Genomic DNA, 55,258 nt, shown 5'->3' with positions numbered 1-55,258 from the left:
CAGCCCCTGGGGCTCGTCGGACTGGTACTTTTCGGTCTGGCATACATGGTCCCGCTGGCGGTGTTTACAACCTATGGCCTCGTCACCCAGATGACCAAAGGGCACTTGCCCACCGCCTACCTGCTGACCCTTGCGGCCATGTTGCTGACCGCTTACAGCTATGGACGCATGGTCCAGGCGCACCCCTATTCAGGATCGGTTTATACCTATACGCGCAAGGCATTTGGCGCGTATTTCGGCTTTATTGCCGGTTGGACCTTGTTACTGGATTACATCTTCTTGCCGTTGCTCAGTTATCTGCTGATCGGCATCTACATGTCGGAATATTTTCCCGCTGTGCCTACCGCCGTGTGGGTGCTCGGTTCAATTGCGCTGGTCACCGTTCTAAATCTGGTCGGCATCGAGTCCATCACTCGGGTCAACTGGATACTCGTGGTTGCCCAGTTGGTCTTCATCGTTGTGTTCGTCGCGTTATCGCTTCACAACCTGAGTGGGCATTCCGCCCCGGTTTCGCTACTCGCACCTTTCCATCATGAAGGTTTCAGCGTCCCGCTGATCATGGCGGGCGCTGCGGTGCTCTGCCTGTCGTTTCTTGGCTTCGATGCCGTGTCGACCATGGCCGAGGAAACACCCAACCCGCGAAAAACCATTCCGCTCGCCATTATGGTGGTGTCGTTGTTCGGGGGGCTGTTGTTTCTGCTGGTTTCGTATTTCGCCCAGATGGTGTTTCCGGAATGGAACAGTTTCGCCGACCCTGATTCAGCCTCAGTGGACGTGATGCGGCGCGTCGGCGGTGAACTGCTGGTGACCGCATTTACCGCGACCTATGTAGCGGGCTGTTTCGCTTCGGCAATGGTCTCCCAGGCGAGTGTCTCGCGCGTGCTGTTCGCGATGGGGCGCGATGGTGCATTGCCGAGCGTGTTCGGCAAGCTGGTCACGAAAAAGCGCGTGCCGGCCACCGCGATCATGCTGGTCAGCCTGTTCTCGCTAATTGCCTTGTTTATCACCCTGGATACCGTCGCCAATATGATCAGCTTCGGCGCGCTCTTCGCGTTCTCGGCGGTGAACCTGGCGGTGATCAAGCATTACCTGGTCGACCAGAAACTGCGCGGCACACGCAACTACCTGATGTACGCGGCGCTGCCGGCCCTGGGTTTTCTCAGCACCATTTGGCTGTGGACGAGCCTTTCCGGTATGGCGTTCACGATTGGTCTGTGCTGGATGGGCTTGGGGCTGATTTGTTTGTTGGGTGTCACGCGTGGGTTCAGGGTGAAGATGCCGGACTTGCAGATGGCGGAGTGATACATCCCAAAACACGCAGGTTTTGACAGCAGGTCATTGCGCTTTGAGTCGGCTCAATGACCTGTACCTCCTGCCTCGATAGTTGCGCACCATCCATCCAGATCAATAACAACTGACCGTGTAGACGGTCAATGTGGGAGTACAACGTGTTCGACCTTAACTACTGGCAGCAGCGTGTTGCCCGCCAATCCTTCATCGACACCGCCTTGATCGGCGGCCAGCCAGTGTCGTCGATATCCGGAGCGACATTCGACGCCATCAACCCTGCAACCAATCAATTGCTCGCGCGTGTTGCCGCATGCGGCGAAGAAGACGTCAACCTGGCAGTGCGCTCCGCACGCCGGGCTTTCAATGCAGGCCCTTGGCGGCGTATGTCCCCCGGCGAGCGCAAGAAAATCCTGATCAAACTTTCCGAGTTGCTGATGGTGCACCGCGAAGAGCTGGCGCTGCTCGATTCGCTGAACATGGGCAAGCCGGTGATGGATGCCTACAACGTGGATGTGCCCGGCGCCGCCCACGTCTTCGCCTGGTACGGCGAAGCGCTCGACAAGGTTTACGATCAGGTCGCGCCTACCGCCCAGAATGCGTTGGCCACCATCACGCGGGAAGCCTTGGGGGTAGTTGCCGCAGTAGTGCCGTGGAACTTCCCGCTGGACATGGCAGCGTGGAAACTAGCGCCTGCATTGGCGGCCGGCAACAGCGTGGTACTCAAGCCCGCCGAGCAATCGCCATTTTCGGCCCTGCGTCTGGCTCAGCTTGCCTTGGAAGCAGGCATTCCAGAGGGCGTGCTGAACGTGGTACCGGGCCTCGGCGAGAGCGCCGGCAAGGCACTGGGGTTGCATCCGGACGTGGATTGTCTGGTGTTCACCGGCTCCACTCAGGTAGGCAAGTACTTTATGCAGTACTCGGCGCAGTCCAACCTCAAGCAGGTCTGGCTGGAGTGCGGCGGAAAGAGCCCGAACCTGGTGTTTGAAGACTGTCAGGATCTGGACCTGGCTGCGGAGAAGGCCGCCTTCGGTATTTTCTTCAACCAGGGTGAAGTGTGCTCGGCCAATTCCCGCCTGTACGTGCAACGTTCCATCCATGACGAATTTGTCGAACGGCTGATCAGCAAGTCGCGTGCGTGGGTGCCCGGTGATCCACTGAACCCTGGGAGCGCTGCTGGGGCAATCGTCGACAGTGAGCAAACCAGCCGAATTATGAAAGCGGTCGCAGAGGCACGTATTGACGGGGCCACGCTGCTGTCCGGTGGCGAGCAATTGAGCATCAATGGTTCTTCAAACTTCATTCAGCCGACGATCTTTGGTGACGTGACCAGCGGCATGCGCATTTCACGGGATGAAGTGTTCGGTCCGGTTCTGGCGGTCAGCGCTTTTGACACTGAGGAAGAGGCGGTGCAGCAAGCCAATGACAGCATCTACGGACTGGCTGCGTCGGTGTGGAGCGATGATCTGAACCGCGCGCACCGTGTGGCCCGCGCCTTGAATGCCGGTACTGTCTCGGTCAACACCATCGACGCGCTGGATGTGTCGGTGCCGTTTGGCGGAGGCAAGCAGTCAGGCTTCGGTCGCGATCTATCGCTGCATTCGTTTGATAAATACACACAACTGAAAACCACCTGGTTTCAGTTGCGTTAAGTACGGGTGTGAGCGGGTCGCGTATCAGACAATATGCGACCGCTGATACCAAGGGCAGGCTCGATCAACACGGATCGGGCCGGCCATTATTGAATCGCCCCGTTAACTTCTGCATCCAGCCTGCAGGTCGTCCCATAAACACCTCGATCAAAGGTGTTGCGACGACCGGTTGAATCCGCCCTGGCTGCCCTGATCAGAGTGAACCATTACCTCCTGCTTCGGCTTACGCCTCCACACTGCCATCAGCAGTGCATCAATGGCCAAGTCGCTAGTCATTTGTGACTTCATTGACCAGCCAATGACTTGGCGTGAAAACAGATCGAGCACCACGGCCAAATACAGCCAGCCTTCATATGTTCGGATGTAGGTGATGTCGGTGACCCAGACTTTGTTGGGCTCTCTGACAAGGTCGTGCTTGATTCATGGTGAGCCTCTCCCGCACCAGTGAGCGTATGCGTCGCCAACATCCTCGACCTGATCCGACGGCCAGTAGGGCGAAATCAAAGCCGTGATCAGTCACTGAGTTTTTGAAATAGCTCTAAAGAAGGTAGAAGACCGGGGGGGAAAAATGTTCACGAAAACGGGCAATTCTTTTCTGGCACAAAAACAGCACGCAGCTGGAATGGCTAGAGCTCTTCATATGGAGCTTGGTGGAACGCATCAGGCGACAAAAACACTTATGCGCTGGACGAATGCGAACGAGAGGACAGTTAAGAATTGGATGGCCGGAAACAATGGACCGAGAGGCGAGCATTTAGTAGCACTGGTCAAGCACTCTGACCTTGCCCTGGCTGCCTTTCTTGGAATGGCAGGGAGACTATTTGCGCTGACTGCATCAGAACTCCCGTTGCTAAGACAGAAGCTTCAGATGGCTATCGAGGGTATTGATTCGTGCCTAACGCATAGAGATTGAGCTTTGCCACCAGGCCGAAAACAGAAAGTTCTCACTTCTGTGAGGGGCCGCTTTTGGCCCAGGCTGTGTGAAAACACCTGCAATTGTCTAATCTTCTGATCGTCGAGATCGTAGCGGGGGCGATCATGAAGTGATTTATTGAAGGTGAGACTCGGACGCAAGTCACCTTGTTGCTGAAGATCTATATCTACGGCTATCTCAATCGGATTCAGTCCCGCCGCCGCCGGCTTGAGCGTGAGGCCGAGCGCAACGTCGAGTTGATGTGGCTGACGGGGCGTTTGGCTCCTGACTTCAAAATCATTGCTGACTTTCGCAAGGACAACGGGGCGCAGCTTCACGACAGTCCAGACCAACAAATCTCTCTTACCGATCCAGATGCACGTTCAATGGCCATGAGCGGACGAGGCACCGGAACGGTTGGCTATAACATACAAACAGCCGTCGACGACAAGCACATCTGATCATTGCCCATGAGGTGACCAACGTTGGTAATGACCGGGCGCAACTCAGCAATATGGCGAACCAGGCGCGTGAAGAGATCGGCGGACGAGTATCGATGCCCCGCGGGACAGTTACTGACCCGGCGGCATTCTTCGGTGGAAGACGGCATGCTTCTGCACTGTTACTGGTTCTCGGGAGTCCTGCGCAATGCACAAGCCTGGCTAGCTGTCGGGGCGGGGATTTTGGTCAGCAGGTCCTTGCTTCTCCTACTATGTCATCACCTCCCCAACACAACCGGGATGGATTCGAACAAGGACAGCGAAGAAAGCCAGGGTAAGAGCGCCCTGGCTTCCTCACTTCACATTTCTACTGGCCTGGAGCCTTCTTGTTCATCGCCTTGACTTGCTCCAGAACCTGCGTGAGGTTGTAGGACTCCGGCGCCTGCAGGGGTGGGAATTCTGCAAAGGATTCAAGTTCCTGCAGCCACAATTGCTGACCCACTGGTAACATGTTCCAGTTGTAGAGATAGGCTGTGCTCGGCGCGGCTATTGCACCGCCGAGAGACAACACCGACTTCTGCTCCTCGCCCACGGCCTGCTCGAACGGGTCCCTGCGGATGTTTTGCACTTGTGCCCAGCCGTATGTCTGTGGACCCATCAGCGCTGAAGCGCCGGAGGAGCCTTCCATGGTGAAGTAAATCTTCCAGTTCTTGTAGCGTACGGCCGACGGTGTAGCCCCGGTGTAATACAAGAAGGTGTCACGCGCGGACTTGTCCGACTTGCCCGTCAGGTAGTCAAGCTGATTGACGCCCTGCAGCTTGGTCTTGACGATGCCCGGGTACTTGCCCGCCATGATCTGCTCGTTGAGTGCATTGCCTTTCGGACCCCCAGCAACTTCCACCAGTGTTGGCAGCCAATCGTAGGAGGCAACGATGTCGTCATACACCGTGCCTGGCTTGATTTGACCAGGCCAGCGGATCAGCGCCGGAACCCGCATGCCGCCTTCCCAGGTCGTCAGCTTGTTGGCCTTGAAGGGTGTCATGCCGCCATCGGGGAATGTCTGGCTTTGCGCACCGTTGTCCGTGGTGAATACCACGATGGTGTTGTCCAGTTGCCCCATGCTTTCGAGCTTCTTCAGCACCAGGCCGATATTATCGTCCATCTGCTTCATGCCGACTTCCTGGATGCCCCAGTCGTTACCACCTTGCTCACCCAACATGGCCTCATACTTGGGCGAGAACACGGTGGTTACATGCATGCGCGCCGGGTTGTACCAGACGAAAAACGGCTTGTTGGTAGACCTCGGATCGTTGCGGTCGAGGAAGTCGATAACCTTGGCCGATATTTCTTCGTCCACGGTCTTCGAGCGCTCCAGCGTGAGCGGCCCCTCATCCTTGCAATTCTGGTTCTGCGACGAGCCATCTTTGGAAGTACAGGCCAAAATCGGGCGCGGCGGCGTCAAGCAAGTGGTAGTCTTCGGGTCCACTGACCCCGGCATCGGCGGCACCCCGGGGATCGGCTCCACTTTGCAGGGAGGAGCAAAGCCTTGCTGGGTAGGGCTCTTGTTGATGTCCGGAAAGCTCACCTGCTGCATGGCATCCAGGTGATAGAGGTAGCCCCAGTACTCCTGGAAGCCGTGCGCGGTTGGCAGTGCATCCGGGTGATCGCCCAGGTGATTCTTGCCGAACTCGCCAGTGTTGTAGCCCTGATCGTACAGGAACTTGGCAAGCGCCGGTGTACCGGGCTGCAGGTAGGAAGGGCTGCCAGGCAGTTGCGGCGGGATCATGCCTGTGCGCAACGGGGTCATGCCAGTGAAGAAGGCGTTGCGGCCTGCCGTGCAACTTTGCTCGGCGTAGTAGGTCATGAACTTGGCGCCTTCATTGGCAATTCGGTCCAGGTTGGGCGTCGTGTCATAACCCAGCCCATTCTGATAGGCGCCCACCTGCATCCAGCCGATGTCATCTCCCATGATGAACAGAATGTTGGGTTTCTTATCGGCCGCCTGGGTAAGCGTTGGTAAAGACGCTCCCAGCATCATGCCACTGGTGGCCAACCCCACCAGCATCATCTGTTTAAGTCTCATAGCGTGTTCCTTTATCGATTGATATAGGTGTACAGCTACATCTGACTACCGCTGCACTTCACTCGAAATGCGAAAATTGGTAATGATGACCCTCCAGCCTTACGGTGCTGCGAACGTCAGTTCGTGGATGGTTGAGTCTAGACGACGTTAAGTCCGCGGAGATCAAAAGTACTTGTTTGGCACAGGCAAACTCGACGGTCTGAATCGCCCCGGGTGTGGTACAGATAGTCTTCATGGCCCCCGCGTTTATAGCCGGTGTTTTTCCCCTACGTTGGGAGCGTCTGCAATTATTGACCCGGCACTGGCAATTGGCGCCAGGCTGCTCCACAAGCGCAAGACGTAATCCTGCCGTGGTGGGCACGGTAGTCTATGTGGGAGCTGCGGTGCGGCGATCCGACTTGCCAGCGATACAGGCAACGCGGTGCGTCTGAATTACCGCCGCGACGCTCACTTGGGAAACAGCAGCGTATACGCCACCCGAAACCCCCAACCCTCGGCACCATTCTCCGGGCTGTCGACCCAATAGCGGGGGCCAAATTGCAGGGTCATGGGTTGGTGACCCACCTTGAACAACTGGGTCACAAAAAGGTTGATCGGCGCAGACCACTCCTTGGTCTGCCAGTCGTAGGTGGACTCGGTATTGATGCCGAAGGTGGTGTAGGTATGGGTGGTGTAGCTGAAGAAGGGTTGCAGGAAGGTCTGGTTGACCTTTTCCTTGTCATCGGGCGGGCTGTTTTCCAGCGACCAGATGTGATTGGCCAGAATGCCACGGGTCCAACCGTCGTGTTGCTTGAGCAGGACCACCGTGGGGCCCAGCCCCCATTGTTCATTGCTGAGCAGTTCGTTGCTGCCGGTGGGCAGCAAAATGGCCGGACCCACCCCCCATATCCAGCCGCTGGCGGTAGGCTGCTTGGGTGAAAAGAAGAAGCTCTGGGTGGTGTCACCCACACCCGACTTGTCGGCAATCCCGCCGGACACCAGGCCATGCTGATCGATGACCGGCAGGATGGTGCGGGAAATCAGGTTCCATTCGTCGTTGATAGTGAAAGGCAGGACCGGCTGAATATTGGTGACAGTCTGAATACCGTTGTTGGTGGGGCCAAGATTTTGGTTCCAGTTGTATTGAATCGGCAGGCTGTACAGCGCAGCAACCGGGTTCAGGGACTGCTTGGCCAGTTCTGCCTGGCTATCGACGGCGAGGCCAATTTCGGGCCAGACCAGCGCCAGGGTAATTAAAGGAGCAAGTTGAAAGCCTTTGTTCATCGCCAGCTCCTTTCTCGGATTTGAGAGTTTGGACTTTTGAGTCACAGTTGTAAGACGAAGTGCAACCTGGACAAAACCGTTGATTGTCATCAGCATGGTAAAGGCGATGGAAAGCTTGAAGTGATCCGAAAGCTTTTTCATACCAGGTTTCCTTTCTCAGTCGTTGATCGATGTTGTCAACCGCTCAGGTGTTGAGCGCACAGCAACGTTGACCCTTGGTGCATAACTACCGAGTAAATAGCCTTGGTACTGCGTACAGAATCACATCCCTCGATTGCATGACCGTGCACGGGTTTAAGGCCCACGAAGAAGTCTAGTGCGGTTTTGTTCTTTGCATGTGGCGAATGTGATGTATTGGGGACTAATGCATTGAATGAACTGAGCTACAAGCTTCATGAATGAGGCTCTCTGTGGATTGAACTTGCCGAGATAAAATCCCTGCTAAAGCCCGAACAGTTTTGTGGTGGAAGTGGATTGGCTGCTATTGGCTGTGAATTCAACCGGTCGCCAACGGCAGTTATTTGCCGATTACTGCCTGTCAGGAAGGGCCACAAACGACCCGGGCTGCGTGAAAACGTTTTTGAGCGTATTTGGTTAGAGGGGGCGAAATTTGGAGCGAGCGCTAATCACAGGCCTCAGTTACAGCCTTCTCGGTGCGTTTGATTTCTTGCTTGATATCAGTGGTTATGCGCTGTTTTTTGAGTTGCTGTTCGAGAAAAACCTGATGCCCTTGGTTTTTCAATTCTGCATCGGTTGCAGCGTCTTTCGCCTCTAACTGGGCAGCGTGTGCATCTATGACAGCTTCAACCTCAGCATCATTGTTTGCGGTATCCAGGGCGCTGACCAATTTGTCCACCTCAGTATTCTCGGCCTCTGCGTAAGCTTCGATAGACAGTCCCGCAGCCATCGCACGCGCTCGACTTTCCAGGGTTTTCAAATGCTGCTGTGCTGCCTTGCACACCGTATCCTTTCGCTCGTTCTCGATAGATGTCCATTCCATGAGCTTATGCGTCGTCACTCCAATCACCGCGATGATGATGGTGGCCCCAATCAATCTGGCTCTCACGTTTCGCAACCTCAACTGAGTTTTGTGAGTGATTCCAGAGTCCATTCAAGATATTGAAAGCTTAGCAGGACGGACGGCGCTAAAAATCGCTTCGAGTCGTTTCTTGCCATACGTCATCTCCAGTGAACGTCGACATATCGATCGCGACATCTGTTTGCCGAATGCATGATCGAGTAGCAAGGCTTTAAGCGTGGGCTGGATGGTGAGTACCTGGTGGAGTCGGTGGATCACACGTTCACCCCGTCCGGGTGGACGGTGTCGGTTGAGTGCAACGGCGGCAAGGAGGGCAAGGCCAAGGCGTCAGGGACGCCGCAGAAAGTCGTGCTTGAAGTGCCAGGTTGATGGTCCGGGAGGGTGACTACGAACGCATGGCCGACTTCATGCGCCGCTGCAAGGGCAGGGTGATGGTCAGCATCAACGACCACCCGGACATTCGCCGGGTGTTCGAAGGCTTTCACTTCGAAACGCTGGACATCCGCTACACCACGAGCAACCAGCGGCAGGGCAAGGCCGAGGTCAGTGGCGAACTGGTGATCATGAATTGGGTGCCGGCAGCGTTGGGAGGACTGTTTTGACTTGCGAGTTTCGACCCAAAGGAGACGCTCGGAAGCGTCACTCGGCTCTGGATCGATTTACTTATAGTAGGGCTTGTCGCCGATGATGGCCGCGCGCTCCATCTTGCGATGGCAGGGCGGATAATCCATCACTGCATAGTGCTGGGTGCAACGGTTATCCCATATCGCTACGCTGTTTTTCTTCCAGCGCCAGCGGACTTGGTACTCGGGGTTGTAGGCCTGACTAATCAGGTACTTCAGCAGGTCGACACCTCTTTGGTTGTAATCCTGGCCTACACGGACACGTCCCAGGCTGTGGTAATTCACGAAATGCGTAGCGTAGGCGTTGACGAATAGCACCTTTTCGCCGGTTTCGGGATGGGTACGTACTACCGGATGTTCGGCATCCGGGTATTGCGCCTTCATAGCCAGGCGCTTTTCCTTTGGCATGGCGGCAGCGAAAGAAGAGTTGAAACTGTGGCTGGCGATCAAACTGTCGATTTCTTGCTTCACGTCTATTGGCAGCTTGTCATAGGCCAGCACCATGTTGGCCCACATGGTGTCACCACCGGTTGGTGGGCATTCGATGCAACGCAGCACTGCGCCCATCGGAGGCGATTCACGCCAAGTGGCATCGCAGTGCCAGGCATTCTCGTAGCGATCCGCCGGATTTTCCGGGGTCTTGTAGATTTGCACCAGACCAGGGGCTTGCGGGTGACTGGGGAGCATCGGGTGAGTTTCGAGCTGCCCCATGCGCATGGAAAATGCCTCGTGATCGCGACGCGAGAGCTTGTCTAAATCCTGGTCACGCAGGAACAGCACCTTGTGTTTCAGTAGCGCTGCATAAATTTCGTTGAACAGGCAATCATCGCGCACAGCATCGCCCAGGTTCACATCGAGCAGTTCTGCGCCGATGGCACAGGTCAGTTGTTCGACTCGCATTCCGTCTCCATTTCGATGGTTTATAGCCGGGCCGTGGACATGGCAGATGAAGTCGTGCCTTGGTTTACGGCCGCGCTTATTTTTGTTGATCCAATCTATTCGGGTGCGGTGGGGGCGGGATACATATACCCGCGGGTGTTTCTGGCCCCGGCACAACGGGGACCGCGTGTCCATAGTGGGGGCAATGAGAGCCGCTCCCTGTGCATTGCGGGACAATTTATTGGCGTATTGGGACACTGCGCGCTGGTTATGACGCAATGGCGACGTCAGAATCGTCGAGGATGTGACAGGCTCACGTAGTGTGGCTGGCAAGCAGGCCTGCAGGTCGATCTCCGAACCTCTCCTTCTAATTACTCAATAGGGGCTGGGGCGTCGTCTTGCTCTCTCGGTAGGAAGCGGCCCAGGCTGAAGGTGTCTTGCCAAACTGGCTGCGAAACCAGCGTGAAAAATCACCGGCAGAGGAAAAGCCGAGCAATTCGGCGACCTCATACAATCGGCGTTTGCTGTTGGCCAGATACTCTTCGGCGAGTTCAGCGCGTACGGCATTGATGATTGTTGTGACACTCTCACCCTCAGTTGCCAGGTGTCGGTTAAGGGTGCGTCGATGCATGCCAAGATGCTGGGCAACCGCATCGACAGAACACAGTCCGCTTGGCAGCAGCATCTTGACGATCTGGCGTACCCGTTGCGTCGGCTCGTCGCGCAGGTTAGCCAACTGCATGTCCAGCGATCGCTTCACTTCGCGATGCAGCGCTGGGTCCGCCTCAGGGATGGCCATATTCAAGTCGCGCCCGCGGCAAACGATGGCATTGAATTCCTGAGAGAACTCGATCGCGGTTCCCAACACACGGTGGTGCACTTCCAGAATGGCAGGGCATTCGTGAGTGAAACAGACCCTTACTGGCCGGAAGGTATAACCGCTCAGAATGCACAACGTGCGCAGGATAATTCCGGTTGCTTGTTCGATCGCCTGGCGCCAGACGCCATGATGGCCCTGCATGTTCACACCCACATGCAGCAGGGTCAGATCGCCTACATCCTCAAGCCACAATTGCACACCGGCGTTATGCAGTCGCGTATAGCGAAAGCAAGATTGCAAGGCCGCGCGCAGTGTTGGCTCTTCGCGGATAAGCAGCGCCAGCATGCCAAAGTTGGAAAGGTGTCTCTTTTCGGCGAGCAGCAGGCCGAAAGCCTCCTGGCCGGACAATCGGGCGGACTCCTCCAGCAGCCACCCGACCGAATCGCTGCTGATCATGATGTTCGGATCGTCGAGGGCACCGGCCGGCAACTTGGCCATCCGCAGCATGCGAAATGGATCCAGCCCCACTGAACGGGCAATCTGTTCATAGTTGGTAAGGCTGGCACTTCGAGTCAGGGTATACATGCTTTCCCTCGTGTCCCAATTTCGCAAGATTGTGTCCTGAGAAGCTTAGTGCAGGATGCCCCGTCAGAGCTACCTTCAGGCTACTGAAAATAGCGGGGGTGGAAATAAATACACGTCGAAAAACCTTCTGCGATTCAACACCGTGGCCCTGGCCATGGAGATGCTCCCGCGTGTGAGCATTGAAGACATTCGCGTAAGCCGTACGGCCACACGCTGATAACAACAATAAAACAAAGACATTGAGGAGGCTGCATGGCCTTTCACCCAATCGCCGCCGACGATGATGACTCCGGTGGAGTCGGCATTGCGCGCCAATACGCCTGGATCGTCTTTGCACTGACGTTCGGCCTGTTGATTTCAGATTACATGTCTCGCCAAGTGCTGAACGCTGTGTTCCCGCTGCTCAAGAGCGAGTGGGCGCTGAGCGATGGTCAGCTGGGTCTGCTCAGCGGCGTTGTTGCCCTGATGGTGGGCCTGCTGACGTTCCCGCTGTCGTTGATGGCCGACCGCTTCGGCCGGGTCAAAAGCCTGGCGTTGATGGCGCTGCTCTGGAGTGTGGCCACCCTCGGTTGCGCCTTGGCGCAGGATTATCAACAGATGTTCATCGCACGCTTCATGGTCGGCGTCGGTGAGGCGGCCTACGGTAGCGTGGGCATCGCTGTGGTGATCTCGGTGTTCCCCAAACATATGCGCGCCACTTTGGCCAGTGCTTTCATGGCCGGCGGCTTGTTCGGCGCTGTTCTGGGGATGGCCCTGGGCGGTGCCATTGCCGCCAAGCTGGGCTGGCGCTGGTCGTTCGCCGGCATGGCGTTATTTGGCCTGGTGCTGGCGGCGTTGTATCCGCTCATCGTCAAGGAAGCACGCATTGCGCCAGAACGTGCCGCGCAGGTTGCGAACAAAACCACCGCAGCAGTCAAGCGCCCGCTACGCACATTGTGGTCCAGCCGTTCGGTGGTGGCCACCTATGTCGGCAGTGGTTTGCAGCTGTTTGTCGGCGGCACGGTAATGGTGTGGATTCCCAGTTATCTCAACCGCTACTACGACATGCCCACGGATAAGGCCGGTGGCATGGCGGCGCTCATCGTGTTGTGCAGCGGGGTGGGGATGATTCTGTGCGGCATGCTCAGCGATCGCCTGTGTCGCCATTCGCCGGAACGCAAGGTCAGCCTGGCCATCGCGTTCTGCCTGGGTAGTTGCTTGCTGTTGTCCGCGGCTTTTGCATTGCAGGCGGGGCCAGTGCAACTTCTGTTGATCTGCCTGGGCATGCTCATTGCCACCGGCACCACCGGCCCTAGCGGGGCGATGGTGGCCAATCTGACCCATTACTCGGTCCACGGCACTGCGTTCGCCACGCTGACCCTGGCCAACAACCTGCTGGGGCTGGCACCGGGGCCGTTCATCACCGGCCGGGTGTCCGACCTGATCGGCCTGCATGCCGCGTTTCAATTGGTTCCCTTGGTCAGTCTCGCGGCAGCGGCCGTGTTCTTTTATGCCAAGTGTCATTACCAAAAAGATATTGCCCGGCTACAGGGTGATAGCGTCACTGACCCCGTCAGCGGCGCCATGAGCGAAGCGCTGCGCGAAAGTGATCGCGAGCGGCGACTGGCATGACTCGACGCATTCCCGTGCCTGCTGGCAAGTACCCGCAGGCCGAGGAGCATTTACAGAGCGGCTATCTGCTCACTTCCACCCAACTCAAAGTCAATAACTACCGGGCCGAGATCATCGACGGCCAGGCGTTCATTGCCACCTTTTCCCAGGAGTCCGCGCCATGAGCGCCATTGCTCTCACCCATATCCAAACCCGCACGCGCGAACTGGCACCGGGGTTTATCGTCAGTTTGATCGTGGCGGCCGCCGCGTCGTTTTTGTCCGAGCATTACGGCGCGCCGGTCATGTTGTTCGCCTTGTTACTGGGCATGGCCTTGAATTTTCTTGCCGACGACGGTCCTTGCAAAGTCGGCGTCGAGTTCACCGCCCGCACGGTATTGCGCATCGGCGTCGCTCTGCTGGGTATGCGCATCACCCTGGAACAAATGGCGGCGCTGGGCTGGAAGCCGATGGCGCTGGTGGTGATCCTGGTGGTGGCGACCATCGCTGTCTCGGTGATCGCCGCAAAGTTTCTGGGTTTCTCGCGGCTGTTCGGCATGCTCACCGGTGGCGCCACGGCCATCTGCGGCGCATCGGCAGCCTTGGCGCTGGCAGCGGCGTTGCCTAATCATCCTCAGAAAGAACGCGCGACCTTGTTCACGGTGATCGGCGTGTCGGCGTTGTCCACCCTGGCGATGATCGTCTATCCAATGATTGCCAACTGGTTCTCGTTGTCGCCGCAGATCGCCGGGGTGTTCCTCGGGGCCACCATCCACGACGTCGCCCAAGTGGTCGGCGCTGGCTACGGCATGTCGACCGAGACCGGTGACACCGCCACCGTGGTCAAGCTGATGCGCGTTGCCATGCTCCTGCCGGTGATCGTCACTGCGGCCATGATCACCCGCATGCAAGGCGCCGACCCGACCGGCAAGCGCCCACCGCTATTGCCATGGTTCGCCGTGGGATTTCTGATTCTGGCCTGCATCAACAGCACTGGTTGGATCGCTCCGGCGGTGCAAGGTGGAGTCAATGAGTTGTCGCGCTGGTGCCTGGTGATTTCCATCAGTGCCCTAGGCATGAAGACCCGGCTCAAGGAGCTGGCGGCGGTCGGCATCAAACCGATCCTGCTGATGGTCGGTGAGACGGTGTTCCTGGTCGTGCTGGTGCTGCTGTTGCTGCACTGGGGCCTCTGAAAACAGGCTTCACACAGGTTTATGGCAGGGCTTCACTGGGCTGGCTCCTCGTTACAGTGAAGCTCACCACCGGTGTCACAAACATCGGTTTTTTGCGGCGACTGTACCAGCAGTCGCCGTTTTTTTTGCCGTGTACTCAGAAAGGGTCAGAAAGGAGAGGGGGCAGCAGCGTCCGTTGAGGTGGGACCGGACTGTTTCTGCGCGCTACGCCACGCCGCCGGTGGCATGCCGAACTGGTTGATGAACCAGCGGGTAAAGGAACTGGCCATGGAGAAGCCGAACATGTCGGCGATGCGGCTCAACGAGTTGTTCGGGTTTTCCAGATAACGTAGCGCCAGGTCACGACGCACGTCGTTGATCAGGTCGTTAAAGGCACAGCCGTCGTCCTGCAGGCGGCGTTGAAAGGTGCGCACATTCATGCCCTGCGACAGGGCGATCTGCTCGATGGTGGCGCGCCCCATGGGCAACAACAAGTAGATGGCCTTGCGCACCTCGAACAGCATCGAGGTGCTTTCATCGCCCTGCAGCGAATCGATGTAGTCTTGGGCATAACGGGCCATGGCCGGGTCGGCATGGGGGTTGATCATACCGAGACTGGCGTCGGAGCAAACAATGCCGTTGAACTCACTGCCGAACTCCAGATTGCAGCCGAACAGCCGCCGATGCAGGTGCAGGCTGTCCGGCGGCTGGTGCATGAAGTTGACGCTGTAGGGGCGCCACTGCGAGCCGAGCAGTGTCGAGCACAGACGGAACAGCACGCCGATGACCAGCTCCGTGGCCTGGCGATTGGGTTGCAGGGATTCGGTGACCATCTCTGCACGAATGATCACCATCCTGCCGGCCTCTTCAACGTAGATTGCCAGCGAATCGTTCATCAGATGACGGTAGCGCTCCATCACCTGCAAGGCGTCGCGCAGGGTGCGCTGATGGCTGAGCAGCAGGCTGACCACACCGAAATCAGAAAGCTGGCGCGACTCGGCCATGCTCAGCCCGAAGGTCTGGCAACCGCTGGCGGCGGCCGAATCTTCCAGCAGGCGCACGGCGGCATCGATGGGAATGCGGTATTCGGGGGCTTGCAACTGAGCCTTGCTCAGGCCGACGACTGCCATGACGTCGCGCGGGTTGAATCCCAGGTGCTGGGTGACTTCCAGGTATTTGGTCAAGACGGCGGCGCGAACTAGCTTGGGCATGTATAGGATCTCCCTCGGCCGATGGCGGCGTTTCTTTTTTCATCGAAGATGTATTGAGCGAGAAGACGGCGCTTGTGGAACTACTGATAGCGCTAGCGATCTTCAACCCTGGTCCGGCGTATTGCAGAGCAGGAAGCGCGATCCCATTGTAGGGAGCACGACCGTGGCCTCATGGGCGTGGTGGGATAATTTCTTCGCGTATTGGGACACTGCTGGCGGACCAAGGCTGGCGGCGGCAGACGCAGCTCTACAAGCTTTCGCTCTGTCCCAATTTCACAAGATTGTGTCCTGCGAAGCTCAGTGCGGGGCCCCCCTCAAAGCTACCTTCAGGCTCACAACTGAAAATAGATGGAGGTAGAAAATGGATACGCGCATGCGCATCGGTCAGCCGCTCGCCGCAAAGGCTCAAGTGGATGCCGACGACCCTGATGCATTCAACCACTGCTTTGCCGAACTCAACGGCATCCGCATGCATTACATTGATGAGGGGCAGGGCCCGCTCATCATTCTGCTGCACGGTTTTCCCTACCTTTGGTACATGTGGCGACGTCAGATCGTGGCGTTGACCGAGGCCGGTTATCGGGTCGTCGTCCCCGACCAGCGGGGGTTCGGGCAAACAGATCGGCCCGATTCCATTGAAGCCTATGACATGAGTCAGTCAGTCGGCGACATGGTGGGTTTGATGGCGACTCTGGGCGAAACATCCGCGGTGATCATTGGGCACGACCTGGGCGCCTGGGTGGCCCAGGCGGCGGCCATGTTGCGACCGGATCTGTTCCATGGCCTGGTGATGCTCAATACACCGGTGCCGCCGCGCGGCAAGGTCAAACCGACCGTAGGATTGCAGGCAATGGCCAAAGGCAGGGTCTATCACCACCTGTATTTCCAGCAGCTCGATAAGCCGGATCGTGAGTTGGCCAGTGATCCGCGCAAGACCTTGCGCAGCGTCTTCTATTCGATCTCCGGCAGTGCTGTCGGAGCTGAACGCTGGCGCCTGTTCGTCGAGGCAGGTGAGCCCATTCTCAACGCCTTCACTGAGCCGAAGGGGGAGTTCCCGTCATGGTTGAGCGCACGGTCGCTCGACTACTACGTCGCTGAATACACGCGCACAGGGTTTACCGGTGCTCTGAACTACTACCGCTGTCGCGACCGGAACTGGGAAATCACCGCGTTTCTCGACGGTGCGGTGGTTCGCCAGCCGAGCATGTTCATCGGTGGTGCTGCCGACCCGTCACTGGAGCCGGTCGAAATCCGTGGTCTCTACGACCAGATGGACGCCTATCTACCCGCATTGCGCAAAAAGGTTCTACTACCTGGTGTGGGCCACAGCGCCGCAGAAGAAAGCCCCGCTCAGGTCAACGAATTGCTTCTGGAGTTTCTCGAGCAACTGAAGTTCAGCGACAGGGCGTGTGAGCAAGAGGCACGCTTAGCCCCTTGATATCGTCGGTGCAATGGCAGGGCGAACAGTATCGGCATCTGCCGCAACGTCAGCCCTGCCATTGCACATGGACAGGGCTTGATTGTTTCCCTGCTACGCTCAGCCGACAGCCTTGACCAGCAGATGATCGCCGAACTGCTCGCGCAGCCGGTTCTTCAGGACCTTGCCCGTAGCGCCCAGTGGAATCGTGTCGACGAAGACCACATCATCCGGCGTCCACCACTTGGCAATCTTGCCTTCATAAAAGGCCAGCAGTTCTTCCCGCGTCAGTGCTGCCTGCGTTTTCCTGACCACGATCAGCAAGGGGCGTTCGTCCCACTTCAAGTGTTTCGCGGCGATGCATGCTGCCTGAGAGACTGACGGATGGGTCATCGCAATGTTCTCCAGATCGATGGAACCGATCCACTCTCCACCCGACTTGATCACATCCTTGCTGCGGTCAGTAATCTGCATGAAGCCATCCACATCGATGGTCGCCACATCGCCGGTCGGGAACCATGTCTGACCTGCGTGCTCGAGCAGCGGCGAACAGTCACCTTCGTTTCTGAAATAGTCGCGTACCACCCAGGGGCCACGCACCATCAGGTCACCCGACGTCGCGCCGTCCCAAGGCAGTTCCAGGCCGTCCGCACCGACGATCTTCATGTCGACGCCAAACACTGCCCGGCCTTGTTTGGATTGCACGGCATTACGCTCTGCCGGGGACATATCAAGGTGCCTGGCCTTTAGGGTGCCAATGGTTCCGATCGGGCTCAACTCAGTCATCCCCCAGACGTGCAACACCGCAACGCCGTAGATCTCCTGAAACTTGTGCAACATTGCCGTGGGACAGGCAGCGCCCCCAATGATGGTGCGTTTCATGCTGGAGAAATGCTGGCGTGTTTCCTCCAGATGCCCCAGAAGGCCTTGCCACACAGTCGGTACGCCGGCGGAAAGGGTCACCTGCTCCGCTTCGAGCAACTCGAACAGGGATTTGCCGTCCAGCGCAGGTCCAGGAAATACAAGCTTGGCTCCGACCATGCACGCGATATACGGAAGTCCCCAGGCGTTGACATGGAACATTGGCACAACCGGCAGGATGACGTCGCGCGCCGAACAGTTCAGGGCGTCAGGCAATGCGGCGGCATAGGTGTGCAGCAGAGATGAACGATGACTGTACAGGACGCCTTTCGGGTGGCCCGTCGTGCCGGAGGTGTAGCAAAGCGTGCTGGCGGCATTCTCGTCGAGCGTGGGCCAGGAATAGTCGGAGCATCCCTGGTGAAGCAGATCTTCATAGCACAGCAGGTTGTCGATACCGGCGTCTTTCGGCATGTGGGCCTGATCGGTCATGGCGATGAACGCCTTCACCGTCTTACAGCGGCCAGCGATGGCCTTGATCAGCGGCAAAAAGGTCAAGTCGAAGAAGACGTACTGGTCTTCGGCGTGATTGGCGATGTAGGCGACCTGGTCTTCATGCAGGCGAGGGTTGATGGTGTGCACAATGGCACCCATACCGCTAACACCGTAATACAACTCCAGGTGACGATAGCCGTTCCAGGCCAGCGTGCCGATCCGGTCGGCGGGCTGGACACCCAAGCTGGTCAGTGCGCTGGCCATCTGGCGCGCGCGACGGTGGCAGTCACGGAAGGTGTAGCGATGAATATCGCCTTCCACCCTGCGGGACACGATCTGCGTATCGCCATGATGGCGATCGGCATGCTCTATGAGCGAGGAAATCAACAGCTGCTTGTGCATCATCAAGCCATGCATGGCATCGCTCCGTTCATAAGTCTGTGATCGGGGAGCGGACAGGTGGCCAAGGACCTCTGTCAGATTCCGCGTCAAGACCGCGAACCGCGACAGCCTGTTTCCCTCCCCTGGTTTTTTGCGATCAGGTTTACTTTCCCGGCTCCCCCTTGATTCGAGGGATGCCGGGAGTTCTCCTGGAACTCAGATCAGTTGAATGCCGTGAGGTCTTTCGGCGCGATGTCATGCTGCTCGCAATAGGCGAGATAACGCTTCAATCCGGACTTCCAGTTTTCGAGCGCGACGATGTTGTCGTTCTCATCCAGAAACGCGAGATCGCCATTGACCTGAACCAGCGTGAGCACATAGCCGTCGCCATTTCCGGTGCTGACGACTTCCGGCGTGTGAGTCGATCCGGCCGTCTCGTACACGATGCTGCCCGGGCCGGCGACCCAGTCATGCTCCTTGTATTTCCACTGGCCTTCGAAGGTGTAGACCATCACCGTACCCGTGTGATGGTGCTTGGGCAGTTGCATGTCGATCGGCGCCTTCATCATGACGATCCATTCACCGCGGATCGGGTCAAGTTTGAAGTACTTCAGCAGGACGTTATCCGCATAAGGCGTAAACGGGATCCACGGCAGGGATTCGCCATCGATGACTGCGGTGTCGACGTGTTCGTAGAGCATAGGTATCTCCGTTGATTTTTGTTCTGATCGAGAATTTTTCGGTAGCCAGGACCGCCCGACCATCGCTGATGGTCGGGTGCTCTGGCTTCCCTGGCGGACAGTCAGGGTCAGGTAAGCGAGGAGCCCGCGAGGGTGGCGCGCAGCATCTTTCTTGGCGCATTGCCGTAGTCAGCCACCGCGTAGTGCTGCACTTGCAGGTTGTCCCACATGGCAACTGTGTTGGTGCGCCATTTCAGGCGTACCTGGTACTCCGGAATGGCGGCCTGGGAGGTCAGGTAGTTCATCAGGTGATGAGCCTCGGGCATAAAGTCCTGGCCGTAGCGGATGTCCTCGAAATTGAAGAAGTTCGAGAAATGGGTGGTGAATGCGGAATTGACGAACAGCACCTTCTCGCCGGTCTCGGGATGGACAAGCACCACTGGATGTTCAGCGGCGGGGGTCTTCAGGGCCATGGCGAGACGATCTTCACGCGGTAACTGGGCGCCAAAGGTCTGCTCGGCACCATGTTTTGCATACATGCCGTCGATTCTTTGCTTGATGGCCTGTGGCAGGTTTTCGTAAGCCATCACCATGTTGGAAAACAGGGTGTCACCGCCAGTGTCCGGACCCAGTTCACAGCGCAATACCGCTCCGCGGGGCGGCGCCTTCTTATAGGTGACATCGGCATGCCAGAGATTTTCGCGGCTGGCCTTTTCAACATAGCTCTTGGGCTTGCTCGGATCGAGATTGCGGTACAGCATCAGCAGCTTGTCTGCCTCCGGATGGCTGGGCGCCAGGGGATGGGCTTCTAGTTCGCTGAATTGCGCGGCGAAGTGCTGTTGCTCCAGAGGGGTGATGTCCTGGTCTCGAAAGAACAGCACTTTGTGCTTGAGCCACAAGGCCCGGATTTCCGCGATCATTTCCGGGTCACGAGCAGCATCAACCAGGCTGATGTTGCTGAGTTCGGCACCGATGGCGGGCGTGCAAAGCTCCACCTTGATCGAATGCTGACGCACCGAAGACCGGATGATGGCCGGGGCCGAAGGGGACGCTGCTGAAGTGGTGTCTTGGGTTTCGGCTATTTTTGTCATTGTTCTCTCCAATTTGTACTTTGCGGCGGCGTGCAATATAAAAATCCGGTAGATGCAGCTGGTCTCTGTTAACCCGCCACGGGAGCTGCTTCGTCGGTCCATGACGTCATAGTAGGTACTGAGGCTGAGATACTATGGGCATGGCGGGACAGTTTCTTCGCATATTGGGACGCTGAGCCGAGGGCTATAACTGGGACGTGGGTTGCGACCACGCTCCATCGCAATCTGGCGGCGTAGCCGGCAATCGTGGGTCGGGATCTGTAACGTCAGGAACGTTGAGGGTGCGGCTGGATCAAGTAATCTGGCAGCTCAGGATTACTTAGGCGCGTGAGCAGCCGACGATTTGCCAATAGGTATCGCGGTCGAGGGCTGAGCCGACAGCACGAGAGTGGTGGGCTCGCGTCAGGCCAGGAAGCAATCGGCAGCGAGGCAGTCAGGGCGCTCGACCGTGCTCGCTGATTAGAATCACAAGGGAAAAGGGTACCGTGGTGTGTTCATCGAGGCGTCCCTAAGCGGGGAATTCGGCTATCCAGTGCCTGGCAATCTCTTCTCGCCGGCAGATCCACGCCGAGCCGTGGCCTTGCACGTAATCGAGAAAGCGCGCCAACGCCATCGCGCGTGCTGGATGGCCACTGATCCGGCCATGCAGGCCGACGCTCATCATCTTCGGATGTTGCGCGCCCTCCTGCCACAGCAAGTCGAAAGCATCCTTGAGCAGCTGGAAGAAGTCCTCGCCGGAGGAAAAACCGTTCGGCAGCAGATAGCGGGCGTCGTTGTTGACCAGTGTGTACGGGATCACCAGGTGTCTGGGCGAACCTGGAAGCCAATAGGGCAGGTCATCGTTGTAGGCGTCCGAGCTGTAGAGGAGCCCGCCGTCTTCGCGCAACAGGCGGCAGGTGTTCGGACTGACCCGCCCCGTGTACCAACCTGTGGGGCGCTTGCCGCAGATCCGCTCGATCGCGTCGAGGGTAAGGCGGATATGGAGCCGCTCTTCGTCTTCGGGGATGTCGCGATAGTCCAGCCAACGGTAACCATGCCCGGCGACTTCATGCCCGGCAGCGCGGAGCGCGTGGCCGATCTGCGGGTTGAGTTCCAGTGCCCGGCCGACGGCGAAGGCGGTCAGGGGCAGGCCACGGGCGCTGAACAGCTCCAGGATGCGCCACACGCCTGCGCGCGATCCGTATTCATACATTCCCTCGACACTCAAGTCCCGTTTTCCCGGGCGAGGTGGGCGGCCAGGCAGCTCGTGAAGATAGGCTTCTGACTGGGCATCGCCATTGAGGATGCACGACTCCGCGCCCTCCTCGATGTTGAGCACGAACTGAACCGCGACGCGAGCGTCACCCGGCCATCGCGGGTGGGGTGGACAACCGCCGTAACCGACGAGATCGCGCGCGGACATCAGCCCAGCTCGAAGGTCGTGACGCCGAAGACACGTTCGTGCGCGAGAGCCGGAGGAGGGCCGAGATACATGCGCGCGCAGCCGAAGACCTCGTTCATCCCATGTTGGTGCACGAGCGCCATCGCGGCGCGGTTGTTCTCCGGGGTGTCGAGAAACAGCGGGCCACCCGCGGCGAAGCTTGCCAAGTGCGAGTAGAGGGCATTGGCCGCCAAGGCGTCATCGCTGAACAGGGGACCGATCTTGCAGCCTTCGCTGCAGCGCCGCACCACGCCGAATCCGCTCAGCCTTCCTTGGCGCCGGCAACCCAGGGCGAGCGCATCGGGTTGGGCTATCCACCCTCTCAGGAAGGTCGGGCGCGAGGCTGGGAAGCAGGTGCGGTCATAATCGAGAACCTGATCGAACGCAAAGGTAGCCAGCGGGACGATGTCTTCGCCGTCAATAAGCGAGGATGCCGTACGTTCGGGGATCTCGGCACGAAAACGCATGTTGCGATGGGAGAAGACGAAGCCACCCTTGGCGTAGTAGTCCTGCATGGCGAAGACACCGTCCATGCCGATGCTCGCACCTGGGCGCAAACGAGCGAGGAGGCGCTCGCGGCGGGCGTGCCAGAGGGTATTGCCGAGGCCGTGTCCGCGATATTCGGGCCGAACGATGAAGAAACCCATGAAGCCGAATTCGCCGTTGTAGGAGGTGATGGCACCGCCGCCAATCAACTCACCATCAAGGTCCGCCGCGATGAAAGCCTCAGGGTCCGTAGCCCAGAACAGCTCGGCATCGTGAAGGCCGGGATTCCAACCCTCGCGTGCAGCCCAGCCGACGAGCTGGTCCAGCTCGGAGCGGGTCATGTTGCGTATCACAAGCTGATTCGACACCGCGATGTGCTCCTCAGTCGATAGTCGAGCGCGCGGTCCATCTCCCGGGGCCGGGGACATCAGAGAGCGTGCATGCTGCGCACTTCGTTGCTATCCGGAACCGCCTTTGCCCATGGGGTTCGTAGAGAGATGTACATCCAGCCTGGCCTGTTGAGCAAGAGTCGGGCGCTGTCTGAGTGATGTCCGCCGATGTCCGATAGTGATCGCCGCCTCAATTCTTCTCTGGCATTGCAGAGGAGTGATGACTAGTAATCAACCACTGCTTTCCGTCCCACTTGTAGGTGTATGTGTAGCGAGCTTTGACTTGAGCACCCGTAGTTTGAAAGGTGAATGTATAGAGTCCAGCGTCAACTGCAGAGTTACAACCAATAAATATTGTCCTTGAGTTGATCCTGCCTTCGGGCTTGTTTTCCAGGAAGTGATGGAAGTAGTCCTCCTTTTCGGTCGCGGTTAGTCTCGGTTTGTTCGACACGGTAGGAAGAAGGACCGAGCGCTCGGCATAGTTGGCGACAACCTGGTCTGGGTCACCGGTTTGCAGCGAGCGATTCCATCGGTCAAACAAGGCCGAGATTTCTTGCTCATTGGTTGCCTTGCAAGTTTCCGTGTGCGTTCCCGGTGGGGCTGAGGCACAACCTGCAAGAACGACAGCAAGGGCAGTTGACAGGACAGTTATGTTTCTCATCGGCGATACTCCTGGCGGCAGTCGAAAGCGGTGATGGAATGACATTCCTTGTCATTTTGCAAATCATTGATTTGCCTGAGTGTGGTCACTGCGAGTGCGACATTGTGCGAGGAGAAGCACGCCAATAATGGCAAACCCGAGTTTCTCGATGAGTATAGGAGGAAAATCAAACTACGCTGCTGACATGCCAGCAGACTGTCCACTGTTGGCCGATTTGGAATTATCCTCTGCTTCTTGGCGTCACTTTTGGAATGGGAATGTTGCAATCGGATTGGCTAAATCTTACAGCGGGCGTTTTGTAATTTAGTGTTTTCAAAATCCCTCTACCTTCGCGCCGGGGTCTTGCGTTACGCCCGCAGGCATCGCCAGTGGCGTCGCGAAATTCAATTTGACCATGTACACCAAACCTCTGCCCGGCTCGGTCAGCTCGGCGTGTGCACAGATGAAGTCGAACACCGCTTCGGCCTGGGCTTCGTCCACCACCACGTTGACCACCCGGGTGAGAACCGCCTCTGGCACTTCGTTGCGGGGGGCTTTGGCGGCCTGCAGTACGGCCACACCGCGGCAGCTGACGCTGTCCGCACGCGTAATGCCATGCGCCTCTCGCAACAGCAGCAGCAGCCTGCGCTCCGTGCCATCGTCGGGCAACACGCAGGTAATGAGTTTTGCAGCGCCGCCCGGTATACCCGCAACCGCCACGCTCACGAGGCTCTCCCTTGTTCCAGCATTTCGCGGGGGATGTAGGTAGCCACTTTTTCCACCGGTGTCGCATAGATCATGCCGGCACCGGGAACATCCAGGTTGGCCGCGTGATAGATGGCCTCGAGTACCGCGTCCTGATAGTCGGCAGCTACCAGCAGGCTGACCACTTCTTTCTCCGCATCAATGGCGATGCTGAGCAGGCCGAGCCGCTCACGGGGACCAAGCCCGTTGGCGTGGTAGACAATGGCGCCTGGCGCGCCCATGCCCTGGGCCGCGCGGATCACCAGATCTGCGCGCCCGACGGGGACAATGCAGGTGATCAGTGCAACGTCAGTAAGGTAGGTAATTCCTTCAGCTTTCATTCCGCTTCTCCCGTGCCCAATAATTGATTCGCAGGCTGTTCCGTGGCGGCCTTTGTCTGTCTCCACAACTGGAAACGCGCCCACTGTCCGAGGAGCATGACGCTGATGACCGGGCCGACGGATGCCATACAAAGAATTCCGAAACCCTCGACTGCGTTTGTGGCATTGCCCAGTCCCAGCCCCATGGCCAGAACGAGCGGAACGGTTATTGGCCCCGTGGTGACACCCGCGCTATCCCAAGCCACATTGACAAACTCTTCGGTCGAAAAAATCGTCAGTACCACCGCGAACAGGTAGGGCGGCACCACCAGCCAGACCAGTGGCAGGCCGAACACCAACTTGGCCACACCCACGGCAATACCGCAGGCGACACCTATCGATACTGCACGTATAAGGCTGCGCTTGCGGATAAAGCCGTTGGTAAGAGTCTCTGCGGTGACGCCGAGCGCATTCAGCGCAGGTTCGGCGACGGTCGCCCCGTACCCGAGCACCCAGGCGAAAGCCAAGGCCAGTACCAACCCCACCTCATACATGTAGAGCGGGGAGTCGTCCGCGCCGGGAGTCTGCATGAAGGCCGCCGGAATCAGCGAACCCGCACTCCCTCCCAGCTTGGACAGACCGTAGGTCAGACCGAGATTGAACACGCACATGCCCACCACGGTCAGGGCGATACCGAGGAAGATCTCGCCGCGCCGCGGCAAGCTTTGGCGCAGCAGCAGTTTCAGTACTATCAGTAGGAATATCACCAAAGGCACGATGGCCCGTAGCCCCGAAACAATCTCCAGTCCGGGGCTGACCGTGTGCCAGTCTGCCGCCAGTTGTCCGGCGTTGGTAGCGGCCTGCGCCGCGGCGACGATTTCTGCCGGCGAGGAGATAGCCGCCACGTACAGGCCCAGCAGCATTACTCCGATGACGGGAAACAGCGAGGCCAGGGTGACAATACCGAACCCGGACAGCCCGGAACCACCCTTGCCTGCAGCCGCCGCGATGCCGATGCCCAACGCCAGCACCAGCGGCACAGTGACCGGCCCGGTGGTGACCGCGCCAGCATCCCAGGCCAGGCCGATAATCTTTGCAAGCTCAGGGTCACTGCTCATATACACCGTCAGCAGCAGAACGGGCGCCAGCGATAAATAGATCAACGGCTTCAGGCTCCAGCCATAGAGGAAGCGGAGCGTGCCGGTTACAGCGGCCAGACCGACGCTGGCCCCCACAACCAGAACCAGTTCGCTGGTCCACTGGTTGAGTATCGCCCAGAGGTAGGGCGCGTGCTGCGCAGAAACGTTTTGCCCAGCAGCGCGCAGCGCGCCAATAGCGGGCTCAGCGAAAGTCACCCCGATGCCCAGCAGCAGGGTAACCAGCAACACCAACGGCAGGGATAACTTGCGCGGAAGGTTGCTGCCGATTATTTCGCCGAATGGCATCAGGCCGAGTTTCAGCCCTTCCATGAACAGCATCAGTCCGACGATTACGGCGAACAGGCCTCCTGTGACAAGCAGCGAGTCCTCCACCAACTGGCGCAGGATGATGATCTGAAACAGCACCAAGTACAGGGCCAGCGGCACCACGGCGCGAAGTTGCTCCATCAGTCGGACATTGAGATAGGGCTTGAGGATGGCGGCGATCTCGCCTCCACGCAATTTCGCAGCTTTGTGGGGCGCGGCCTGCCAGCGGCCATCGGCATCGCGAACCGGTGCGGATACCAGCTCGCGCATAGGTATTTCGCGGCGACCGGCTCCAATCATATGCAAGTAGTCGGCGTAACGAATGGGGTCTTTCATAGGGTCATCAGTTGAGGTTGATCTACCGGTGTACGACCAACAGGCGGTCTCGTATTGTCGCGATTCTGGCTAAAAAACTATCTTTTTCTGCCGCGTACAATTTTGCCTGCCTTCGGCAGTCAAGGTATTGACCTCAGTCATGATGTTGATTTATTCGGGTGAGGAATTTGGCCTGTATCACATAAGCGTCAGGATCATCGCCAGCTTGACGACCTGAAGTAACGGTCGTTGATGCGGGGAAAAGCCCGTTTCAGTTTCGGCTGAAACGGTTTTTTTGTCTTCCGTAAGCTGTCAAAAGTATGATTCGGTACCAGTAGGAGATCCTTCATTCGCCCAAACACCCGCTTCTAAAGTGCGCTGAACATAGTCGCTAAAGTCTCGTGCAGGTCGACCAAGTGCGCGCTGGACGCCATCGCTCAGTGGCGTGTTACGACCATCGAGCACCGTTGTGAAGAGGTACAACACTAGAGCGATCAACTCGGCAGGAAGTTGTTCCTGTTCCAATGCCTTTCTGTAGGCATCCGGCGGCACAGCGACGAAGCGGATATCGCGGCCGGTCCCTTTAGCGATCTCATCGACCGCCTCAGCAAACGTCAGCGCCCGAGGCCCCGTCAGTTCATAAAGTTGGCCTGAGTGTCCGGGTTGGGTCAGCGCCTGAACTGCAATCTCGGCAATGTCCTCCACATCGACAAAGGGCTCCGCGATGTTGCCAACGGGAAGCGCCAGTTCACCCTGAAGAATGGGCTGCAGAAAATGCGCCTCACTGAAGTTCTGGAAGAACCAGCTGGAACGAAGGATGGTCCAGTCGATGCCGCTGTTCTGAATAACGCGTTCGGCGTGTTCTGCTTCGGCCTCTCCGCGTCCGGATAGCAGCACCAGTTTGCCGACGCCGCTTTGAACGGCCAGGTCGGTAAACGCCTGAACCGTTTCGACGGCGCCCGGAACGGCGAGGTCCGGTTGGTAGGAAATGTAAACAGCGTGAACGCCATCAAGCGCAGCATCCCAGGTGGACCGATTCTCCCAGTCGAAGGGTGGATTTGCCTGGCGCGAACCGAGGCGCACGGGTAGTTCCGCTGCTTTTAGACGTTGAGTGATCCTGCTCCCTGTTTTACCGGTCGCGCCGAGAATGAGGAGGGTGCCTTGCGTGTTCATCGCGTTCATCTCCATCGGGTTAATGTGAGTGACACTCACGTTAAAAAGATGATAAACGCTCATGTTCTACCGTCAACTGGCGTGACGAAGAAAGCCGACGTACGGCTTTGCCCCCTTGGGTGTGTGAATGGGCGGTGCTAATGTGAGTGAATGTCATGTAATTGATCGGGGAAATGCAGTGCCGAAGAAAGCCACCACCGGGCGTGAACAGCCTTTTTCAGAGACGACCCGACGCAACCCCACGCAACAACGCAGTCGCGAGCGACAGGAGCGAATACTTGCCGTGGCGACCCAGCTCATCGCGACCAAGGGCAGCGATTCGCTAAAGATGAGTGAAATTGCCGAACGCTCGGAGATTTCGATCGGATCGCTGTATCAGTATTTTCCAGACAAGAGTGCAGTCATCCGTACGCTGGCGGAGCGCTTCAACGCCGAGAGTCGCCGATGCATAGAGGCGGCACTGGCAGCTGTTGAGGACGCACAAGGATTGAGCGAGGCCTATTCAGATTTGCTGGAGCAGTATTACGACATCGCTCAGGCAGAGCCGGCGATGCGCGATATCTGGTCGGGGATGCAGGCCGACAAGCAACTGCTGGCATTGGAGCTGGAGGAGAGTCGTGTGGCGGGCAGGTTGCTGGCCGATGCGATGCTTCGGGTGTTTCCAGGCAGTGATGCCCAGCAAGTCGCTGATGCGGCTTTTCTGATCTGGCAAATGGGTGAGGCAACTATGCGCCTGGCCATATCTTGTGCACCCGAAGAGGGGCGGCGGTTGTTTGAAGCGTTCAAGCGCATGTCGCTCGCTGAAATCATGAAGCCCGCGAACATGAATACTGGGCCGAGCAGGGCCGACCCAGTTGTTGAATGAGCCTTCTAAACAAAAGGCTGGCCGGTAAAACCACGAGGCAGTCTTTGCAGCCCGGCCATGGCGGCAAGCCGCTCGGTCCAGGCTGAGCGCCAGTCATTGGCGGTGTGAGTGGCTTTGGCCTTGCGTGCGGCACGGCGTGCCGCATTGCGCTGGACCTTGCGCGCTTCCTTGTACGCATCGGTGTTTCGGCAACTTCTGCATTTCACACGGTTCAGTTCTTGGGTGGACGTGAGGTTGCTGCCTTTGTGGCCGCAGGCCAAGTGCCCGCTGACTTTGAAGTGGGTGACCATGGAACGCCTCCTTCGTGACGTGTGATTGTTTGACCCCCCGCCAACGCGAGCGTTCGTTGGCTTCCTGGCTAGGCACGCCAGGAACTCGCAAAACGCCACATACCTGTAGGAGCCGAGCTTGCTCGGCTCCTACAAGGTCGGCGGAGGCCGATAGGTTTTCAGAGGCAAAAAAAAGGCCTGCATGCGGGCAGACCAAGGTAATTCTTCAAAGGAGTAGCTCACTGTAGGACTTGAGTTGTAAATGTGACGTGAAAGAAGTGTCGAAAAAAAAGCCCGGCGACAGGCCGGGTTGAGGGGGGCAACAACAGACCTACAGACATGCGCAGACCCGATGACGATGGGTCACCGCTCATGGGGCGTGAAACAGGCCCTGTTCTTGCGTCGCGTGTCCGGATCGAATCATCTGAACCGTGGGAGGGGCGGATCGACAGGTTTTAAAGACGACAGCGTGTTTCGAATCAGGGGTGTGTCTTTTTCGATGTCGTTCAGCCGATCACGAATTCTGAGGGCTGTCGGGTGCCCCCCTTGATGATCGACCCAGTCGGCAATTTCCTTGCACGCGGCGGCAAGTCGCGCCTGCCGGGAGTCGAGCAGGGTGAGGAGGGTGGTGATGGACTCTTTTTCGGACATGGCAGACACCTCCGTAGAAGAAACCTGGCAAATGGCAACAAAAAGCCCGCGAGGGGCGAGCTTTCAGCTGTTGGGGTTGCTGTTCCTTCAGTAGTTTTCAGTATAGACCCGTGGCAGTCAGGTGACTGTTCATCAACCCAGGCGGGCCATCACTTGCGACGTTGAATTCAGCCGTTGGCCCCCGATGAACCCCTGCGTGCGAGTATCGGCAATGCGATACCAGACAGCGGCGTCAGGTGGTGGGTAGCCGGTTTCTCCCGCTCGGCGGCCATGAATGGTGATCTTGTTGCATCGCATCGCAACGAAAATGTCTTCCATGGCGTCACCGCAGCTGATTCATGTTCAGATCAACTATAGAAGTTCTTTGTGATCGTGCAAAAAATAGGCAGGTCAGTTCGTCGCTTCAGCATTAGCGAGCATTCGCTCAAGGAACACTGCCAGCCCGACTTCCTCTGATTTGAGCCCTTTACGCAATCTTGGTCGAGGCAGTTCGGCCAGGGCTCCGAGCATATAAGCTTCCAGCACCGCCGGGTGGATGTAGCATTTTCGGCACACCGCCGGCGTGTTGCCCAATTGTCTGGCGACGTTCTTGACCATCTCTATTACCTGTCGCTTTGCATCGGACTCGGGCTCCCACTGCAATTCGCGCAGCACGGACAACGCCAGAACACTGCCCGCCCAGGTGCGGTAATCCTTTGCCGTGAAATCGGCACCGGTAAGGGTTTGCAGGTAGGCATTGACGTCGGCGGAACTGACGGTATGTCGCTCGCCGTTTTCATCCAGATACTGGAATAGATTTTGTCCGGGGATTTCCTGGCAGCGCTTGCGGACATTGCGAGTCATCCTGGGTGACAAATCAGGGGGCCAGTACAGCCATTTACAGCACTCGTTTGTCGTTTGTGCCGACGGATTTAAGCCAGGACCGCCACCGCTTTGATTTGTGCCCAGAGTTGCTGGCCGGGATGCAGGCCCAACTGGTCTCGGGAGTAGCGGGTGATACGTGACAGCAAGGGTGTGCCGGCGGCGTTCAGGCGGATCAGCACATGGGCGGCGTTGTCGGCACCGATTTCACTGATTACCGTGACCGGCAAGCGATTGAGGATGCTGCTTTGCTCGACGCTTCGCAGGCTCAGGCTGACATCGCGCGCGTGAACCTTGCAACGCAGTGCCTGGCCTAGGGGCATGGGCGCGTGGGCGACGCGAATGCCCAGATCGGTATCGGGTAACTGCAAAGTCAGCAACTGATAGTGGGCGTCATAGGCGCTGACATGCCCTTCGATCACCACGCCGGCGTCGTCGCCCAGCGCCATTGGCAGGTCCAGGCGAGCGAGGGTTTCGCCGATGGGGCCGCTGGCCAGTGCCTTGCCTTCGCTCAGCAAGACGATATGGTCGGCCAGCCGCGCGACCTCATCCTGCGAGTGGCTGACGTACAGCACCGGGATGTCCAGTTCATCGTGCAGGCGTTGCAGGTAAGGCAGAATTTCGTTCTTGCGCTGACTGTCCAGCGCCGCCAGCGGTTCGTCCATCAATAAAAGTTTCGGGCTGGTGAGTAGCGCGCGGGCGATGCCGACCCGTTGCCGTTCGCCGCCGGAAAGATGCTGCGGGTGACGCTCCAACAGGTGCCCGATCCCCAGCAGTTCCGTGGCATGGTCCATGTCGACTCGGCGCTGCTGTTTCGGGATGCGCTTGAGGCCAAATTGCAGATTCGCCAACACCGACAGATGGGGAAACAAACTGGCTTCCTGGAAGACATATCCCAGCGCGCGTTTATGCGGCGGCACGAAAATCTTGTTGTCGCTGTCCTGCCAGACCTCATCGTTGATCTGGATAAAACCCTGTTGCGCCCGTTCCAGCCCCGCAATGCAGCGCAGGCAGGTGGTCTTGCCCGAGCCTGAGTGTCCGTAAAGCGCCGTCACGCCGCGGCCAGGCACTTGCAGGTCCACGTCCAGGGCGAACCCCGAATAGCTCAGTTTCAGACGCATATCGATCATCGATCAGCTCCAGCCTGCTTTGGTTTTACGGCCGGAATAGAGCACCAGCAACACTGCAAAGGAGAACACCAGCATCGCCCCGGCCAGCCAATGGGCCTGGGCGTATTCCATGGCTTCGACGTGATCGTAGATCTGCACCGACACCACGCGGGTCTTGTCCGGGATGTTGCCACCGATCATCAAGACCACGCCGAACTCGCCGACGGTGTGGGCGAAGCCGAGAATCGCAGCGGTGATAAAACCGGGTCGGGCGAGGGGCAAAATCACGCTGAAGAAGGTGTCCCATGGATTCGCGCGCAAGGTCGCGGCGACCTCTAATGGACGAGTGCCAATGGCGGAAAAGGCGTTTTGCAGCGGTTGAACCACGAATGGCATCGAATACAGCACCGAGCCAACGACCAGTCCCGCAAAACTGAATGTCAGGGTGCCAAATCCCAGCGATTGGGTGAACTGACCGACAAAGCCGTGAGGCCCCAGCGCCAGCAACAGATAAAAGCCAATCACCGTGGGCGGCAGGACCAGCGGCAGGGCGACAATCGCCCCGACCGGGCCGCGCAACCAGGAACGGGTGCGCGACAGCCATAACGCAATCGGAGTGCCGATGACCAGCAGAATGGCAGTCGTCAGGGACGCCAGTTTGAGGGTCAGCCAGATGGCGGAGAAGTCGGCACTGGTCAGCGTCATTTAGAGTTGGTAACCGTAGGATTTGATGACAGCGGCGGCTTTCGGACCTTTAAGGTAGTCAACCAGAGCCTTGGCGGCCGGGTTGGCCTTGCCTTTGTTGAGGATCACCGCATCTTGTTTGATCGGGTCGTGCATGTCGGCTGGAACGATCCACGCCGAGCCGCCGGTGACTTTGCCGTCTTTGTAGATCTGCGACAAGGCTACAAAACCGAGTTCGGCGTTGCCGGTGGAGACGAATTGATAGGCCTGGGTGATGTTCTGGCCCTTAACGATTTTGTCCTTGACCTTGTCGGTCAGCCCCAGCTTGGCCAGTACCTGAGTCGCGGCCAGGCCGTAAGGTGCGGCCTTGGGGTTGGCGATGGACAGATGCTGATACTGATTGTCGCTCAGTACTTTGCCCTTGGCATCGACGTAGCCGTCTTTGGCCGACCACAAGGCCAGGGTGCCAATGGCGTAGGTGAAGCGCGAACCCTTGACCGTGTCACCTTCGGTTTCAAGTTTTTGCGGCGTGGTGTCGTCTGCCGAGAGGAACACTTCGAACGGCGCGCCATTCTTGATCTGGGTGTAGAACTGGCCGGTTGCACCATAAGCCGCGACCAGTTTGTGCCCGGTGTCTTTTTCGAAATCGGCAGCGATGGCCTGGATGGGCGCAGTGAAGTTGGCCGCGACAGCGACCTGGACTTCGTCCGCATTGGCGGCTCCGAAAGCGAAGACTGCGATCAGGCTGGTGAGGCACGCAGGGGCAAAACGTGAGGCACGAATGGTCATGAAACGGCTCCGTGGTAGGCGAGTGCTGCAAGGGGTAAATCGCTATATAGATGAATATATAGCGAAAAGCCTGTAAACGGAATGTGTTGGTTTCTGAGTGGGGAATCGGTATTAGCCGCGCTCAACCCTGTAGCAGCTGGCGAAGCCTGCGTCCGGTTGCGAAGCAGCCGTAAGATCAGGCAACTCGGTTGTATCAGATACACCGTGGAGGCAGGGTTTACGACGGCTGCGCCACCGGACGCAGCCTCGCGGGCTCGGCAGCTGCTGCAGGGGATCGCTTTATCGACCGAGCAGCTTGGCCAGTCCTGCATCCGCCAAGTGTCGGGTCAATTCTGCAGCCGTCATGTCAACGCCTAACCTGAATGCCTGCCCAGCCCACAGATTGCTGAAATCCGCTTCGTCCTTGGCTCGCAACGGCATCAGCGCACCACCGGCGAGTGGGAAGGTTGGCGCTTTATCGCTGATCGGCCCGAGTTCGCGCATCACCCGATTGAGAATGCCGCGTGCCGGGCGACCTGTGAAAATGTTGGTGACGGCGGTCTCGCTTTCTTTGGCGGTGCGCAACGCTTTGTAGTGCGACCGGCTGACCTTGGCTTCTGGCGTGAACAAGTAAGCTGTGCCCACCTGCACCGCCGAAGCGCCCAATACAAAAGCTGCCGCAACACCCCGCGCATCACTGATTCCACCGGCTGCAATCACCGGCACTTTCACGGCATCGACAATTTGAGGCACCAAAGCAAAGGTCCCGACCTGGCTGCTCAGATCGTCACTGAGAAACATCCCGCGATGACCACCGGCCTCGTAACCCATGGCGATGATTGCGTCACAGCCCTGCTGTTCCAGCCAGACGGCTTCTTCGACCGTGGTGGCCGAGGACAGAATTTTCGCGCCGGTGGCTTTTACCCGATCCAGCAGGGATTTTTCTGGCAAACCGAAGTGAAAACTGACTACTTCAGGGCGAAACTCTTCGACGACCTCACAGGCCGCGGCATCGAATGGTGCTCTATTGGATACCGGTGTCGGCGCATCGAAATCGACGCCCAGTTCCCGGTAGTAAGGTTCCAGCAAGTTCTTCCAGTCCCGGGCACGTTGCTCATCCGGAGCCGGAGGTTGATGGCAGAAATAGTTGATGTTGAACGGGCGCTGGCTGTGTTGGCGTATCGTCTTCAGCTCTTCGCGCAGTTGCTCGATGCTCAGCATCGCCGCCGGCATCGAGCCCAGACCGCCAGCGTTACTTACCGCGACGACCATGGCCGATCCATTGGCGCCGGCCATGGGGGCCTGGATGATCGGTAGTTCGATACCGAGCAGGTCGAGAATGCGGGTGTCTGGCCATTGGCTCATTTGAATGATGCTCCGACGTCAAAACAGGACAGGGACGGTAGAACCGGTTTTTTACCAGTTATCGCGGGTGAAGGACCAGTCAACTTTTGGCTGGTCAGCGGTTTGGCTTAAAGTCTGGTACGGCGAAATGTTTCTTTGTGGTATTTCAAGGGTTCCACATTCTGATTGATTCCATTGAGAGGCAACAATGTTCAACGGTATTTTGATCGACAAAGACGACAGCGGTTACCGGGCCACACTGCAAGAGATCAATGAAGATCAACTGCCCGAGGGTGATGTGACGGTACGCGTGGCGTACAGCACCCTGAACTTCAAGGATGGATTGGCAATCACCGGCAGCAGCCCGGTGGTGCGAAAATTCCCGATGGTGCCGGGGATCGATCTGGCCGGCACTGTCGAAGTCAGTGAGCACCCGGACTACAAGGTCGGTGATCAAGTCGTGCTCAATGGCTGGGGCGTGGGCGAGGGCCATTGGGGGGGATTGGCGCAGAAGGCACGCCTGAATGGTGACTGGCTGATTCCACTGCCAAAGGAGTTTACCAGCGCTCAGGCCATGGCGATTGGCACTGCGGGCTATACGGCAATGCTGTGCATCCTGGCGTTGGAGCATAACGGCGTGGCGCCGGAGCAAGGCGAAGTGCTGGTGACCGGTGCCAATGGTGGTGTAGGCAGTTTCGCCATCGCGCTGCTGAGCAAGCTGGGTTATCGCGTCGTGGCATCCACCGGGCGAACGTCCGAACACGAGTACCTGAAACGGCTGGGCGCCAGTGAAATCATTGACCGCGCCACGTTGTCCGAACCCGGCAAACCGTTGGCGAAGGAGCGTTGGGCGGCGGTCATTGACTCGGTCGGCAGTCACACCTTGGCCAATGCCTGCGCCAGCACCAAGGCTAACGGCACGGTCGCGGCGTGTGGACTGGCGCAAGGCATGGACTTTCCGGCCTCGGTCGCACCGTTCATTTTGCGCGGCGTGACATTGGCCGGGATCAACAGCGTGACCCAGCCCAAGGCCAGACGCGTACTGGCCTGGAATCGGCTGGCCAAAGACCTGGACTTCGCGTTGTTGTCACTGATCAGTCATGAAATCGGGTTGAGCGAAGCCATCGATGCCGCGCCGCGCTTGCTCGCCGGGCAATTGCGCGGGCGGGTGGTGGTCGATGTGAATCGCTGATCAGCGCGTCTCACGTTCCAGCAAAACGCGTTTGCGCTCAACCCCCCAGCGGTAGCCCGACAGGTTGCCGTCACTCCGTACCACGCGGTGGCAAGGGATCGCCACTGCCAGACTGTTCGCACCGCACGCCTGGGCCACGGCGCGAACGGCTTTTGGCGACCCGATGCGTTGGGCAATCTCGGCATAACTGGCGGTGCTGCCGGCGGGAATCTCGCGCAAGGCTTGCCAGACGCGCTCCTGAAACGCCGTGCCGCGCACGTCCAGCGGCAAGTCCAGGCCAAGGGCCGGAGCTTCGATAAATCCTACAACCTGAGCGATCAGTTGCTCGAATTCATGATCGGCACCGATCAGATGGGCGCGGCGAAACTTATCCTGTAGATCGCAGACCAGTTGGTGTGGATCATCCCCCAGCAGAATCGCGCAAACCCCGCGTTCACTTTGCGCCACCAGAATGGCTCCCAGGGAACACTGTCCGACGGCAAAACGGATGTCGGTATTTTGTCCGGCAGCGCGGTAGTCACCTGGCTTCATGCCCAACAGATGATCCGCTGCTTCATAGAAACGACTGTTGGAATTGAAGCCGGCGTCATATAGGGCATCGGTGACCGTGCCGCCGTCCGCCAGACGTTCACGAACCTTGCGCGAACGATGGGCCGTGGCGTAACCCTTGGGTGTCAGCCCCGTAACGGCTTTGAACACTCGATGGAAGTGGAAACTGCTCAGGCCTGCTGCGTCCGCCAGTTCATTGAGCGCCGGCAGATTTTCGGCGGATTCGATGTGCCGGCAGGCGACGGCAACGGTGGCCGCGTGTTGGGCGGCGACGTCACTTTGATCTTTTACGGCGCGTTTGCTTGGACGATAACCCGCCGCCTGGGCTTGTTCCGGCGTGTCGAAAAACTCGACATTTTGCGGTTTCGGCAAGCGCGCCAGACTGCTGGGGCGGCAGTAGATGCCGGTGGTTTTTACTGCATAGACAAATTGCCCGTCTGCAGCCGGATCGCGCGCGACGACCGCGGCCCAGCGAGGATCGATCTCGGTTGCTGTTTTAGTCGAATGCGTTGTCATGTCTGTATGTCCATTGACCCGTTTCATTCAGATTAATCAGGCAGAAGGGGCATCGCACTCCGGGTCTTGCGGTCAAATTCGAGCGCTTCATCCGGCCGTGCGAAAAGTGAAGTTGATCCTTTGTTCGCCCAGTCTCGGATGATGACCGTCCTTGATCGGCAGAACGCCGTGATAGCGCAAACGGTCCACGCCACCCCAGACCACGATGTCGCCATGCAGCAAGGGAACGCGCAGGCTTTTATCGCTTCGTTCAAATCCGCCGAACAGGAAGGTCGCCGGCAATCCCAGCGACACCGAAACGATCGGGGCTGCGTAGGAGCCTTCGTCTTTGTCCTGGTGCAATGACATCCTGGCCCCAGGGACATAGCGATTGATCAAGCAGGAATCGGGCACAAAATCCGCGAATCCCGCTTCACGCGCCGCTGCTTGTGCCAGTTCGAAAAATACCTCGGGCATCTCGGGCCAGGGTTGCCCGGTCTGTGGGTCATTGCGCGTGTATTTGTAGCCGCATCGATCAGTGGTCCAGCCCAAGGCGCCGCAACTGCTTAACGCAACCGACATGGTAAAGCCGCCGGGCGTGACCATTTGTCGAAACGGCGCGGCCGCTAAAACCGCGTCCAGTGCGATCAGTAACGGATTCAGCCGGGGCAGGGCGAAGCCGCGCAAGACGCAGGCTTGTTCGCCGATCTGCTCGCGCCTGGGCGGCTGCTCGGGTTCTACGTTGGCAAACAAATCCAGAGTGGTGGGGCTCATGGGTCATAACGCATCGTGAAAGATGATTCCAAGGGTATGCCGTTTTCCGCTGTGCACTCGACTCACGCCGTGGCGCATGTTCACTCGGTAATAGCCGCGAACACCTTTGACCGGCCGCTGGCTGACGGCAAAGATCAAGGCATCGCCTTTCTTCAGGTCAATGACCTGAGGGCGTGACTGCATTCGGGGGCGCTGTTCGGTCAGGACGAATTCGCCGCCGGTAAAATCTTCGTTGGGTGCTGACAAAAGAATCGCCACTTGCAACGGGAAGACGTGTTCGCCGTACAGATCCTGATGCAGGCAGTTGTAGTCCTGCGGGCCATATTGCAGCAACAAGGGCGTCGGACGTTCCTGACCGGCGGCATGGCAGCGTTGCAGAAATGCTTCGTGCGTGTCAGGAAAGCGAGTCGGCAGGTCCATCCATTCGTACCAGCGATTGGCAATTGGCACCAGTCCGGGGTAGAGCTCGCTACGCAAGCGGGCGACGGGGTCCGGCAGGGGGTACTTGAAGTACTTGTACTCGCCACGACCAAAACCGTGACGAGCCATGATCACCTGTGAACGAAAGAGCTCAGGCTGCCCGTAAAGGGCGCTGATTTCGTCGCAGACCTCGGCACTCAGGAGTGATCGGATAATGGCGCAGCCATCCTGATCGAGTTGTTGCTCCAGCATGATCTGACGCCTTCACCAAAGGTTGAGGTGGTCAGTCTAGGCCGTGGTGACGGGGTGAACACCCCGGTGCTTGCGGTCAAACTTCAGCAGCAGGAGCAGACATTCATGTTGTCGCCCCGGGGGGCTGTTACAGCGCTTTGCTGACGCTGATCTCGCTGATGACGTCGCCGCTCTGGCCATGAATGGCCTCAAGCGCAGCCTTGGCTTCATCTGCGGTGCCGTTTTCAAGCTGGGCAAACTCGAAGCGGCGTTCACCGTTGAGTTTGTATTTGATGACGTACTTGGTCGTTTGGGCCACGGTGATACCTGCTTTACTTCATGTGCGGACGTTAATCAGCTCAGTTTTGTGCTGGAGCGACGGATGATCTTGATCGAGTGCGTCAGGGTCGGTTTGCGGGTCACGCTGATTGGCCGGCGGTTGACCGTGTCGATGGTGATGTTCCAGAAACCGGTGCTCGGCGCGGTAATCCGGGCCGGGAAGGTGTCGAATGCGCCGCCGTGGTAAGTGTGACGACCGCCATTCTTGAAACTGCGGAAGTTGGCGTCGTTCATCAAGCGGATGTTGCACGTTTGGGAGCACTGGATGACGACGATGTCGTCTTCATTGAGGTGCTCGCGCTGGTGGATAAATTTCATGAGGCGCCTCCAGAAGGGCTTTTTCTACAAAATCAAAACGATAGCATGGGCGATGGGCGCAGTTTATCAGCCCGTACAGGTTATTATCGGGTCGTCGCGCTCCACTTTGACAATTAAAACCGGTTTTTCGGCATTCCATGAGCGATAAAAGTGGTCCGCCTCGGAGAAAATCAGCCTTTGTGCTGTCCGAGGGTCTTTATCGGAGGTTTTGTATGAAGTGGGGTGTGTTAGTCCTGCCGTTGGCGTTGGTCGTGAGTGGCTGCGCGAATGTTTCGGAGATCGATGAGACGCTGCCGACCATGAACGTGATCTCAGGCAAGAAGCCCCATGAGTACGCGCAGTGCCTGGTTGAGCATCTGGCCGAGAGTCGTGGCGCCTTGCAGTTGGAACCGCAAAAAGACGGGATGCGTGTGATCGTTCCGGCGAAGTTCTCGTCGGCGCCGGCAGCCGTCTTTGACATTGAAAATCGCTCCGGTGGCAGCAGCATCAAGCTGCATGAGCGGATGTCCAATGTACCGGTGCGTCCCAAGGATGTGCAGAAAGCCGCCAATACCTGTATTTCCGGCTGATAGACTAGCGACAATTTACATCGATGCCGTCAAGGCTACGCTTTGACGGCATTGTCATTTCTGGAGTCAGGCATGAAGCGAGAGCAGGTTCGGGAGCGTCATGCAGAGGGCCACATCTCTGCCACCCATGTGATTCAGAATCCGGCGAACCCAGGGGAATGGATCGTGTTTTTCAAGAAAAGCGCCGGGCGCAGTTACTTTCTGGTGGACGATAACGATGAAGTCGAGTCCTTCAGTCGTCTCGACGACTTGATCGAGGCTGTGCGGGGCCTCGGGATCAAATTCGCTGAAATTCATATGTAACGTCGATACCTTACTTGCAGACCACGACAACGCTACGGTTCTTGAAATTGCCTACGTCGACACCCAGGGTCTTGTCGCTTTCTTTGGTTGATGGCGTGCCGTCGGTGCCGACAATTCGGTAGCCGGTGCCAGCGCAAGAGGTATCGGCTTTTTCGTAGCACGTGGCCCAGGAGTTGGCTTCGCCGGAGCAGTCGATGGTCAGCCCCTGCTCGCCGTTTTTCAGGTAAGCCGTTTCCGAGGTGGCGCAGCCGCTCAGGGCCAATACTGCAATCAGAGGCAAAAATTTAGTCATGTCGTTGTCGTCGTCAGGATGATGGGGCTAAGCCTGTGACAGCGCTGGCTTCAAAAGGTTATAGCGAAGGGCCACTTCCTCTCGTTTAATCACAAAAAAGCCCCGCGCGAAGCAGGGCTTGGTCAAAAACCGGTTCAGATCAAGTCTTGTCTTTACTGCGGCGTTTGACGGGCGGGTGTTCCAGCTCCAACACGGATGCCACCTCAATCGCCAGCTTTTCGGTAGGGAATGGCCCGGTGATAGTCTCGGTGCCGCCGAAGTTCTCTATCCACCATTGGCCGTCTTTCTGTTTGATCAGGAACCCGTTGACGCTTTTTGCTTCCGACATCTATCTGCCTCGTTGGCTGGTTCAATTGCGCAATGATAGCGCCAAATGCACTGAGAAAGTGCCGATGGGCGTATGGTGGTGCGATTGCCTGTCTGGTGGAACCGCCAGTGTGGGTTCGAAGTTATCTGCTATCTATTAGAAGCTGCCGCACGATCTGCGGAACTATCCGCGGGAATATTTCTCTATGTTGGCATCGGTTAGCCAGTGCGGGGCATTGTAAGGTGCGCGCCGCCTGATTAGACTGCGCCGAAACTCGTACACACAGCCCTTTCAAGGACTTTTATGATCAAGAAATGCTTGTTCCCAGCAGCCGGTTACGGTACTCGCTTCCTGCCAGCGACTAAAGCCATGCCCAAAGAAATGCTGCCGGTGGTAAACAAGCCACTGATCCAGTACGGCGTCGAAGAAGCACTGGACGCTGGTCTGACCGAAATCTCCATCGTCACCGGTCGTGGCAAGCGCGCCCTCGAAGACCACTTCGACATCAGCTATGAGCTGGAAAACCAGATCAAGGGCACCGACAAGGAAAAATACCTGGTCGGCATCCGCAAGCTGCTGGACGAATGCTCGTTCTCCTACACCCGTCAGACTGAAATGAAAGGCCTTGGCCACGCGATCCTGACGGGTCGCCCGTTGATCGGTGACGAGCCGTTTGCCGTGGTACTGGCGGACGACTTGTGCGTCAACCTCGAAGGCGACGGCGTACTGACTCAGATGGTCAAGCTGTACGAACAGTACCGCTGCACCATCGTCGCGATTCAGGAAGTGGATCCGCAGGAAACCAACAAGTACGGCGTGATCGCCGGCGAGTTGATCGCTGATGACCTGTACCGTGTACGCAACATGGTTGAGAAGCCGGCCCCGGAAGACGCTCCGTCGAACCTGGCGATTATCGGTCGTTACATCCTGACTCCGGACATCTTCGAGCTGATCAAGCAAACCGAGCCGGGCAAAGGTGGCGAGATCCAGATTACCGATGCGCTGATGAAGCAGGCGAAAAACGGTTGCGTGATTGCCTACAAGTTCAAGGGCAAGCGTTTTGACTGCGGTGGCGCTGAAGGCTACATCGAGGCGACCAACTTCTGCTTCGAGAACTTCTACAAGACTGGCAAGGCTTACTGATAACGCCTGACCCACTTGTAATGAAAAGCCACCTTCGCAGGTGGCTTTTTCATTTCTGGCCCCCATATCGTTTGCAGTACTTGCCCGGCGGACGTCTGCGGGTATGCTTGTGGACTGCCGAGGAGATTGAAAATGGCCTTTGATTTTGATTTGTATGTGATTGGCGCCGGCTCCGGTGGTGTGCGCGCTGCGCGCTTTGCCGCCGGTTTTGGCGCGAAAGTGGCCGTGGCCGAGAGCCGCTACCTGGGCGGCACTTGTGTGAACGTCGGCTGCGTGCCGAAAAAATTGTTGGTTTACGGCGCGCACTTCGCCGAGGACTTCGAGCAGTCGTCCGGTTTCGGCTGGACACTGGGCGAGGCACAGTTTGACTGGGCCACGCTGATCGCCAACAAGGACCGCGAGATCAATCGCCTGAATGGCATTTACCGCAACTTGCTGGTCAATAGCGGCGTGACCTTGCATGAAGGTCACGCCAAAATCGTTGACCCAAACACGGTCGAGATCAATGGCGAGCGCCACACCGCTAAAAATATTCTGATTGCGACCGGTGGCTGGCCGCAGATCCCGGAAATTCCGGGGCATGAGCATGCAATCAGTTCCAACCAGGCCTTCTTCCTCAAGGAGTTGCCGAAGCGTGTTCTGGTAGTTGGCGGCGGTTACATCGCCGTTGAGTTCGCGGGTATCTTCCACGGGCTGGGCGCCCAGACCACGTTGCTATATCGCGGTGAGCTGTTCCTGCGCGGTTTCGATGGGGCGGTGCGCAAGCATTTGCAGGAAGAGCTGACCAAGCGCGGCATGGACCTGCAGTTCAATAGCGACATCGAACGTATCGACAAGCAACCTGATGGCAGCCTGAAAGTGACGCTCAAGGATGGCCGCGAGCTGGAGGCGGATTGTGTGTTCTACGCGACCGGTCGGCGTCCGATGCTCGATAATCTCGGCCTGGAAAACACCGGCGTCAAACTCGACAAGAAAGGCTTTATCGAGGTCGACGAGCAGTTTCAGACGGCCGAGCCCTCGATTCTGGCGCTCGGCGATGTGATCGGTCGGGTTCAGCTGACGCCGGTCGCCTTGGCCGAAGGCATGGCCGTGGCGCGACGCTTGTTCAGGCCTGAGCAATATCGCCCGGTGGATTACAAGATGATCCCGACCGCCGTGTTCAGCCTGCCGAACATCGGCACCGTTGGCTTGAGCGAGGAAGACGCCCGCGAAGCCGGCCACGAGGTGGTGATCTACGAAAGCCGTTTCCGCCCGATGAAGCTGACCCTGACTGAATGCCAGGAGCGCACGCTGATGAAGCTGGTGGTAGATGCCAAGACCGACAAGGTTCTTGGCTGTCACATGGTCGGGCCGGATGCCGGCGAGATCGTGCAGGGGCTGGCCATTGCCTTGAAGGCTGGGGCGACCAAGCGCGATTTCGACGAAACCATCGGCGTGCACCCGACGGCCGCCGAAGAGTTCGTCACTATGCGCACGTCCGTCGCAGGTTAATCGTCCTTGGCTGCGTCTGGCGCTGTCGCACTGACCGCCGCCAGGCGCACGCTTTCATCCAGGCTCGCCTGAGTCTTGAGTAGTTCGATTTCCAGCACTTTGTTTATCTGCGACTGCTCGTCGACACGCTGCTTCAACGACTGACTTTCCAGCAATGCGACGCGCAAGCGTTCCTGGAGGAGGGTGCGTTCGCTGTCGATGCGATGGACCTGTTCCAGCAACTGGTCCTGTCGGCTATTGGTTTGCTTGAGTTGATCCTGCAACAGGTTCAGCTCTCTCTGCGCGCCGCGGTTTTCGGTGAACAAGCGCTCATTGTCGCGGTGCAATTGGGTGATCTCATCCTGGCGCACCATTGCGCTTTGCTGCGCCTGACGCAACTCCATTTGAATCTGCTGCACCTGGCTTTCGTGGCGGCTTTGTTCCTGCTCGCGCTGTTCCTTGACGGCATTACGGTAGTGCTCCAAGGCCTCGCGCGCATGCAGGTGCTTTTCTTCCAGCGAGCGGATCTGCTCGTCCCTGTCCTGCAAGCGTAATTCGAAGCCGGCCAACGCCTGACTCAGCCCAGCGTTGCGGGTCTGCTCGGTCTGCAACATCGAACGGGTTTCTTGAAGTGACTCTGATTCCTGTGTCAGCGCCAGGCTTTGCATCTCGTACTGCTGATGCAATTCGGTGTTGGTTTTCTGTGCGTCTGTCAGTTGGCTTTCCAGCGCTTTGCGCAGCTGATCGAACTGCTCACGAGCCTGGTCGATGGGTTCCTGGGCCTTCTCCTTAAGGCGTTGAGCCAGGCGTGAAACCAGTCCCGCCAGCTCGTCATCGATAGGTTCTGGCGCGGGCTCGGCGCGCTCTCTGCCGTCGTCCAGCTCCTTCAGATAGCGATGGATCGTAGTTTTCGAACCCGTGTTGCCCATTTCGATCCGTACTGCATCGATGCTTGGATTTTCGCCGCGGGCGAGGATCGCCAACCGTGCCGCTTGCACCACTGCTTTATTTACGCCGCCACGAGCCATGAGTTCTCCTACGATTTAGCACTGTGGTACATACCACTATGGTACGCAGTGTACCATCGAAAAAATAAAGATAAATGATGTCAGTTTGTCATGCGGGATATACTGGTATTACCCCGTGTGATGAGCTACACGGCGCGATTGCACCCGCCAACGCGGTACGTTTTAGAGAGTTGAGCCGATGACTGAGCTGGATCGTTACCTACAGGCCGCCACGCGCGACAACACCCGCCGCAGCTACCGGGCGGCCATTGAGCATTTCGAAGTCAGTTGGGGCGGGTTTCTGCCTGCGACTGCCGACAGCGTCGCGCGCTATCTGGTGGCATATGCGGGGGAGTTATCGATCAACACGCTGAAGTTGCGCTTGTCGGCGCTGGCGCAGTGGCACAACAGCCAAGGGTTTCCCGATCCAACCAAGGCGCCGGTGGTACGCAAGGTCTTCAAAGGCATTCGCGCGTTGCACCCGGCCCAGGAGAAACAGGCTGAACCTTTGCAACTCCAGCATCTGGAGCAGGTGGTTGCCTGGCTGGAACAGGAAGCGACAGCGGCCAAGGCGCAGCAGGATCAACCCGCACTCCTGCGGGCTCGGCGCGACATGGCGCTGATCCTCCTGGGATTCTGGCGCGGGTTTCGTAGTGATGAGTTGTGCCGTGTTCAAATCGAACACGTTCAGGCGATCGCCAGTTCCGGTATCACGCTCTATTTGCCGCGAACCAAGAGTGACCGCGAGAATCTTGGCAAGACCTACCAGACCCCGGCCTTGCAGCGCCTTTGCCCGGTGAACGCCTACATCCAGTGGATCACCGAAGCTGCACTGGTTCGCGGGCCGGTTTTTCGAGGCATCGACCGTTGGGGCCACTTGAGCGAGGAGGGGCTGCACGCCAACAGCGTCATCCCGCTACTGCGCCAGGCGCTGGAGCGTGCCGGCATTCCCGCCGAGCACTACACCAGTCACTCCTTGCGACGCGGGTTTGCCAGTTGGGCTCATCAAAGCGGTTGGGACTTGAAGTCGTTGATGAGTTACGTGGGCTGGAAGGATATGAAGTCCGCCATGCGCTATGTTGAAGCCAGCCCGTTTCTCGGCATGGCCCGACTCGCCGAAAAGCCGTTGGCGCTGTAGATCACGTTTTCTTCTATTAATACCGTCGGTTAATAGCGAAAACAAATCAGCAGCATGAGGTTTGCCAATGAGTCTTTCAGGGATCGAGTGGGTAGGATTCACCCCATCAACTTGTTAACCAAACTTTTCAACCCAGACGGAGAGTCACCGATGCCTATCATCAACAGCCAAGTTAAACCGTTCAAAGCTAACGCTTACAAAAATGGCGACTTCGTACACGTGTCGGACGCTGACCTGAAAGGCAAGTGGTCTGTCGTTTTCTTCTACCCGGCTGACTTCACCTTCGTTTGCCCGACTGAACTGGAAGACCTGGCTGACAACTACGAGGCGTTCCAGAAACTGGGCGTCGAGATCTACAGCGTTTCCACCGATACCCACTTTGCCCACGCTGCCTGGCACAACACTTCGCCAGCCATCGGCAAAATCCAGTACACCATGATCGGCGACCCGACTCACGCTATCTCCCGCAACTTCGACGTGCTGATCGAAGAAGCAGGCCTGGCTGACCGTGGCACCTTCGTGATCAACCCTGAAGGCCAGATCAAAATCGTTGAACTGAACGATGGCGGCGTTGGCCGTGACGCTTCCGAACTGCTGCGCAAAATCAAGGCTGCCCAGTACGTCGCTGCTCACCCAGGCCAGGTTTGCCCAGCCAAGTGGAAAGAAGGCGAGGCCACTCTGGCTCCGTCCCTGGACCTGGTCGGCAAGATCTAAGTCTGTGGATCGCATCATCAGGGCGGGTTTCCGCACCTAAGTAAGCTGCAACCGCCCTCAAAAACGCCCGGGCGAGATTCGCTCGGGCGTTTTTTTATGTCTGCTTTTTATGAAACAGAAGAAAGGAAATCGCCCGTATGTTGGACGCCAATCTTAAAGCCCAGTTGAAGTCGTACCTGGAACGGGTCACCCAGCCGATAGAGATCGTTGCCTCCCTCGACGACGGTGCGAAATCCCAGGAAATGCTTGAACTGTTGAAAGACGTTTCCAGTCTTTCCACGCAAATTACCTTGCTCGATAACGGTGACGATGCACGCAAGCCATCGTTTTCGATCAATCGCCCGGGAGCCGACATCAGCCTGCGTTTCGCCGGCATCCCGATGGGCCACGAATTCACATCGTTAGTGTTGGCTCTGCTGCAAGTCGGTGGACATCCTTCGAAGGCCAGTGCTGAAGTGATCGAACAGATTCGCTCACTCAAAGGCGAGTTCAGTTTCGAGACGTACTTCTCGCTGTCCTGCCAGAACTGTCCGGACGTCGTCCAGGCCCTGAACTTGATGGCCGTGTTGAACCCGAACATCCGCCACGTCGCTATCGACGGTGCGCTGTTCCAGGCTGAAGTCGATGAACGCCAGGTCATGGCGGTGCCAAGCATCTACCTGAACGGTGTGAATTTCGGTCAGGGGCGCATGGGCCTGGAAGAAATCCTCGCCAAGCTCGACACCGGTGGTATCGAGCGTCAAGCCGAGAAGCTCAGCGCCAAGGACGCCTTTGACGTGCTGGTCGTCGGCGGTGGCCCGGCGGGTGCTTCGGCGGCCATTTACGCGGCGCGTAAGGGCATCCGCACGGGCGTGGCGGCGGAACGTTTTGGAGGGCAGGTGCTCGACACCATGGCCATCGAAAACTTCATATCCGTGCAGGAAACCGAAGGGCCGAAGCTGGCCAGTGCCCTTGAAGAACACGTCAAGCAATACGACGTCGATATCATGAACCTGCAACGGGCCACCGCGCTGATTCCAGCGAAGAATCCGGGCGAGTTACATGAGGTTCGGTTCGAAAGCGGCGCCACGCTGAAAACCAAGGCGCTGATTCTTGCCACTGGTGCGCGCTGGCGTGAAATGGGTGTGCCGGGCGAACAGCAATACAAAGCCAAGGGCGTATGTTTCTGTCCACACTGCGACGGTCCGCTGTTCAAGGGCAAGCGTGTGGCGGTGATCGGCGGCGGTAACTCCGGCGTTGAAGCGGCAATCGATCTGGCCGGCATTGTGTCTCACGTGACCTTGCTGGAGTACGACGTGCAGCTGCGCGCCGACGCGGTCTTGCAGCGCAAGTTGCACAGTCTGCCCAACGTCACCGTGATCACCAGTGCACAAACCACTGAAGTGTTGGGCGACGGTCAGAAGGTCAACGGCTTGCGCTACAAGGATCGTCAGTCGGACGAGTTGTGTACGGTCGAGCTGGAAGGCATCTTCGTGCAGATCGGTTTGCTGCCCAACACCGATTGGCTCAAAGGCACCATCGAGCTGTCGCCTCGTGGCGAGATCATCGTTGATGCTCGCGGTGAAACCTCGATGCCGGGCGTATTCGCTGCCGGTGACGTGACCACCGTGCCCTACAAACAGATCGTGATCGCCGTGGGCGAGGGCGCGAAGGCTTCCCTGAGCGCGTTTGATCACCTGATCCGGACCTCGGCCCCGGCGTAAACGCCGACGCTGAAAACACAAAACCCCATGAGTGATCATGGGGTTTTTTGTGTTGCACACATTCCAAACTGTGGGAGCGGGCCTTGTGGTGAGGGGGCTTACAGCGGCGCGGGCTGGATGATCTCAACCCAGTACGCATCCGGGTCCTTGATGAAGGCCAGGCTCTTCATGCGCCCGTCATTCAAGCGCTTCTGGAAATCACAGCCCAGTGCTTCAAAACGCTCGCACGCCGCGCGGATGTCCGGCACGGAAATGCAGATATGACCGAAGCCGCGTGGGTCGGTATTGCCGTTGTGGTAGGCGAAGTCCGGATCGTTCTCGGTGCCGTGGTTGTGGGTCAGTTCGAGAATGCCGGGGATCGACTTCATCCACTCGGTGCGAGCAGCAGCATCGGCCGGGATCTGGTTTTTGTCGACCAGGGCCAGGAAATACAGGCTGAATTCCGCTTCAGGGAAATCGCGTTTTTCCACCAGGGTGAAACCGAGGATGCGCGTGTAGAAATCCAGGGACTTGATGATGTCCTTGACCCGAAGCATGGTGTGGTTGAAGACGAACTTCTGGGTCGCGGTATCAGGCTGGGCGGTGACGCCTGGGACAGTGTTCAATTCGTGCAGGCTCATGGGCCCTCCGGAAAATAAGTGGGGCTAACGAATGGCGACAATGATACGCAAGGCCTCAGACATCACCAAACCCAAACCGTCAGCTATTGCCTGACAGGCGGGCGAGGCTCAGACTTTACGGTTCAATTCGTGAGTGCTTATTGCAATGGTTCGATTCTGTAAATCGATGTTCGTCATGCTTGGCATCATGTCAGCGGTTGCCAGCGCTCATGCAGAGGCGCCACAGGTGACATGGCCAAGTGGCTGGGAAGTCGAAGCCCTCGCGCATGAAGACTCCGGCTCTAAAGTGTCCCGTCAGCGCGCGGTCAAAAACGATCAAAGCGGCACGCCGGTGATGGTCATGGAATTGACCATGACTCAGGTGGAGAGCGGTCATCAGGTGAATGTGCAGGGCGTGCTGCTGGAAATGCGTAAAGCGGTGCAAAAGGACTTCTTTCAAAGCGGCTATCAAAGTGTCTGTAACAAGATTCATCCCGCGACACTGGGCCGCCTGTCGGCACTGGAAACTACCTGCACCATTACCCAGAACGGACGACATGTGCTGTCGCAAACATTGGTGGGGGCGGTGGATGCCGATAACGCCTATGTTCTTTCGTACGCGGGGCAGGCCGAGGCTTATAAGGAAAGTCAGGAAGAAATTGAAGCAGTCCGTAACAGCTTGAAACTTTAGTGCCGGGATTTTACGTGGTGGCGGATTTTGGCGGGTTTCGACATTTTTAGATACCTAAAGGCACTAAACACTAAGTTAATCGGCAAGTTGCGAGTTGATCCCCCTCGAATCGTTGCATTTAGAGGGTATCCATAAAAAAAGCCCTGCATTGGCAGGGCTTTTTTATAACCGCTAGCTGTTAGCTGCGCAGCCAGGAATCAACAGTGGATGCACCGTATTGTTCCTTCCAGGCTTTCAGGCCACGGTGGTTGCCACCCTTGGTTTCAATCAGTTCACCCGTGTGCGGGTTCTGATAGACCTTGACCACGCGAGCACGGCGGGTTTTAGGCGTTTTTGCTTGTTGCAGACCGGATTTTGCCGGGTTCGGATCGAGAATGGCGATGATGTCACGCAGGCTCTTACCGTAGGTTTTCATCAGACCCTGGAGCTTTTCTTCGAATTCGATTTCTTTCTTGAGCCCGGCATCATTCTTCAGCGATTCCAGCTGCTTGAGCTGTTCCTGAAGGGCCTTTTCAGCTGCACGAAATTCAGCGAGTCTGGACAATATCTTTACTCCAATAGTGTGTTTGGCTGATACCAACCGCAAACAAAGCTATAAGCCAAGAGCCTTGAAGCGACTCGGTGATAGTGGCTCACCTGCCAATTTTGCTCAGGCATGAAAAATTGTAGTAGTTAATTGGCCAAGAGTAAATCCTGACTTTTTCTTCATGTAACAACAGTAGTCTTTGGACTCAATTTGGTGCGGGTTGTCGATGCCCCGTCGCTTAAAGTCACTAGTTATTGGTGGGTTAATGCGTTAATGAATTCTGCGCCGGGCATCGGTCGACCGTACAGATAACCTTGCAGGAAGTTAACGCCGTGGGCGCTCAGATAGTCACTTTGTTCTTGGGTTTCCACGCCTTCGGCGACGATCCCCAGATCGAGCTTGGCCGAGAGTTCGATGATGGTGTCCAGAATGTGCCGCGAAAGGGCGTCGATACCGATCATGGCAACGTAACTCTGGTCGATTTTCAGGAAGTCCACATTGAACTGACGCAGATAACCCAGACTGGAGTGCCCGGTACCAAAGTCGTCAATCGCGATCATCACGCCAAGCGCATGAAGCTGTTCAAACAACTGAAGCGTGACATCGCTCGGCTTGATCAGTTCGCGCTCGGTGAGTTCCAGTACCAGGTTGATGGAGCCGGGTGCGAAGGCGCTGAGAAACTCACGACAGTCGTCCACCAGTTTCAGGTCGTTGCAGTGACTGGCGGTGATGTTGATGCCGATGTGAAAGGGTTCACTGAACGAGGAAGAAACAGGGCCCAGCCATTTGGCGGCCTGTCGCATCAGTGAACGGGTCATGGGCACGATCAGTCCGGAATCTTCGGCAAACGGGATGAACATTTCAGGGCGTACCAAGCCTTCCTTCGGGTGTTTCCAGCGCATCAGCACTTCGGTGCCGGACCACTTCCTGGTATCGCCATGCACGACCGGTTGAAAATACGGGACAAACTCTTGCGCAACCAAGGCGCGCTGCATTTCGCGAGTAGGCGACCATGAGCGTTTTTGCAGGAAGTGCCCAATGGCGCCCGACACCACACCAAAAAAAACCAGCAGGCTGAACAGAGGCGGGTATTCGCTGGCCATGTAGCGCCAGGTTTCGCCCTCGGGGAAGCCGGCGGAGACGGTAAAGGCATAGCGCGAGGAAGAACGCTCCCTTTCGGCCACGGGCAAGGCGGGCAGGGCGCCTCCGTGGACCTTGCCGTCGGCGGACAACCAGTTCGGGCCAACTCGCAGTAGCAGCAATGTGTTGCGACCAATCAGTCGCAGCACGGTACTTAAGTGGTAACCGTCCAGGGTCGTCAGCGCGCCCTGTTTGCCCTCGCTCAGGCGGTACACCAGCACCGCCGTATCGGGGGTGACCGGATTGCCACTCATGAGCAGCAGCCTGCCTTGCGCATAGTCGCCGGCAGCGATCTTCTCCTGGACCTCGCCGAACAAAGAGTTGCAATAAATGGTGTCGTCCCATACCAGACTGGCGGAGCGCACAAACGGGCGGCGCGTGACCTGTTCGCGCAGGGCCAGCTTGACGTCGTTGCAATTTTGGCCGGCCAGCGGCAGCAATTCGCGTGCGGACTGGGCCGTATTGTCGAGCATCAGTTCGAATTGGCGCAGGGCTTCGTCTGCGGTCAGCCGGCTGCTTTGCTTGAGAACCCGTCCAGCCTGCATAAAGAGAATGACGCAGCCCAATATCACCGGGAGCAGCCCACACAGAAGAGTCACAATAATGCGGGTGTGCATCGGGCGACGGCTTTTGGCGGTCAACGGCATTCGCGAAACCTCTCACGAAAAAACACGGCTCTCAAATGCTGGCAGGACGACAACACGCCTCCCAAAAAGAGTTCAGGTAATGGCCATGATAGTCGGCCCTGTGCACTTATGCCGCTCAACGGGCGTTCAATCCGGTGGCCAATTTAACGAAGGCTAACGTGGCGGGTGACGACTGGCGCTGGTCAAGCACCGCCAGCCCGACCTGGCGAATGACGGCGGGCGACAGTGGTTTTTTCACATATCGGCGATTGTCGTCGTCGGGCAGCGAGCTTTCTGCGACGACGGTCAGCGCATCACCGCGGCCCACCGCGTCCAGCGTGCTGATCAATTGTGAGCAGCGATAACGGATATTCGGTGTCAGACGGGCGGCGCTGAACAGGCGTGAGACCAGCTCCGAAGACCCGGCTTCGGTCAGCACGAACGGGTCGCTGCACAAGTCGCTCAAGCTCAGACTGTCACGCCCCGCCAGCGCGTGATCAGCGGGAAGCAGTGCAACCATCTGGTCTTCAAGCAGCGCAAATGTGTCGAAGCGCTCTTCGGGCAGCACCACAAAGCCGATATCGATTCGCCGCTCTTCAAGCCATTGAATCACCTGGCGGTCCGGGCCTTCGTCAATGTGGACTTCAATGCCGGGGTGAGCTGCGCGGTAGTGTTGCAGGATCAGCGGTAACAGCCTGATCGACGAGGTCGGGCCAAACGAGCCAATGCGCAGCGTGCCGCGTTTCATCCCGCGAGCATCGGCGGCTTCCTGGCGCAAGGTGTTGGCGAGGCCGAGCATTGCACGGGCGCGCAACAACAACTGCTGACCGATGTCGCTCAATTCGACCTGGGACTGATGCCGCCGCAACAATTCGACGCCGAGCTCCTGTTCCAGCGACTTGAGCGCGTGAGAAACCGCTGATTGGGAAATCCCCAAGCGATTGGCAGCCGCTGTGAACCCGCGCAGTTCGGCAACCAGCGAGAAAATTTCGAGCTGTGTCAGAGTCATGAGTATTTACTCATTTTACGATGATCGATCATTAGTCGGATGATACGTCATCTGCCTAAGCCTGGTTTTGCCCCCCTATGACAATCTTTGTGCAAACAACGACATCGCACACCCCGGTGTATCTAAAGCTCGCCGCCGTCACCATGATCTGGGGCGGGACGTTCGTCGCCGGGCGGTTTCTGGCCGACAGCCTCAGCCCGTTGTTCGCCGCCAGCCTCAGGTTCTTGCTGGCCAGCGCGGCACTGTTGCTGTTTCTGCTGCTGGCGCGAGTCCCTTTGTCCCGGCCCAACCTGCGGCAATGGCTGCAACTGGCGCTGTTGGGGTTCTTCGGGATCTTCTTCTACAACCTGTGCTTCTTTTATGGGTTGCATTACATCAATGCCTCACGAGCCTCGTTGATCGTTGCGCTCAACCCCGCCGTGATCGGCCTTGCCTCGTGGTGGCTGTTCAAGGAGCGCTTGAGCCGGGCGAAGGTCTTCGGTATCGCGATCTGTATTGCCGGGGCGAGTGTGGTGATTGTCAGTCGTAATCCCCAGTCGTTGGTCGGCAATGCCGATGCCTGGATCGGTGACCTGCTGATTTTCGGCTGCGTGCTTGGCTGGGGGATTTATTCGCTGTTTTCCAAAGAGCTGAATCAGTCGTTGGGACCCGTGCAGACGGTGACGTATTCGATTCTGCTGGGCACAGTGATGCTCTGGGTGACCAGTGCCGTGCGCGGCGAACTGAGTGTCAGCGCGCTGGTCAGCCTCGGCCCGCAACAATGGTTGAGCCTGATGTACCTCGGGGTATTGGGTTCGGCGCTGGCCTACATTGGCTATTACGAGGGCATTCGCCAGATCGGTGCGACGCGTTCAGGTGTGTTCATTGCCTTGAACCCACTGACCGCGGTCATCCTTGGTGCACTGCTGCTCGGCGAGCAATTGACCCTGGCGATGTGCCTTGGCGGCGTGCTGATTCTGGCGGGAATTTTCCTCTGCAACAAACCCCTTGCACGAGTAGGGGAAAAGGGGATTTGATACAGAAGGCGGACAAACCGATTTACGCTGTGTAGAATCGGGTTACGCATACAATAATAAACGTCTTCTGGTAGCAGAAGCCTCGCCCGCAAGAGCCTTGGGTCGACAATGAAGAGTTTCGGGTTTCAATTGATCTACGGTGACTTCCTCGCCCGCAGCGTGCGGGGCATCTCCTGTGCGCCACCCGCCGGTCTCAGCATTGCTAGCAACTAACATTGGCTAATTTCAGCCGTTAATTCTAAAAGCATGATGAGGCGCCAAAATGGCAGATTTATACGAAAACCCAATGGGCTTGATGGGCTTTGAATTCATCGAATTCGCATCGCCAACCCCGAACACCCTGGAGCCGATCTTCCAGATCATGGGCTTCACCAAGGTTGCGACCCACCGCTCCAAAGACGTGCACCTGTATCGCCAGGGCGCGATCAACCTGATCCTCAACAACGAACCGCACAGCGTCGCTTCGTACTTCGCGGCCGAGCATGGCCCGTCGGTGTGCGGCATGGCGTTCCGGGTCAAGGATTCGCAGCTCGCCTACAAGCGCGCGCTGGAAATCGGCGCCCAGCCGATCCACATCGAAACCGGCCCGATGGAACTGAATCTGCCGGCGATCAAAGGCATTGGCGGCGCGCCGCTGTACCTGATCGACCGTTTCGGTGAAGGCAGCTCGATCTATGACATCGACTTCGTGTTCATCGAAGGCGTGGACCGTAACCCGGTCGGCGCCGGTCTGAAAATCATCGACCACCTGACCCACAACGTGTATCGCGGTCGCATGGCCTATTGGGCCAACTTCTACGAGAAACTGTTCAACTTCCGCGAAATTCGCTACTTCGACATCAAGGGCGAATACACCGGCCTGACCTCCAAGGCCATGACCGCGCCGGACGGCATGATCCGCATCCCGCTGAACGAAGAATCGTCCAAGGGCGCCGGGCAGATCGAAGAGTTCCTGATGCAGTTCAACGGCGAAGGCATCCAGCACGTGGCCTTCCTCAGCGAAGACCTGATCAAGACCTGGGATCACCTGAAAAGCATCGGCATGCGCTTCATGACCGCGCCACCGGAAACCTATTACGAAATGCTCGAAGGCCGTTTGCCGAACCACGGCGAGCCGGTTGATCAACTGCAAGCACGCGGGATTCTGCTGGACGGTTCGTCCGAGTCGGGTGACAAGCGTCTGCTGCTGCAGATCTTCTCGGAAACCCTGATGGGGCCGGTGTTCTTCGAATTCATCCAGCGTAAAGGCGACGATGGCTTCGGCGAAGGCAACTTCAAGGCACTGTTTGAGTCGATCGAACGTGACCAGGTTCGTCGTGGCGTACTCGCCACCGATTAACCAGCCACACCACTAACCCTGTGTAGGAGCTGGCTTGCCAGCGAAGGCAATCGTTCATTCAATATATCAGTTGACTGACACGACGCCTTCGCTGGCAAGCCAGCTCCTACATTGTTATTTGTGGGGCTTAAGGTCGGCGGTGCCGCATCAGGTGTTTAAAGCCTTCAAACACCAATACCACCACCGCCAACCAGATCGGAATGTAAGTCAGCCATTCCCCAGGCTTGATGCTTTCCCCCAGCAGCAATGCCACTCCCAGCAACAACACCGGCTCGACATAACTCAACAACCCGAAAAGGCTGAATGGCAACAACCGGCTGGCGATGATGTAGACCACCAACGCCGAAGCGCTGAGCACCCCGAGAATCGGGATCAACAGTGACAGCCACGGGTGTTGATCGAACACGCCGAAACCCTGCACACCACTCTGCACAAACCAGAAGGCCAACGGCAGCGTCAATGCCATGTCCAGCCATAGCCCGCCAAGGTTGTCTGTGGCAAGCCGTTTTCGCAGCACGAAATAGGTGGGATAGCCGATGCATACCAGCAAGGTCGCCCAGGAAAAGCCACCGACCTGATACACCTCATTGGCCACGCCGAGGCAGGCGAAAAACACAGCGATTTTTTGCAGATAGGACAGACGCTCGCCATAGGCGATTCGCCCGGTCAGCACCATCGTCAGCGGCAGCAGGAAATACCCGAGCGACACGTCCAGGCTGTAGCCGTTGAGCGGCGCCCACATGAACAACCAGAGTTGCACACCGAGCAGGGCCGAAGAGGCAATCAGGAGCGCGATCAGTTTCGGATGCGCGGTGGCGCGCCGAACAATGTCGATCACGCGCGTCCATTCCCCGGACACCACCATGAACACGGTCATGCAGGGCACGGTCAACAACATCCGCCAGCCGAAAATTTCCACGCCGCTCAGAGGTGTGAGCAACGACGTGTAGTAATACATGACCGCAAACAGCACCGAGGCCGAAACCGATAAAGCGATACCTTTAGACAAACTGCCCTCGCGAGGTTGAACGTGAAACGGGGCGCAGAGGATACGTGGTTTTCGTATCAAATATTGTCCGATCGATCAACACAGATCGAATGTAGGAGCATGGCTTGCCCGCGATGCAGGCAACGCGGTGTGTCAGTTAAACCGCGTCGGTGCCATCGCGGGCAAGTCGGAACGCCGCACCGCACGCTCCCACAGAGGATTGTGTTTCTTCAGGTATTGCGGGGTTTACGGCCAGACACAAAATGGCTCACATCATTAAACCCCGGTGTCGACGAATGCCCAGGCACCACCAGCGAATCAATAAACACTTCGTCCTCAGCCGTAATCTTCACCGCTTGCGCCTTGGTGTAGGCGTCC

55 protein-coding genes and 5 pseudogenes (2 of these 60 running past the window's edge) are annotated in these 55,258 nt (G+C 57.8%); 22 read left to right on the top strand and 38 right to left on the bottom strand.

The genetic code is table 11. The features are described from left to right. A protein-coding gene (locus tag ACWGZX_RS30690) for an APC family permease (protein WP_452626751.1) crosses the window boundary here: on the top strand, positions 1-1,302 show its 3' portion. Its footprint begins 78 nt before the window's first position; only the last 1,302 of its 1,380 coding nucleotides appear in the window; its start codon lies beyond the left edge, outside the window; its stop codon occupies positions 1,300-1,302. A 146-nt stretch (positions 1,303-1,448) separates the two neighbouring features. After that, positions 1,449-2,939 carry an aldehyde dehydrogenase gene (locus ACWGZX_RS30685; protein ID WP_452626750.1) on the top strand — a complete coding sequence of 497 codons (1,491 nt, stop codon included), beginning with the start codon at positions 1,449-1,451 and terminating at the stop codon, positions 2,937-2,939. A 180-nt stretch (positions 2,940-3,119) separates the two neighbouring features. On the opposite strand, the pseudogene ACWGZX_RS30680 reads toward ACWGZX_RS30685, so the two are convergent. After that, positions 3,120-3,344, bottom strand: a pseudogene (locus tag ACWGZX_RS30680) (DDE-type integrase/transposase/recombinase); the annotation flags it as partial. Positions 3,345-3,507: 163 nt separating this feature from the next. On the opposite strand from ACWGZX_RS30680, the gene ACWGZX_RS30675 reads away from it, so the two are divergent. Beyond that, the gene (locus tag ACWGZX_RS30675) at positions 3,508-3,852 is read left to right on the top strand and encodes a hypothetical protein (RefSeq protein WP_452626749.1); all 345 of its coding nucleotides are present in this window, start codon (positions 3,508-3,510) and stop codon (positions 3,850-3,852) included. Between the two features lie 167 nt (positions 3,853-4,019). Further along, positions 4,020-4,487: pseudogene (locus ACWGZX_RS30670) on the top strand (transposase); the annotation flags it as partial. Positions 4,488-4,659: 172 nt separating this feature from the next. Here ACWGZX_RS30670 and ACWGZX_RS30665 read toward each other — a convergent pair. The 3 genes from ACWGZX_RS30665 to ACWGZX_RS30655 form a co-directional block, all read right to left on the bottom strand. Next, positions 4,660-6,375: an arylsulfatase gene (locus ACWGZX_RS30665; protein ID WP_452626748.1), complete on the bottom strand. Its 1,716-nt coding sequence runs from the start codon at positions 6,373-6,375 to the stop codon at positions 4,660-4,662. A gap of 447 nt (positions 6,376-6,822) precedes the next feature. Further along, positions 6,823-7,638, bottom strand: a complete 816-nt coding sequence (locus ACWGZX_RS30660) for a transporter (protein WP_452626747.1) — start codon at positions 7,636-7,638, stop codon at positions 6,823-6,825. 622 nt (positions 7,639-8,260) lie between these two features. After that, positions 8,261-8,689 (bottom strand): hypothetical protein, encoded by a 429-nt coding sequence (locus tag ACWGZX_RS30655; RefSeq protein WP_452629093.1) that lies wholly within the window; start codon positions 8,687-8,689, stop codon positions 8,261-8,263. A gap of 192 nt (positions 8,690-8,881) precedes the next feature. Between ACWGZX_RS30655 and ACWGZX_RS30650 the strand changes: the two are divergent. Then, positions 8,882-9,046: pseudogene (locus tag ACWGZX_RS30650) on the top strand (phage late control D family protein); the annotation flags it as partial. A gap of 14 nt (positions 9,047-9,060) precedes the next feature. Beyond that, positions 9,061-9,279 (top strand): annotated as a pseudogene (locus tag ACWGZX_RS30645) (DNA adenine methylase); the annotation flags it as partial. A 57-nt stretch (positions 9,280-9,336) separates the two neighbouring features. Here ACWGZX_RS30645 and ACWGZX_RS30640 read toward each other — a convergent pair. Together ACWGZX_RS30640 and ACWGZX_RS30635 are read right to left on the bottom strand one after the other, a co-directional pair. Continuing rightward, complete coding sequence (locus ACWGZX_RS30640; protein ID WP_452626746.1) at positions 9,337-10,200, bottom strand: TauD/TfdA dioxygenase family protein; 864 nt, start codon at positions 10,198-10,200, stop codon at positions 9,337-9,339. Between the two features lie 346 nt (positions 10,201-10,546). Beyond that, positions 10,547-11,584 (bottom strand): AraC family transcriptional regulator, encoded by a 1,038-nt coding sequence (locus tag ACWGZX_RS30635; protein WP_452626745.1) that lies wholly within the window; start codon positions 11,582-11,584, stop codon positions 10,547-10,549. 252 nt (positions 11,585-11,836) lie between these two features. On the opposite strand from ACWGZX_RS30635, the gene ACWGZX_RS30630 reads away from it, so the two are divergent. Genes ACWGZX_RS30630 through ACWGZX_RS30620 form a run of 3 tightly spaced genes read left to right on the top strand, consistent with a single transcriptional unit; the run spans position 11,837 to position 14,366 of the window. Continuing rightward, positions 11,837-13,195, top strand: coding sequence for an MFS transporter (locus tag ACWGZX_RS30630; protein WP_452626744.1), 1,359 nt, complete (start codon positions 11,837-11,839; stop codon positions 13,193-13,195). Further along, positions 13,192-13,359 (top strand): hypothetical protein, encoded by a 168-nt coding sequence (locus tag ACWGZX_RS30625; protein ID WP_452626743.1) that lies wholly within the window; start codon positions 13,192-13,194, stop codon positions 13,357-13,359. Before ACWGZX_RS30630 ends, ACWGZX_RS30625 begins: the two co-directional genes overlap by 4 nt. Further along, positions 13,356-14,366, top strand: coding sequence for a YeiH family protein (locus ACWGZX_RS30620; protein ID WP_452626742.1), 1,011 nt, complete (start codon positions 13,356-13,358; stop codon positions 14,364-14,366). Before ACWGZX_RS30625 ends, ACWGZX_RS30620 begins: the two co-directional genes overlap by 4 nt. Positions 14,367-14,512: 146 nt before the next feature. On the opposite strand, the gene ACWGZX_RS30615 is transcribed toward ACWGZX_RS30620, so the two are convergent. Continuing rightward, entirely contained in the window at positions 14,513-15,556 is a 1,044-nt protein-coding gene (locus ACWGZX_RS30615) for an AraC family transcriptional regulator (RefSeq protein ID WP_452626741.1), read from the bottom strand. Positions 15,557-15,917: 361 nt separating this feature from the next. Between ACWGZX_RS30615 and ACWGZX_RS30610 the strand changes: the two genes are divergently transcribed. Then, on the top strand, positions 15,918-16,994 hold the full coding sequence (locus ACWGZX_RS30610) for an alpha/beta hydrolase (RefSeq protein WP_452626740.1): 1,077 nt from the start codon (positions 15,918-15,920) through the stop codon (positions 16,992-16,994). 99 nt (positions 16,995-17,093) lie between these two features. On the opposite strand, the gene ACWGZX_RS30605 is transcribed toward ACWGZX_RS30610, so the two are convergent. From ACWGZX_RS30605 to ACWGZX_RS30560, 10 genes are all read right to left on the bottom strand, one after another. Beyond that, complete coding sequence (locus tag ACWGZX_RS30605; protein WP_452626739.1) at positions 17,094-18,743, bottom strand: 3-(methylthio)propionyl-CoA ligase; 1,650 nt, start codon at positions 18,741-18,743, stop codon at positions 17,094-17,096. A 185-nt stretch (positions 18,744-18,928) separates the two neighbouring features. Beyond that, on the bottom strand, positions 18,929-19,408 hold the full coding sequence (locus ACWGZX_RS30600) for a 2,4'-dihydroxyacetophenone dioxygenase family protein (protein WP_452626738.1): 480 nt from the start codon (positions 19,406-19,408) through the stop codon (positions 18,929-18,931). 107 nt (positions 19,409-19,515) lie between these two features. After that, positions 19,516-20,388, bottom strand: a complete 873-nt coding sequence (locus ACWGZX_RS30595) for a TauD/TfdA dioxygenase family protein (RefSeq protein ID WP_452629092.1) — start codon at positions 20,386-20,388, stop codon at positions 19,516-19,518. Positions 20,389-20,986: 598 nt separating this feature from the next. Then, entirely contained in the window at positions 20,987-21,880 is an 894-nt protein-coding gene (locus tag ACWGZX_RS30590; protein ID WP_452626737.1) for a polysaccharide deacetylase family protein, read from the bottom strand. Then, entirely contained in the window at positions 21,880-22,752 is an 873-nt protein-coding gene (locus tag ACWGZX_RS30585) for a GNAT family N-acetyltransferase (RefSeq protein ID WP_452626736.1), read from the bottom strand. The genes ACWGZX_RS30590 and ACWGZX_RS30585 overlap by 1 nt, the downstream gene beginning before the upstream one ends. Before the next feature lie 211 nt (positions 22,753-22,963). Next, positions 22,964-23,434, bottom strand: coding sequence for an SgcJ/EcaC family oxidoreductase (locus ACWGZX_RS30580; RefSeq protein ID WP_452626735.1), 471 nt, complete (start codon positions 23,432-23,434; stop codon positions 22,964-22,966). Positions 23,435-23,746: 312 nt separating this feature from the next. Beyond that, positions 23,747-24,139, bottom strand: coding sequence for a hypothetical protein (locus tag ACWGZX_RS30575; RefSeq protein ID WP_223513409.1), 393 nt, complete (start codon positions 24,137-24,139; stop codon positions 23,747-23,749). Continuing rightward, a complete protein-coding gene (locus tag ACWGZX_RS30570) occupies positions 24,136-24,498 on the bottom strand; it encodes a P-II family nitrogen regulator (protein ID WP_452626734.1) in 363 nt (120 codons plus the stop codon). The genes ACWGZX_RS30575 and ACWGZX_RS30570 overlap by 4 nt, the downstream gene beginning before the upstream one ends. Continuing rightward, positions 24,495-26,279, bottom strand: coding sequence for a DUF1538 domain-containing protein (locus tag ACWGZX_RS30565; RefSeq protein ID WP_452626733.1), 1,785 nt, complete (start codon positions 26,277-26,279; stop codon positions 24,495-24,497). Before ACWGZX_RS30565 ends, ACWGZX_RS30570 begins: the two co-directional genes overlap by 4 nt. 291 nt (positions 26,280-26,570) lie before the next feature. After that, positions 26,571-27,431 carry an NAD(P)H-binding protein gene (locus ACWGZX_RS30560; RefSeq protein ID WP_452629091.1) on the bottom strand — a complete coding sequence of 287 codons (861 nt, stop codon included), beginning with the start codon at positions 27,429-27,431 and terminating at the stop codon, positions 26,571-26,573. A 178-nt stretch (positions 27,432-27,609) separates the two neighbouring features. Here ACWGZX_RS30560 and ACWGZX_RS30555 point away from each other — a divergent pair, with 178 nt between their 5' ends. Next, complete coding sequence (locus tag ACWGZX_RS30555) at positions 27,610-28,296, top strand: TetR/AcrR family transcriptional regulator (RefSeq protein ID WP_452626732.1); 687 nt, start codon at positions 27,610-27,612, stop codon at positions 28,294-28,296. A 5-nt stretch (positions 28,297-28,301) separates the two neighbouring features. Here the strand turns inward: ACWGZX_RS30555 and ACWGZX_RS30550 are convergent, their stop codons facing one another. The 7 genes and pseudogenes from ACWGZX_RS30550 to ACWGZX_RS30520 form a co-directional block, all read right to left on the bottom strand. Further along, the gene (locus ACWGZX_RS30550) at positions 28,302-28,586 is read right to left on the bottom strand and encodes a hypothetical protein (RefSeq protein ID WP_452626731.1); all 285 of its coding nucleotides are present in this window, start codon (positions 28,584-28,586) and stop codon (positions 28,302-28,304) included. A 399-nt stretch (positions 28,587-28,985) separates the two neighbouring features. Next, positions 28,986-29,216: a hypothetical protein gene (locus ACWGZX_RS30545; RefSeq protein ID WP_007946177.1), complete on the bottom strand. Its 231-nt coding sequence runs from the start codon at positions 29,214-29,216 to the stop codon at positions 28,986-28,988. A 390-nt stretch (positions 29,217-29,606) separates the two neighbouring features. Beyond that, a pseudogene (locus tag ACWGZX_RS30540) lies at positions 29,607-30,044 on the bottom strand (DNA topoisomerase IB); the annotation flags it as partial. 83 nt (positions 30,045-30,127) lie between these two features. Further along, positions 30,128-31,207, bottom strand: coding sequence for a molybdenum ABC transporter ATP-binding protein (modC, locus tag ACWGZX_RS30535; protein ID WP_452626730.1), 1,080 nt, complete (start codon positions 31,205-31,207; stop codon positions 30,128-30,130). A gap of 3 nt (positions 31,208-31,210) precedes the next feature. Then, positions 31,211-31,891, bottom strand: a complete 681-nt coding sequence (modB, locus tag ACWGZX_RS30530) for a molybdate ABC transporter permease subunit (protein WP_223513432.1) — start codon at positions 31,889-31,891, stop codon at positions 31,211-31,213. After that, positions 31,892-32,659 carry a molybdate ABC transporter substrate-binding protein gene (gene modA, locus ACWGZX_RS30525; protein WP_452626729.1) on the bottom strand — a complete coding sequence of 256 codons (768 nt, stop codon included), beginning with the start codon at positions 32,657-32,659 and terminating at the stop codon, positions 31,892-31,894. Between the two features lie 279 nt (positions 32,660-32,938). After that, positions 32,939-34,003, bottom strand: a complete 1,065-nt coding sequence (locus ACWGZX_RS30520; protein ID WP_452626728.1) for an NAD(P)H-dependent flavin oxidoreductase — start codon at positions 34,001-34,003, stop codon at positions 32,939-32,941. 187 nt (positions 34,004-34,190) lie between these two features. On the opposite strand from ACWGZX_RS30520, the gene acuI reads away from it, so the two are divergent. Further along, a complete protein-coding gene (acuI, locus tag ACWGZX_RS30515; protein WP_452626727.1) occupies positions 34,191-35,174 on the top strand; it encodes an acrylyl-CoA reductase (NADPH) in 984 nt (327 codons plus the stop codon). Here the strand turns inward: acuI and ada are convergent, their stop codons facing one another. The 5 genes from ada to ACWGZX_RS30490 all read right to left on the bottom strand — a co-directional run bounded on the left by ada (position 35,175) and on the right by ACWGZX_RS30490 (position 38,300). Next, a complete protein-coding gene (gene ada, locus ACWGZX_RS30510) occupies positions 35,175-36,239 on the bottom strand; it encodes a bifunctional DNA-binding transcriptional regulator/O6-methylguanine-DNA methyltransferase Ada (protein WP_452626726.1) in 1,065 nt (354 codons plus the stop codon). An 87-nt stretch (positions 36,240-36,326) separates the two neighbouring features. Then, entirely contained in the window at positions 36,327-36,992 is a 666-nt protein-coding gene (gene alkB, locus ACWGZX_RS30505) for a DNA oxidative demethylase AlkB (protein ID WP_452626725.1), read from the bottom strand. Between the two features lie 3 nt (positions 36,993-36,995). Then, complete coding sequence (locus tag ACWGZX_RS30500) at positions 36,996-37,664, bottom strand: 2OG-Fe(II) oxygenase (RefSeq protein WP_223513447.1); 669 nt, start codon at positions 37,662-37,664, stop codon at positions 36,996-36,998. Positions 37,665-37,791: 127 nt separating this feature from the next. Continuing rightward, positions 37,792-37,962: a hypothetical protein gene (locus ACWGZX_RS30495; protein ID WP_452626724.1), complete on the bottom strand. Its 171-nt coding sequence runs from the start codon at positions 37,960-37,962 to the stop codon at positions 37,792-37,794. A gap of 35 nt (positions 37,963-37,997) precedes the next feature. Then, the gene (locus ACWGZX_RS30490; RefSeq protein ID WP_007946189.1) at positions 37,998-38,300 is read right to left on the bottom strand and encodes a DUF1883 domain-containing protein; all 303 of its coding nucleotides are present in this window, start codon (positions 38,298-38,300) and stop codon (positions 37,998-38,000) included. Positions 38,301-38,512: 212 nt separating this feature from the next. Between ACWGZX_RS30490 and ACWGZX_RS30485 the strand changes: the two genes are divergently transcribed. Both ACWGZX_RS30485 and ACWGZX_RS30480 read left to right on the top strand, forming a co-directional pair. Further along, positions 38,513-38,869, top strand: a complete 357-nt coding sequence (locus ACWGZX_RS30485; protein ID WP_223513450.1) for a hypothetical protein — start codon at positions 38,513-38,515, stop codon at positions 38,867-38,869. Positions 38,870-38,941: 72 nt separating this feature from the next. After that, positions 38,942-39,172: a hypothetical protein gene (locus ACWGZX_RS30480; RefSeq protein ID WP_223513452.1), complete on the top strand. Its 231-nt coding sequence runs from the start codon at positions 38,942-38,944 to the stop codon at positions 39,170-39,172. 10 nt (positions 39,173-39,182) lie between these two features. Here the strand turns inward: ACWGZX_RS30480 and ACWGZX_RS30475 are convergent, their stop codons facing one another. Together ACWGZX_RS30475 and ACWGZX_RS30470 are read right to left on the bottom strand one after the other, a co-directional pair. Next, complete coding sequence (locus ACWGZX_RS30475) at positions 39,183-39,464, bottom strand: hypothetical protein (RefSeq protein WP_452626723.1); 282 nt, start codon at positions 39,462-39,464, stop codon at positions 39,183-39,185. A 139-nt stretch (positions 39,465-39,603) separates the two neighbouring features. Continuing rightward, positions 39,604-39,792 (bottom strand): SH3 domain-containing protein, encoded by a 189-nt coding sequence (locus tag ACWGZX_RS30470; protein WP_223513458.1) that lies wholly within the window; start codon positions 39,790-39,792, stop codon positions 39,604-39,606. 282 nt (positions 39,793-40,074) lie between these two features. Between ACWGZX_RS30470 and galU the strand changes: the two genes are divergently transcribed. Together galU and gorA are read left to right on the top strand one after the other, a co-directional pair. After that, complete coding sequence (gene galU, locus ACWGZX_RS30465; RefSeq protein ID WP_008155104.1) at positions 40,075-40,914, top strand: UTP--glucose-1-phosphate uridylyltransferase GalU; 840 nt, start codon at positions 40,075-40,077, stop codon at positions 40,912-40,914. Between the two features lie 132 nt (positions 40,915-41,046). Then, on the top strand, positions 41,047-42,405 hold the full coding sequence (gene gorA, locus ACWGZX_RS30460) for a glutathione-disulfide reductase (protein WP_452626722.1): 1,359 nt from the start codon (positions 41,047-41,049) through the stop codon (positions 42,403-42,405). Here the strand turns inward: gorA and ACWGZX_RS30455 are convergent. Continuing rightward, positions 42,402-43,412 carry a DNA-binding protein gene (locus ACWGZX_RS30455; RefSeq protein WP_452626721.1) on the bottom strand — a complete coding sequence of 337 codons (1,011 nt, stop codon included), beginning with the start codon at positions 43,410-43,412 and terminating at the stop codon, positions 42,402-42,404. The two genes, gorA and ACWGZX_RS30455, sit on opposite strands and share 4 nt — an antisense overlap. A gap of 178 nt (positions 43,413-43,590) precedes the next feature. Here ACWGZX_RS30455 and ACWGZX_RS30450 point away from each other — a divergent pair, with 178 nt between their 5' ends. The 3 genes from ACWGZX_RS30450 (at position 43,591) to ahpF (ending at position 46,946) form a co-directional block, all read left to right on the top strand. Further along, positions 43,591-44,529 (top strand): site-specific integrase, encoded by a 939-nt coding sequence (locus ACWGZX_RS30450; RefSeq protein WP_452626720.1) that lies wholly within the window; start codon positions 43,591-43,593, stop codon positions 44,527-44,529. Positions 44,530-44,679: 150 nt separating this feature from the next. Further along, positions 44,680-45,243, top strand: coding sequence for an alkyl hydroperoxide reductase subunit C (gene ahpC / locus ACWGZX_RS30445; protein WP_452626719.1), 564 nt, complete (start codon positions 44,680-44,682; stop codon positions 45,241-45,243). A 137-nt stretch (positions 45,244-45,380) separates the two neighbouring features. Further along, positions 45,381-46,946: an alkyl hydroperoxide reductase subunit F gene (ahpF, locus tag ACWGZX_RS30440; RefSeq protein ID WP_452626718.1), complete on the top strand. Its 1,566-nt coding sequence runs from the start codon at positions 45,381-45,383 to the stop codon at positions 46,944-46,946. A gap of 98 nt (positions 46,947-47,044) precedes the next feature. Here ahpF and gloA read toward each other — a convergent pair whose 3' ends face one another. After that, on the bottom strand, positions 47,045-47,566 hold the full coding sequence (gene gloA, locus ACWGZX_RS30435; protein ID WP_452626717.1) for a lactoylglutathione lyase: 522 nt from the start codon (positions 47,564-47,566) through the stop codon (positions 47,045-47,047). A gap of 145 nt (positions 47,567-47,711) precedes the next feature. On the opposite strand from gloA, the gene ACWGZX_RS30430 reads away from it, so the two are divergent. Beyond that, the gene (locus tag ACWGZX_RS30430) at positions 47,712-48,236 is read left to right on the top strand and encodes a DUF4946 domain-containing protein (protein WP_452629090.1); all 525 of its coding nucleotides are present in this window, start codon (positions 47,712-47,714) and stop codon (positions 48,234-48,236) included. A gap of 178 nt (positions 48,237-48,414) precedes the next feature. Here ACWGZX_RS30430 and ACWGZX_RS30425 read toward each other — a convergent pair whose 3' ends face one another. The 3 genes from ACWGZX_RS30425 to ACWGZX_RS30415 form a co-directional block, all read right to left on the bottom strand. Further along, positions 48,415-48,780 (bottom strand): histone-like nucleoid-structuring protein, MvaT/MvaU family, encoded by a 366-nt coding sequence (locus ACWGZX_RS30425; RefSeq protein WP_223513479.1) that lies wholly within the window; start codon positions 48,778-48,780, stop codon positions 48,415-48,417. A gap of 233 nt (positions 48,781-49,013) precedes the next feature. Next, complete coding sequence (locus ACWGZX_RS30420; RefSeq protein ID WP_452626716.1) at positions 49,014-50,549, bottom strand: EAL domain-containing protein; 1,536 nt, start codon at positions 50,547-50,549, stop codon at positions 49,014-49,016. Positions 50,550-50,664: 115 nt separating this feature from the next. Beyond that, positions 50,665-51,537, bottom strand: coding sequence for a LysR family transcriptional regulator (locus tag ACWGZX_RS30415; protein ID WP_452626715.1), 873 nt, complete (start codon positions 51,535-51,537; stop codon positions 50,665-50,667). 77 nt (positions 51,538-51,614) lie between these two features. Between ACWGZX_RS30415 and ACWGZX_RS30410 the strand changes: the two genes are divergently transcribed. Both ACWGZX_RS30410 and hppD read left to right on the top strand, forming a co-directional pair. Further along, positions 51,615-52,553: a DMT family transporter gene (locus ACWGZX_RS30410; protein WP_452626714.1), complete on the top strand. Its 939-nt coding sequence runs from the start codon at positions 51,615-51,617 to the stop codon at positions 52,551-52,553. 262 nt (positions 52,554-52,815) lie between these two features. Continuing rightward, positions 52,816-53,892 carry a 4-hydroxyphenylpyruvate dioxygenase gene (gene hppD / locus ACWGZX_RS30405; protein ID WP_452626713.1) on the top strand — a complete coding sequence of 359 codons (1,077 nt, stop codon included), beginning with the start codon at positions 52,816-52,818 and terminating at the stop codon, positions 53,890-53,892. Between the two features lie 127 nt (positions 53,893-54,019). On the opposite strand, the gene rarD is transcribed toward hppD, so the two are convergent. Next, positions 54,020-54,901: an EamA family transporter RarD gene (gene rarD / locus ACWGZX_RS30400; protein WP_452626712.1), complete on the bottom strand. Its 882-nt coding sequence runs from the start codon at positions 54,899-54,901 to the stop codon at positions 54,020-54,022. Between the two features lie 209 nt (positions 54,902-55,110). Then, a protein-coding gene (locus ACWGZX_RS30395) for an aldo/keto reductase (protein ID WP_452626711.1) crosses the window boundary here: on the bottom strand, positions 55,111-55,258 show its end. It continues 866 nt past the right edge of the window; only the last 148 of its 1,014 coding nucleotides appear in the window; its start codon lies off the right edge, out of view; it ends in the stop codon at positions 55,111-55,113.

This window comes from Pseudomonas sp. CLCA07, assembly GCF_053615335.1.
The sequence above is the reverse complement of the archived record's forward strand: the minus strand, read 5'-3'. Positions and strand labels throughout refer to the sequence as shown.

Bases quoted from the DNA above. Each gene is read 5' to 3' on its own strand.
- ACWGZX_RS30665 (WP_452626748.1), bottom strand. From the start codon at position 6,375: ATGAGACTTAAACAGATGATGCTGGTGGGGTTGGCCACCAGTGGCATG.
- alkB (WP_452626725.1), bottom strand. From the start codon at position 36,992: ATGAGCCCCACCACTCTGGATTTGTTTGCCAACGTAGAACCCGAGCAG.
- galU (WP_008155104.1), top strand. From the start codon at position 40,075: ATGATCAAGAAATGCTTGTTCCCAGCAGCCGGTTACGGTACTCGCTTC.
- ACWGZX_RS30570 (WP_452626734.1), bottom strand. From the start codon at position 24,498: ATGAAAGCTGAAGGAATTACCTACCTTACTGACGTTGCACTGATCACC.
- ACWGZX_RS30630 (WP_452626744.1), top strand. From the start codon at position 11,837: ATGGCCTTTCACCCAATCGCCGCCGACGATGATGACTCCGGTGGAGTC.
- ACWGZX_RS30430 (WP_452629090.1), top strand. From the start codon at position 47,712: ATGGTTCGATTCTGTAAATCGATGTTCGTCATGCTTGGCATCATGTCA.
- ACWGZX_RS30475 (WP_452626723.1), bottom strand. From the start codon at position 39,464: ATGACTAAATTTTTGCCTCTGATTGCAGTATTGGCCCTGAGCGGCTGC.
- ACWGZX_RS30470 (WP_223513458.1), bottom strand. From the start codon at position 39,792: ATGTCGGAAGCAAAAAGCGTCAACGGGTTCCTGATCAAACAGAAAGAC.
- gloA (WP_452626717.1), bottom strand. From the start codon at position 47,566: ATGAGCCTGCACGAATTGAACACTGTCCCAGGCGTCACCGCCCAGCCT.
- ACWGZX_RS30485 (WP_223513450.1), top strand. From the start codon at position 38,513: ATGAAGTGGGGTGTGTTAGTCCTGCCGTTGGCGTTGGTCGTGAGTGGC.
- ACWGZX_RS30625 (WP_452626743.1), top strand. From the start codon at position 13,192: ATGACTCGACGCATTCCCGTGCCTGCTGGCAAGTACCCGCAGGCCGAG.
- ACWGZX_RS30410 (WP_452626714.1), top strand. From the start codon at position 51,615: ATGACAATCTTTGTGCAAACAACGACATCGCACACCCCGGTGTATCTA.
- ahpF (WP_452626718.1), top strand. From the start codon at position 45,381: ATGTTGGACGCCAATCTTAAAGCCCAGTTGAAGTCGTACCTGGAACGG.
- ACWGZX_RS30605 (WP_452626739.1), bottom strand. From the start codon at position 18,743: ATGCATGGCTTGATGATGCACAAGCAGCTGTTGATTTCCTCGCTCATA.
- ACWGZX_RS30560 (WP_452629091.1), bottom strand. From the start codon at position 27,431: ATGAACACGCAAGGCACCCTCCTCATTCTCGGCGCGACCGGTAAAACA.
- ACWGZX_RS30480 (WP_223513452.1), top strand. From the start codon at position 38,942: ATGAAGCGAGAGCAGGTTCGGGAGCGTCATGCAGAGGGCCACATCTCT.
- ACWGZX_RS30610 (WP_452626740.1), top strand. From the start codon at position 15,918: ATGGATACGCGCATGCGCATCGGTCAGCCGCTCGCCGCAAAGGCTCAA.
- ACWGZX_RS30420 (WP_452626716.1), bottom strand. From the start codon at position 50,549: ATGCCGTTGACCGCCAAAAGCCGTCGCCCGATGCACACCCGCATTATT.
- ada (WP_452626726.1), bottom strand. From the start codon at position 36,239: ATGACAACGCATTCGACTAAAACAGCAACCGAGATCGATCCTCGCTGG.
- ACWGZX_RS30660 (WP_452626747.1), bottom strand. From the start codon at position 7,638: ATGAACAAAGGCTTTCAACTTGCTCCTTTAATTACCCTGGCGCTGGTC.
- gorA (WP_452626722.1), top strand. From the start codon at position 41,047: ATGGCCTTTGATTTTGATTTGTATGTGATTGGCGCCGGCTCCGGTGGT.
- ACWGZX_RS30615 (WP_452626741.1), bottom strand. From the start codon at position 15,556: ATGCCCAAGCTAGTTCGCGCCGCCGTCTTGACCAAATACCTGGAAGTC.
- ahpC (WP_452626719.1), top strand. From the start codon at position 44,680: ATGCCTATCATCAACAGCCAAGTTAAACCGTTCAAAGCTAACGCTTAC.
- ACWGZX_RS30620 (WP_452626742.1), top strand. From the start codon at position 13,356: ATGAGCGCCATTGCTCTCACCCATATCCAAACCCGCACGCGCGAACTG.
- ACWGZX_RS30500 (WP_223513447.1), bottom strand. From the start codon at position 37,664: ATGCTGGAGCAACAACTCGATCAGGATGGCTGCGCCATTATCCGATCA.
- ACWGZX_RS30450 (WP_452626720.1), top strand. From the start codon at position 43,591: ATGACTGAGCTGGATCGTTACCTACAGGCCGCCACGCGCGACAACACC.
- modC (WP_452626730.1), bottom strand. From the start codon at position 31,207: ATGATCGATATGCGTCTGAAACTGAGCTATTCGGGGTTCGCCCTGGAC.
- modB (WP_223513432.1), bottom strand. From the start codon at position 31,891: ATGACGCTGACCAGTGCCGACTTCTCCGCCATCTGGCTGACCCTCAAA.
- ACWGZX_RS30565 (WP_452626733.1), bottom strand. From the start codon at position 26,279: ATGAAAGACCCCATTCGTTACGCCGACTACTTGCATATGATTGGAGCC.
- ACWGZX_RS30490 (WP_007946189.1), bottom strand. From the start codon at position 38,300: ATGAAATTTATCCACCAGCGCGAGCACCTCAATGAAGACGACATCGTC.
- ACWGZX_RS30415 (WP_452626715.1), bottom strand. From the start codon at position 51,537: ATGACTCTGACACAGCTCGAAATTTTCTCGCTGGTTGCCGAACTGCGC.
- ACWGZX_RS30600 (WP_452626738.1), bottom strand. From the start codon at position 19,408: ATGCTCTACGAACACGTCGACACCGCAGTCATCGATGGCGAATCCCTG.
- ACWGZX_RS30520 (WP_452626728.1), bottom strand. From the start codon at position 34,003: ATGAGCCAATGGCCAGACACCCGCATTCTCGACCTGCTCGGTATCGAA.
- ACWGZX_RS30675 (WP_452626749.1), top strand. From the start codon at position 3,508: ATGTTCACGAAAACGGGCAATTCTTTTCTGGCACAAAAACAGCACGCA.
- ACWGZX_RS30635 (WP_452626745.1), bottom strand. From the start codon at position 11,584: ATGTATACCCTGACTCGAAGTGCCAGCCTTACCAACTATGAACAGATT.
- ACWGZX_RS30455 (WP_452626721.1), bottom strand. From the start codon at position 43,412: ATGGCTCGTGGCGGCGTAAATAAAGCAGTGGTGCAAGCGGCACGGTTG.
- ACWGZX_RS30545 (WP_007946177.1), bottom strand. From the start codon at position 29,216: ATGTCCGAAAAAGAGTCCATCACCACCCTCCTCACCCTGCTCGACTCC.
- ACWGZX_RS30590 (WP_452626737.1), bottom strand. From the start codon at position 21,880: ATGTCCGCGCGCGATCTCGTCGGTTACGGCGGTTGTCCACCCCACCCG.
- ACWGZX_RS30580 (WP_452626735.1), bottom strand. From the start codon at position 23,434: ATGAGAAACATAACTGTCCTGTCAACTGCCCTTGCTGTCGTTCTTGCA.
- hppD (WP_452626713.1), top strand. From the start codon at position 52,816: ATGGCAGATTTATACGAAAACCCAATGGGCTTGATGGGCTTTGAATTC.
- modA (WP_452626729.1), bottom strand. From the start codon at position 32,659: ATGACCATTCGTGCCTCACGTTTTGCCCCTGCGTGCCTCACCAGCCTG.
- ACWGZX_RS30550 (WP_452626731.1), bottom strand. From the start codon at position 28,586: ATGGTCACCCACTTCAAAGTCAGCGGGCACTTGGCCTGCGGCCACAAA.
- ACWGZX_RS30640 (WP_452626746.1), bottom strand. From the start codon at position 10,200: ATGCGAGTCGAACAACTGACCTGTGCCATCGGCGCAGAACTGCTCGAT.
- acuI (WP_452626727.1), top strand. From the start codon at position 34,191: ATGTTCAACGGTATTTTGATCGACAAAGACGACAGCGGTTACCGGGCC.